The following is a 56,697-nucleotide window of genomic DNA, read 5'->3' as shown; positions in this document are numbered from 1 at the left end:
GTCGTCGCCCCGCGGCAGGACGCCTGAGCGTTCCCTGCGCCCGCGGCGCAAACTATCGGTTTCCCGAGGACGGTGCAAGCCGCAACGGCGCATGCACCGCAATGTCATTGGGAGCGCGCAAGGAGAACTATTTTTTAGTTCGCCCGTTGCGAAAAACGGTGCTTGGTGCGCTCGCCCCTCACTCGCAGCATTCGCCTCGCTGGCCCTCCGGATGTCCGTCTGCTGCGGGAAGGGACGGCATGGCATCATCGTGCGCCTCTCCCACTCGCATGCCCATGTCCGCAGATTCCTTTGTCCGCCGCGTCCGCAGCCAGCTCGACCAGTTGTCCGCAACCGAGCGGCAGCTTGCCGATTTCGTCCTGGAGTTTCCGGGCGAGCTGGCCAGCTATGCGGGCAACGAGCTGGCGGAACTGGCGGGGGTGTCGCCTTCGACGGTGAGCCGCTTCATCCGTCGCATCGGCTACGAGAACTACGAAGAGGCGCGGCGCCAGGTTCGCGAGGAAAAGCAGACAGGTTCGCCGCTGTTCCAGAACGCGACCGAGGCGTCGAAGCGCGGCCACCTTGTCGCCACGCATTTCCAGCAGTCGCAGGCCAACCTGGCCAGCACCTTCGACCGGCTCAACGACAGGCAGATGGCCGGCATCGTGAAGGCGATCATCGGCGCGGGGCAGGTGCTGATCTTCGGCAGCCGCAGCAGCCATGCCTTTGCCCTTTACCTGCGCTGGCAGATTGTGCAGGTGGTGCCGCGCGTCACCGCCATTCCGGGGCCCGGCGAGACATTGGCCGAGCACCTGGCCGGCCTGACCGGGCGCGACTGCGTGATCGTCTTCGGCACGCGACGGCAGACGCGGCAGATGGACATCCTGCTCGCGGGCGCCAGCAAGGCCGGCGCGAAGATCGTCTACATCAGCGACAAGGCCTCGCCGGACTTTGCTGGGGCCACCTGGTCGCTGCAATGCGATTGCCGGGGACCGGGGCTTCTGGACAATCACACCGCCGTGATGGGAATCTGCGACTTGATCGCCACGATGGTGATCGAGGCCTCGGGCTCCGCCGGCCGCAAGCGTCTGGCCGCGATCGAGCTCGAGCACGAGGAAAACGGCGAGCTTTGAGCGGCAGCGGCGCTCGGCCGGCCTGATCTGGTCGGAGCGCACTGAAAAGACGCACGACCGTAGTGCGCATTTGCCCATCCAAGGTGCATCCGCAAAGGCTGCAACATGTCTCGGATGTGCCCGCCTGTGACGGCCCTTCCACGCTTTCCCCTCTGAAAAGTACCCCAGCGGCAGGTGGCTTTCGTGCGTCACGCGCAGTCGGGCATGTCGCTTGCATAGGGATGCTTTGCATGAAATTAAGATTTCACAAAAACAAACTAGGTGAAATCGATATGTCAGATTGATGGAGTCGCCGATAGCATGCGAAGCGATTCCGGACTGCGCCGAGCAAAGCACTTCATACCTTTCTCAAGGGGTTTCCTATGGCAGGACCTGCACTCTCTTCCGGACCCGACTCGCCCCGGGTCGCCGAACTCGACAGAGCGCTCGACAAGATCGGCGTCACGCGATCGCACCACACGATCATCTTTTTGATCCTCATCGGCTGCCTGTTCGACAGCTTCGAGCAGAACGCGGTGGGTATCGTGGGACCGATGCTGCGCGAGCAGTGGGGGCTCAGCGCTTCCGACATCGGCTTGCTGAACACCATTACCTTTGCCTGCGCGGCGGTGGGGCGGATCATCTCGGGCTTCATCGCCGACCGCTACGGCCGGCGCGTGATGCTGTCGATAGACCTGCTGCTGTTCACCCTCGGCGCAGGCATCTGCGCGATGGCGCCCAACCTGGCGGTGATGGCGCTGGGCCGCGCGGTCGTGGGGTTCGGGCTGGGCGGCGAGATCGCGATTGCCGTCACCATGCTGGCCGAGTTCTGCTCGACCAAGTTCCGCGGCACCGCTGTCGGGCTGGTGAACGTCGGCGCGGGCGGGCTCGGCAACTTCCTGGCGCCGGGCTTCGGCCTGCTGGTGTTCTGGATGTTCCCGGGCGACAACGCATGGCGCTGGCTGTTCGCCTGCCTGATGGTGCCGGCGCTGCTCGGTGCTTTCTATCGCCGCTACATCCCCGAGACGCCGCGCTTCCTGCTGTCGCAGGGCAAGGTGAAGGAAGTCAATGCGGTGTTGTCGCGACTGGCGTCGGGCAGGCTTTCGAAGAAGAACGTGCCGCAGCATCAGTACATCACCGACGATGGGCTGGCCGCGCCGAATGCCCGCGTCAAGGTGCGCGTGACCGAGATCTTTCGCGGCGCGCTGGCGCGGCGGACCATTCCGCTGTGCATCACGATCTGGATGACCTATGGCGCGCAGATCTCGGTGCTCACGCTGATGCCGACCATCCTCGTCACGCTGGGCTACAGCATGTCGAAGAGCCTGCTCTTCACGATGGTGATGCAGGGCGGCAGCCTGCTGGGGGCCATCGCGGCCTCGCTGCTGGGCTTTCACTTTCCGCGCAAGCGCGTGCTGACGGCCGGCGCCGTGTGCGCCTGCCTGGCGGCGTTGATCATCGGCTTCGTTGCCAAGAGCATCGTGGTGATCCTGATTGCCGGCGCGGTGTTCCAGTTCTTCGTGCTGCTGCTCAACACGACGATCTGGATCTTTGCGCCCGAGCTGTACCCGACCCGGGTGCGAGCCTTCGGCACGGCCTTCATTCTTGCCACTGGCACAGCGGCAGGCGCGCTGATGCCGCTGGTGGCGGGCCGGCTCTTCGATGCCTTCGGTCTGGTCGGCGTGTTCAGCCTTGCGGCCGGTATGTATGCGGTCTTCGTGGTCAGTGTGCAGAGCGTGCCCGAGACCTATGGCCAGTCGCCCGATGCGTTGCCGCTGCCGGGTGAAAGCCCTGGCGATGACGCTGCCCCGACCACGAAGATAGTGCAGCCGGGTTGAATTTTCAGAGAGTCCTCACGCATGCAAGAAATCCTGCTGATCAATCCCAACTCGTCGTCGTCGACCACCGCCATGATGGCAAAGATCGCCAGCAGCGAGGCGCCGGCCGGATGCCGCGTGACAGGCATCACCGCGGCCGGCGGGCCGACCATGATCGTCAATGAAGACGAGCTGAATGCGGCTGCGACGGAGGTGTTGAAAGCCTGGCGTTCTGCCGCCGGCGGAAGGTGGAACGGCGTGATCGTCAGCGCCTTCGGCGATCCGGGCATCGAGCTGCTGCGCCGTGAAGCGAGCGTGCCGGTGGTCGGCATCGCCGAGGCGTCGATGCTCGCGGCCAGCGAGGGCCGCCGCCGCTTCGGTATTGCCACGGTCACGCCCGAACTGGTGTCGCCCATCGAGGGCAGGGCGGCCGCGCTGGGACTGCGCGCTCTCTACACCGGCATCCGCCTGACGCAAGGCGACCCGCGCGCGCTGGCGGCCGATCCGCAGGCGCTGGAAGACGCGCTGGCACAGGCCGTGCGGTGCTGTATCGACGAAGACGGCGCCCAGGCGGTGATCATCGGTGGCGGCCCGCTGGGGCAGGCCGCACTGGCGCTGGCCCCACGGTTCGACGTGCCGGTGGTCGCGCCCATCTCGGCCGCCATGCGACTGCTGTGTTCGCGGCTCGCAGCAACCCGGGGAGCATGAGGAATGAGCACCGTGGGCGCGTTCATCACAGTATCGAGCTGGAAGCGCAAGTAGCCGCTTCTGGCTGCACGATCCGCAGCCACGGCCATCGCGCCTGGTAGTCCGCAGCCTTCTTGAGAAAAAGATCGCGCATCGGGAGCAGCGGATTCATGCGAAGAATGCCCGCTGCCAGGTCGTCCAGCCCGTCGGGCGCATAGAGCGATCCGTCGGCCAGGTCGATGCCGACGCGCGTGCACGCGATGAGGTAGTGGTCGATCCCGTCGCGCGCGGACCCGAGCCGGGGGTAGGGCGACTTGAAGCGCTGTTCGTACCAGAGGTGAACGCGCGCCTGGTTCTTGACCTCCACGCTCACGCCCAGGTCGGCCACCGCTTTCTGCACGCGCTGGATCACGGCGTCTTCGGCGTCCCACGACAGGTCGGTGTCGTCGAAGTAGAAGACGTCGTAGTCCTTCACGCCCCAGCCGGGCGGCTTGTCGGAAAGGCGGTTCCACGTCGCCTGGAACAGGCAGCCGGCGGTCAGGAAGCCCTGGCGAAGCCCGAGGCTGGGCAGCCTTGAAAGCAGCGCGGCGTTGACTGGGTCCTGCGTGGCTTGCTCGATCAGGCCGGTGGGTGTCAATGGCATGGTGTCGACGCAATGCAAAGAGGCCTGACGACCATCGCCGTCAGGCCTCGAATCGTGGAGAGGCGAAAGAAGCGGATCAGCCGACTTCAGCGATCAGCTCGATTTCCACGCAAGCCCCCATCGGCACCTGCGCCACGCCGAAGGCGCTGCGTGCATGCGCGCCCTTTTCAGGACCGAAGACTTCGGCAAAAAACTCGCTCGCGCCGTTGGTCACCAGATGCTGTTCGGTGAAGGTGCCGACCGAGTTGACCAGGCTCATCACCTTGACGATGCGCTTGACCTTGTTGAGGTCGCCCACGGCCGCATGCAGCGTGCCGAGCAGGTCGATGGCGATGGCGCGTGCGGCCTGCTTGCCTTCTTCGGTGCTGATGTTGGCGCCGAGCTGGCCGGCCCAGACCTTGCCGTCCTTCTTCGCGATATGGCCCGAGAGAAAAACGAGGTTGCCGGTCTGCACGAAGGGCACGTAGGCGGCTGCGGGGGCGGAGACCGGGGGCAGGGTGATGCCGAGGCTGGAAAGTTTGTCGTAAACGCTCATGGAGACTCCTTGTCTTGGGAAGGCGATTGTGTCCGGGTTTGCGGCAGGCCCTCGATCACTTCCCCCACTGGCTGCACGGTCACGCCGACCCGCAGCGTGTGCCTTGCGCCGCCATGGAGTACGCCGCGCATCGGCGACACGTCGGAGTAGTCGCGGCCGATGGCGAGCGTGACATAGTCTTCTCCCGGCTGGCGGCCGTTGGTGGGGTCGAAATCGGCCCATCCGCCTGGACTGCCGACGCCCTCGGGGCCGTCGCCGGGCAGGTACACCGACACCCAGGCGTGCGAGGCGTCTGCGCCCACCAGCCGGGGCTGGCCGGGCGGCGGCTGCGTCAGCAGATAGCCGCTCACGTAGCGCGCGGGCAGGCCCATGGTGCGAAAGCACGCGATCATGATGTGGGCGAAGTCCTGGCACACGCCCTTGCGCTGCGCGAGGGCCTCGACGGCGGGGGTGTTGATCTCGGTGCTGTCGGCGTCGTACGCGAAGTCTTCGTACATACGCTCGGTGAGGTCCATCGCCACGTCGAAGGTGGGGCGGCCGGGCACGAAGCTGGCGCGCGCATAGGCCGTGAAATCGTCGTGGCGCGGCACGTAGGGCGAGGGAAAGACGAACTCCGAGGCTGCATCGAAGGTGGCGTCCTTGCGGAAGCGGAAGCGCTCGCGCACGCTCTCCCAGGGCAGCTCGCGCGCCACGGTGGCGGGCAGCACGGGCACCGAGGTTTCGACCACGCTCTCGGCCGTGACGACGAGCCGGTCGTGCGTGGCCTCCAGCGCGAAGAAGGCGCGCGTGTTGCCGTACAGGTCGGCCACCTCGCTGCGCTGCGCGGGCGCCGGCTCGATGGCGAGCCTGTGGCTCACGAGCCGCTGCGAATCGGTGGCCAGCGGCTTCAGGTGGGCGAGGTGCTGCGCCGTCTCGACCGGCGGCGAGTACTCGTAGCGCGTTTCGTGGGTGACGTGAAGCAGCATGGTGAACGGGCCTACTTCGACTCGGCGCCGAAGTGCGAAGCGTAGATCTTGGCGTAGGTGCCGTCGGCCCGGATGCCTTCGAGGCCCTGGTTGATCCTGGCCAGCAACTCGGCGTTGCCCTTCTTCACGGCAATGCCGTACTTCTCGACCGGAAAGCTCGCGTCGCTCACCGTCTTGAAGCCGCCCGCGGTGTTGTTGGCGATGTAGTGAACCACCACGCCGTTGTCGGCCACCACGGCCTGCACGCCGCCGGCTTCGAGCTCCTTGAGCGCGAGCGGCGTCGATTCGAATCGCTTGATGGCGGTGCTCGACTTGCCCAGCAGCTTGCCCACGACCTCGTCGCCGGTGGTACCGTTCTGCACGCCGACTTTCAGGGTCTTGATGTCATCGAACTTCGTGACGGGCGAGTCGTTCTTCACGGCGATGAGTTGCCTCGCGTCGAAATACGACTGCGAGAAATCCATCGTCTGGCGGCGCTCGTCAGTGATCGTGATGGCCGACACCAGCAGGTCGCGGTCGCCTTGGTCGAGCGCGTTGAAGATGCCTTCCCATGGCGTGTTGACGAACTTCACCTCGATGCCGGCCTTCTGCGCGACCGCCTTCACCACATCGATGTCGAAGCCCACGATCTCGCCCTTGTCGTTCTGCGACTCGAAGGGCGTGTAGGCGGCGTCGGTGCCGACCACGAGCACGCGGGCGGCGGCCGGTGGGGGCGGTGCGCTGGCTGCGGCGGGCGCGGCCGGCTCCTGCTTGCTGCAGGCCGCGATGGCGAGCGCCGCGAGCAGACCGGCAGTGGTGAGTGCGAAGCGTCGATTGATGGCGATGCCTGACATGGAAATGCCTCCTTGGAACTGTCTTTGTCTGGGAATCAAGCTCCGACCGAGCGCAGCGATTCGGATGTCAGCGTGAAGTAGCGTGTGCCGATCGCATCGGACACATGGTAGGCGGCTGTCTCGCAGTTGGCGAGCAGCTCGACGAGGGCCGGGTAGTTGGCCTCGGGCCCCGCGGCGCAGAGGTGTTCGAGCGTCCAACTGGCCGGGTCAGGCAGCTCGTACGACAGCGCGGTCAGCTTGCCGGGCGCGCTGCCGGCCAGCCGTGCGATGCGCCCGCGCAGGGTCTGCGTGACCCATGCGAGCGAGCGCGGGTTCTCGGCGTCGAGCACCAGCAGGTCGACCATGGTGGCGACGTCGCGGCGCTGCTGGTAGCGGGCGTGGAAGGTGATGGTGCTGTCGAACAGCGCCACCATTGCCTCGAAGCCGCTCACCTCGTGCACGGCGCCGTTGTCGAAGCCGGCCTCCAGCGCGTTCGACAAGAAGCCCAGGCGCTCGATATGGCGGCCGATGGACAGCAGCCGCCAGGCGTCGTCGCGCGTCATGCGGTCGGTCTGCGCGCCGGTCATGGCGGCCAGCGCTGTGCTGGCGGATTCGAGGGCGCGCAACGCGGCACTGCTGGCAAAGCTGCCCTCGCCAGCCTGCTCGGCCGCGCGGCGCAGGAAGTCGGTCTCGGCGCGCACGATCTGGTTCCAGTTGTCCTGCGACAGGCGCTCGCGCACGGCGGCGGCCGCTTGCCGGATACACATCAGGCTGAAACCCACGCTGCCGCCGCGCTCCACATCGCCCAGTTCGGCGATGAGCGCGCGTTCGAACACGCGGCGCGATTGCGGCGCGCTCGGCACTTCGGCCGGCACCAGTGCATTTCGCAGCGCCATGCGGTGCAGCCATTCGAGCAACGGGCGCGAGGACTGGTCTTCGCTGCCCAGCAAGTTGAGCGTGAGGCGCGCAAGGCGCACGGCGTTCTCGGCACGCTCGGTGTAGCGGCCGAGCCAGAACATGTTCTCCGCGGCGCGGCTGGTAACGGGCGCGCGGTGCCGCGCGAGCGAGGCCGGCGTGGCGTGCGGCTGCAGCAGCGTGGTGCGGTCGACCTCGCCGTGGGTCTGCACCCACACGTCGGCGCTGCTGCCGCCCCGTTGCATCGACGCGATCTGCGCATCGGGCCCCGCAAGCCGGGCCAGGCCGCCGGGCAGCACGCGCCACGACTGCGCGCCGTCGCTCACCGCGAACACGCGCAGCAGTACTGCGCGCGGCGCGATGTGGCCCGGGCCCATGTCGTTGGCCCAGGTGGGCATCTGCGACAGCGGCTGGTAGCCCTGCACGGTGTGCACGTCGCCCTCGCGCACGATGCGGCCGGCCCATTCGTCGAGCTCGCGCCGGCCGAGCTGGCTGCCGAGCACGGCGTCGAAGCTGGCGCGGCCGTCGAAGCCGGGGTAGGTGGGCTTGATGGCGCAGTCGGCCAGTTGGGGCAGCACCGATTCGAGCGCGGCGCGTTCGCCGCACCACCAGGTGGGCAGCGCGGGCAGCTTGAGTTTTTCGCCGATCAGTCGGCGCGCCAGCCCCGGCAAAAAGCCGAGCAGCGCGGGCGATTCGAGGAACGCCGAGCCTGGCATGTTGGCCACCAGCACGTTGCCGGCGCGAATGGCCTGCAGCAGGCCGGGCACGCCGAGTGTGGAGTCGGGGCGCAGCTCCAGCGGGTCGAGGAACTGGTCGTCGAGCCGCTTGATGAGGCCGTGCACCGGGCGCAGGCCCTGCAGCGTCTTGAGGTACAGCCGCTGGTCGCGCACCGTGAGGTCGCTGCCTTCGACCAGCGTGATGCCCAGGTAGCGCGCAAGGTACGCGTGCTCGAAATAGGTTTCGTTGTACGGGCCGGGCGTGAGAAGCGCGATGTGCGGCGGAACGCCGGCCGGGCACATGCGCTGCAGGCCTTCCATCATGGCGCTGTAGGTGGCGGCCAGGCGCTGCACGTGCAGCGCCTCGAAGGCTTGCGGAAACTGCCGCGTGATGGCGAGGCGGTTTTCAAGCAGGTAGCCCAGGCCCGAGGGCGCCTGCGTGCGCTGCGAGACCACCCACCAGTTGCCGTCGGGACCGCGCGCGAGGTCGAAGGCGGTGATGTGCAGCCAGGTGTCGCCCGGCGGCTTCACGCCGTGCAGCGCGCGCAGGTAGCCGGGGTGGCCGCGCACCAGCGCCGGGGGAATGAGCCCTTCGGCCAGCAACTGCTGCGGGCCGTAGACGTCGGCCATCACGCGGTCGAGCACGCGCACGCGCTGCAGCACGCCGGCCTCGATCTGGCTCCAGCTTTCGGGCGAGACGATCAGCGGGAACAGGTCGAGCGACCAAGGCCGCTGCGGGCCATTGGCGTCGGCGTACACGTTGTAGGTGACGCCGTTGTCGCGGATCTGCCGCTCGAGGCTGGCCGCGCGCCGGGGCAGGTCGTTGAAGCCGCTCGGGCCGAGTTGTTCGAAGAAGGCGTTCCAGGCGGGCGTGAGCGGCGGTTGTTCGCCGGAGGGCCCCTGTGTCTGCGTCTGCGATTGAGACTGCGACGACTGCGATTGGGACTGCGACTGCCCAGCGGCCGGTGGCCGTTCGCCCGCGGCGTCGTACAGCAGCGGGGCGGGCGCAGGGGCTGGCGCAGCCCCCGGCACTGGTCGCACAGGCGCTACCGCCGTGGCCTGCCCACGCAGTTCGTCGAAATGGCCGGGCAGGGCCGGCGGGGCGAGCGCCGACGCCAGGGCCGCTGGAAACTCCAGTGCCTGGGCGTCGAACAGGGATTCGTTCAAAGGTTCCACAGGAGGGGGATTGTCACACTGCCTTCACGGGTATCCGTTTGGGCAGCGTGCTAAATGTCCCCTTATCGCCGCAGATCCAGCGTGAACGGGAATTCGCGGCTGCCCGGCAGCTCGATGGTCGCCGGGGGCGTGCGCATGAGTCCGGGCGTGTGGCCGGTGCGGGTGAAGCGCGAATGGCGGCGGCTTTCCGCCTCGTAGGCGTTGACCGGGAAGGTGTCGTAATTGCGCCCGCCCGGGTGGGCGACGAAGTACTGGCAGCCGCCCAGCGAGCGCTTCATCCAGGTGTCGACCAGGTCGAAGGTCAGCGGCGCGTGGGCCGGGATGCTCGGGTGCAGGGCCGAAGGCGGGTTCCAGGCCTTGTAGCGCACGCCGGCCACGAACTCGCCGACCACGCCGGTGGGCTGCAGCGGCAGCACCTTGCCGTTGACGGTGATGACGTGGCGGCTTTCGTTCAGGCCGGTCACGCGCACTTCGATGCGTTCGAGCGACGAATCGACGTAGCGCACCGTGCCGCCGGCCGAGCCTTCCTCGCCCATCACGTGCCAGGGTTCGAGCGCGTTGCGCAGCGAGAGCTCCACGCCCATCGCCTGCATCTGGCCCACCAGCGGGAAGCGGAACTCGAAGTGCGGCGCGAACCAGTCGGCATCGAAGGCGAAGCCGGCCTGGCGCATCTCGCTGATGACGTCGTCGAAGTCCATCTTGACGAAGGTCGGCAGCAGGAAGCGGTCGTGCAGCTCGGTGCCCCAGCGGGTAACGGGCGCCTTGTAGGGCTCGTCCCAGAAGCGGGCTACCAGCGCGCGAATGAGCAGTTGCTGCGCGATGCTCATGCGCGCATGCGGCGGCATTTCAAAAGCGCGCAGCTCCAGCAGGCCGAGGCGGCCGGTGCTCGAGTCGGGCGAGTAGAGCTTGTCGATGCAGAACTCGCTGCGGTGCGTGTTGCCCGACACGTCGATCAGGATGTTGCGCAGCGTGCGGTCGACCAGCCAGGCCGGCATGTTCTGGCCGTAGATCTCGCGGTTCTTGGCGATCTCTTTCAGGGCAATTTCCAGCTCGTAGACCTGGTCGTTGCGGGCCTCGTCCACCCGCGGCGCCTGGCTCGTCGGGCCGATGAACATGCCTGAGAACAGATAGCTCAGCGACGGATGGTTGTGCCAGTAGAGCAGCAGGCTGGCCAGCAGCTCGGGCCGGCGCAGGAACGGGCTGTCGGCGGGCGTGGCGCCGCCCATCACGAAGTGGTTGCCGCCGCCGGTGCCGGTGTGGCGGCCGTCGGTCATGAACTTCTCGGCCGACAGGCGGGTTTCGAACGCGGCGTTGTAGAGAAACTCGGTGTGGTCGACCAGTTCCTTCCAGTTGTGGGCCGGGTGGATGTTGACTTCGATCACGCCCGGGTCGGGCGTGACGGCCAGCATCTTCAGGCGCGGGTCGCGCGGCGGCGGGTAGCCTTCCATCACGATGCGCACGCCCAGGTCGCGCGCGGTGGCTTCGACTGCTGCGACCAGGTCGAGATAGTCCTCCAGGCGCGCGAGCGGCGGCATGAAGACGTAGAGCACGCCCGATGCATTGCCCTTTTTCTCGGCGGAGGGGCCGTTGGCGCGGCGTGGGTCGCGCACTTCGACGCACAGCGCGGTGCGCGTGACCCAGTGGGCTGATTCGCCGCGCAGCGGCTGGCGGGTGGTCGATTTGTCGGTGGACTCATCGGCCGCTGCTGCTGCTGCTGCCGTATCGCCGCTCGCCGCATCACCGGGGCTTTGCATGCGTAGCGACGCAGGCACCACTGGCGGCGTGCCGAAGGTGTAGGGCACGTCGCCGAGGCCTGCAGCACCGGCCACACCCGTGCTGTAGCGCGCACGGTAGTCGGCCGCGCTAGGCAGGGTGCCGCGTGGGGCGGTCGGGTCGCGCTCGATCAGGTAGGGGTAGTCGCCCTTGCTGGCCCACGGCTGCGAGTCGAGCGGCAGGCGGTAGCCCATGGGCGAGTCGCCCGGGATCAGGTAGAGCCGGTCGTCGCGCAGGAACCAGGGGCCGGTCTTCCAGGCCGGCCCTGCGAGCGCGGGGGCGTCGCCGTCCGCATTGCCGGGCTCGATGGGCAGCATGTAGCCGATCACCGCGTCGAGCTTCTGCGTGAACACGCGGCGCAGGCGCACGCGTTCGAGTTCGTCGTCGAGCTTCGACTCGAAGGGGTCGACGTTCACCGGCAGGCGGCGTTCGCGCCAGAGGTAGTAGTAGATGTCTTCGTAGCCGGGCTGGATGTAGCGCTCGGTCAGGCCGAGCTTGTGGGCCAGCACGGTGGTGAAGCGGCGCGCGTCTTCGCTGGTGTAGTGCGTGGGGAAGCGCTCGTCGGCAAACAGCTCGGGGTCGTGCCACAGCGTCTGGCCGTCGGCGCGCCAGAAGATCGACAGTGCCCAGCGCGGCAGTTGCTCGCCTGGGTACCACTTGCCCTGGCCGAAATGCAGGAAGCCGCCCTTGCCGTACTCGGCGCGCAGCTTGTGCACGAGCTCGGTGGCGTAGCCGCGCTTCGTGGGGCCGAGGGCGTCGGTGTTCCATTCGGGCGCGTCGCGGTCGCTGGTGGCCACGTAGGTCGGCTCGCCGCCCATGGTGAGGCGCACGTCGCCGGCCTTCAGGCGCGCGTCGACTGCGTCGCCCAGGGCCAGCACCTCGGCCCACTGCTCTTCGGTGTAGGGCTTGGTGACGCGCGGCGATTCGTAGATGCGCGTGACCTTCATCTCATGGCCGAACTCGACCTCGGATTCGTCGACCCCGCCCTCGATGGGCGCCGCGCTCGAAGGCGTGGGCGTGCAGGCCAGCGGAATGTGGCCTTCACCGGCCAGCAGGCCCGAGGTGGCGTCAAGGCCGATCCAGCCGGCGCCGGGCAGGAACACCTCGCACCAGGCGTGCAGGTCGGTGAAGTCGACCGTGGTGCCGCTCGGGCCGTCGAGCGCCTTCACGTCGGGCGTGAGCTGGATCAGATAGCCCGAGACGAAGCGCGCGGCCAGCCCGCAGTGGCGCAGCAACTGCACCAGCAGCCAGCCCGAGTCGCGGCAGGAGCCACTGCCGCTGGTGAGCGTTTCTTCCGGCGTCTGCACGCCGGGCTCCATGCGGATCAGGTAGTTGACGTCTTGCTGGACCTGCTGGTTGATGCCGACCAGGAAGTCGATGGTGCGCTGCTCCTTGCGATCGATCTTGTCGAGGTAGGCCTGCAGCAGCGGCGTGGGTGCTTCGGTGACGAGGTAGGGCGCGAGCTCTTCGGCCTGCGAGGCCGTGTACTTGAACGGAAAGTTCTCGGCCTGCGGCTCGAGGAAGAAGTCGAAGGGGTTGTAGACCGCCATCTCGACGACGAGGTCGACCGTGACCTTGAATTCGCGCGTCTTCTCGGGGAACACGAGCCGCGCCTGGTAGTTGGCGAACGGGTCCTGCATCCAGTTGACGAAGTGCTCGGCCGGCTCGACCCGCAGCGAATACGAGATGACGTTGCTGCGGCAATGCGGCGCGGGACGCAAGCGCACGACCTGTGGGCCCAACTGCACCAGGCGGTCGTATTTGTAGTGGGTGACGTGGTGGAGAGCGGCGTGAATGGACATGCGTTTTTGTGTGCAGTACTGCGAGATTGCATCGAAAAGATGTCTCTTGTGAGACGCATACTAGCCCAGATGCCAAGCAATTAACGCGCCACTGAGCGTGACTTTGGGGAGGGTTTGCATCATGGGTTCGGGAGTTTTTCGTTGACGCCGTTTCGTGCGTCTGGCGGTGCCATGGGTGGAGCGGGGGCGTTCGTGGCGCTGGGTGGCTCGCTGCTGGGAGCGGCCTTGCAGTTGCAGCAGGCGGTGCTTTGGCCGGCGTGGGCCTACGCCGGCTTGCTGTTCGTGGCAGTGGCCGGCCTGTGTTGGCGACGCATGCCGGGCAGGGGCCTGATGCTCATCGCCTTGCTATGCGGCGCTATGGCCGGCGCAGGGCTCGCGGGATGGCGCGCGGCGGTCTATGCGAGCGGCGCGCTCGACCCGGCGCTCGAAGGGCGCGACCTGCAGGTCACGGGCGTTGTGTCGGAGATGCCACAGCGCAACGAAGCTGGAACGCAGTTCCGCCTGGATGTCGAGTCCGCGGGCTGGGCCGATCCGGACGCACAGGGACAACCCGCCGTACCCGATCGCATTGCACTCGGCTGGTATGCCGAAGGCTCGAGCCTGTGGAGCCGGGCGTCCCAAAGCCGCGCGCCCTTGACCAGCACCGTCGGCCCCCTGCACGCCGGCGAGCGATGGCGACTGACGGTGCGTCTGAAGGCGCCGCACGGCAGCCGCAATCCCCATGGCTTCGACAGCGAACTCTGGATGTGGGAGCAGGGCCTGCATGCCAGCGGCTATGTGCGAACCGGTGCGCGCGATGCGGCGCCCATGCTGGTGGCAAGCACGTGGCGGCATCCCATCGAGCGCGCACGAGAAGCCGTACGCGACGGCGTCTTCGAACGCGTGCCCGACCGCGCCCAGGCGGGCGTGATCGCAGCCCTGGTCACTGGCGACCAGAGCGCCATCGACCGCTCTGGCTGGGACGTGTTCCGCGCGACGGGCGTGGCGCACCTGATGTCGATCTCCGGCCTCCACGTCACGATGTTTGCCTGGCTGGCCGCGCACATCGTCGGCCTGCTCTGGCGACGCAGCACGCGGCTGATGCTGCGCTTGCCCGCGCAACGGGCAGCGCTTGTCGGTGGCGTGCTGCTGGCCACGCTCTACGCGCTCTTCAGCGGCTGGGGCGTGCCCTCGCAGCGCACGGTGTGGATGCTGGCGACGGTCGCGTTGCTGCGCCTCACGGGCCGGCGCTGGCCTTGGCCGCACGTGTGGCTGCTGACGGCTGCGGTGGTGGTCGCGCTCGATCCGTGGGCCCTGATGCAGGCCGGCTTCTGGCTGAGCTTCGTGGCGGTGGGTGTGCTGTTCGCCACGGACGCTGCGGTGCCGGGCGAGCGGAAGACCGGCGCGTCTTTCCGTCTGTTGCAGTTCTTTCGCGAGCAATGGGTCATCACGCTGGCGATCACGCCGTTGAGCCTGCTGCTGTTCCAGCAGGTGTCACTGATCGGCCTGCTGGCCAATGCGGTGGCGATCCCCTGGGTCACGCTTGTGATCACGCCGCTGGCCATGCTGGGCGTGGCCGTGGCGCCGCTGTGGGACCTCGCAGCCCGGGCCGTGCAGGTGCTGACGCTGCTGCTGCAATGGCTGGCCGGGCTGCCGTATGCCACGCTGTCGATGGCCGCGCCGCCTTTGTGGATGGCCGCTTGCGGCGTGGCAGGCGGCGCATTGCTGGCCATGCGGCTGTCCTGGTCGCTGCGTGCCCTCGGCATTCCGCTGCTGCTGCCGGTGCTGCTGTGGCAGGCGCCCCGGCCGGCGACCGGCGAATTCGAGCTGCTCGCCGCCGACATCGGCCAGGGCAACGCGGTGCTCGTGCGCACTGCCACGCACAGCCTGCTTTACGACGCCGGCCCGCGCTACAGCCTCGAAAGCGATGCCGGCCATCGTGTGCTCGTGCCGCTGCTGCGGGCCTATGGTGAGCGCCTCGACACGCTGATGCTGAGCCACCGCGACACCGACCACACCGGCGGTGCGCCCGCGGTGCTCGCGATGCAGCCGCGGGCCGAGCTGCTGAGTTCCCTCGAAGCCACGCATCCGCTGCAGGCGACGCTGGCGGCACGGCGTTGCGAGGCGGGGCAGGCCTGGACCTGGGACGGCGTGCGCTTCGAGGTGCTGCATCCGTTCGACACCGACTACCGCAGCTTCACCAAGCCCAATGCCGTCTCGTGCGTGCTGCGTATAGGCAACGGGCGCGCAGCGGCGCTGCTGGCCGGCGATATCGAGCGGCTGCAGGAAACCGCGCTCGTCGTGCGCACACCGCAGCTGCTGCGGGCCGACGTGCTGCTGGCGCCGCACCATGGCAGCAAGACTTCGTCGAGCCCGGCCTTCCTCGATGCGGTGCAGCCGAGCATCGCCTTTGTCCAGGCGGGGTATCGCAACCGCTTCGGCCACCCGGCGCAGGAGGTGGCGGCGCGCTACCGGGACCGCGGCGTGCGGCTGGTCGAAAACGCTCGCTGCGGCGCCGCGCACTGGACCAGCACACGCCCCGCCGACGTGGCCTGCGAGCGCGAGCGCCACGCGCGGTACTGGCAGCACAGCCCTGAAATCGTGAACTAATTGTCAAAAGTAGCCCAAAAGGCCACTTGTCAGCGTGCTCGTACTGGCGTCCCATGCGTTGTATCGTTTGGCTACAACTCAGAAGAGGGGACAGTATGGACAACCGTCAAGGCCTTCGGTGGGACCTGTTTTCCGGGCATACGCCGTGACGGCCGCTGTTCCGGCCATCACCAGCACGAGCGCCGCGGCTGCGCCCGGCGCGCGGCTCAAGATGCACCGCGAAGGCCCGGTGCTGGTGCTGACGCTGAGCAACCCCGCGGCGCGCAATGCGCTCAATCCGTCGGTCTATCGCGCGGCCGCCAAGGCGATGCGCGCCACCTCGGGCTTTCGCACCGTGCGCGCCATCGTGCTGTGCGGGGAGGGCGACCATTTCAGCGGCGGCGGCGACCTGCGGCGCCTGGCGCGACAACGCAAGCTGCCGGCCGCCGAACAGCATGGCCACATCGATGCGCTGCACGAATGGATCATGGCGATCCAGGAGGCACCCCAGCCCGTCATTGCCGCCGTCGAGGGCGCGGCCATGGGCGGAGGCTTTTCGCTGTGCCTGGCCTGCGACCTGATCGTGGCCGCGGAAGATGCGAAGTTCGCCATGTCCTATGTGAATGTCGGCCTCACGCCTGACGGCGGCGGCACCGATTCGCTGGTGCGCGCGCTGCCGCCGCAGGCCGCCCTCGAAATGCTGCTCGACGGCACGCCCAGCACCGCGAAGCGGCTGCACGAACTGGGCGTGGTCAACAAGGTCGTGCCCCACGGGGAAGCCGGCGCCACCGCGCTTGCCTGGGCGCAGCAGCTCGCGCGCGGCCCGTTCGAGGTGCAGGCGCGCATCAAGCAGCTCGTGTATTCGGCGCGCGGGCGCAGCCGGCGTGAGCAGCTCGACGCCGAGCGCGAATCCTTCCTGGCCAGTCTCTACAGCGACGAGAGCGGGGAGCGCATCAAGGGATTTCTCTCGCCCCGCAAGAGGCAGGCGGCCAGCGAGGAAGGGCCTGAGCGCTGAGCGAAGAAAAAGTCTTCCGGCCCGTCTCCGGCCTTGGCATAAGGGGTTCTACTGGCCCTGAACTTGCTAAGCTATAGCTCAAGGAGATTGGTCGTTCCATGCACAAATTTGACGAGATGTATGAGCAGTTGCCCTATGCGGGGGCTGCAATCCGACAGCACTACAAGCGCTACGACCAATGGCTCGCGAAGCAACCCGGTGAGGTGATGCGTTCGCGGCGCGAAGAGGCGGAATTGATTTTCCGCCGGGTCGGCATCACCTTCGCGGTGTATGGCGCCAAGGACGAGGACGGCTCCGGCACCGAGCGGCTCATCCCGTTCGACCTGCTGCCTCGAATCATTCCCGCCCACGAGTGGGACAGCATGGAAAAGGGGCTGGTGCAGCGCGTCACGGCGCTCAACCGCTTTCTTCACGATGTCTACCATGACCAGGAAATCATCAAGGCCGGCATCATCCCGGCCGAGCAGATCCTGAACAACGCCCAGTTCCGCCCCGAGATGATGGGCGTGAACGTGCCGCACAACGTTTATTCGAACATCTCGGGCATCGACATCGTGCGTGCCCCCGATGCCGACGGCAACGGCGAGTACTACGTGCTCGAAGACAACCTGCGCGTGCCCAGCGGCGTGAGCTACATGCTCGAAAACCGCAAGATGATGATGCGGCTTTTCCCCGAGCTGTTCAACCAGAACCGCATCGCGCCGGTCGCGCATTACCCCGACCTGCTGCTCGAAACGCTGCGCGCCAGCGCGCCGCCGGCCACGGCCGAGCCCACGGTGGTGGTGCTCACGCCCGGCATGTACAACAGCGCCTACTTCGAGCATGCCTTCCTCGCCCAGCAGATGGGTGTGGAACTGGTCGAGGGCCAGGACCTGTTCGTCAAGGACAACTTCGTCTACATGCGTACCACGCGCGGACCGCGGCGCGTCGACGTCATCTACCGCCGCGTGGACGACGACTTCCTCGACCCCGAGGTGTTCCGCCCCACGTCCACGCTCGGTACCGCCGGCCTGATGCGCGCCTACCGCGAAGGCAACGTCGTCATCTGCAATGCAGTGGGCACCGGCGTGGCCGACGACAAGTCGATCTACCCCTACGTGCCGAAGATGGTCGAGTTCTACCTCGGCGAAAAGCCGATCCTGAAGAACGTGCCCACCTACATGTGCCGCAACAAGGACGAGCTGCAATACACGCTCGACAACATGAAGGACCTGGTCGTCAAGGAAGTGCACGGCGCCGGCGGCTACGGCATGCTGATCGGCCCGGCCGCCACGCAGGCCGAGATCGAAGATTTCAAGAAGGCCGTGATCGCCAAGCCTGACGGCTACATCGCCCAGCCCACGCTGAGCCTGTCGACCTCGCCCACCTTCGTCGACGCCGGCATCGCGCCGCGCCACATCGACCTGCGCCCCTTCGTGCTCTCGGGCAGCGAGGTGCAGATGGTGCCCGGCGGCCTCACGCGCGTGGCGCTGAAAGAAGGCTCGCTGGTGGTCAACTCGTCGCAGGGCGGCGGCACCAAGGACACCTGGATTCTCGAAGCCGACCGCGCGCCCAAGCCCAAGGCGGCGCCCGCGCAGTCGCAAAGCCAATCGTAGTAGGAGCACAACCGATGCTGTCTCGCACCGCCGACCATCTCTACTGGATGTCCCGCTACACCGAGCGCGCCGAGAACACGGCGCGCATGCTGGACGTCAACTACCAGACCTCCCTGCTGCCGCAGTCCGCCGAAGTGGCCAAGTACGGCTGGCAGGGCGTGTTGTCCATCAGCGAGCTGCTGCCCTGGTACAACAAGAAGTACGACCAGATCACGCCCCACGACGTGATGGAGTTCATGGTCAAGGACGAGAGCAACGCCTCGTCGATCGTCTCCTGCCTGAAGGCCGCTCGCGAGAACGCACGCGCCGTGCGCGGCGCGCTCACCACCGAAGCCTGGGAAACGCAGAACACTACCTGGCTCGAAGTCAACCGCATGCTGCGCGCGGGCGATTTCGAACGCGACCCGGGCCAGTTCTTCGAGTGGGTCAAGTTCCGCTCGCACCTGTCGCGCGGCGTCACGCTGGGCACCATGCTGCAGGACGAGGCCTTCTACTTCTCGCGCCTGGGCACCTTCCTGGAACGCGCCGACAACACCGCGCGCCTGGTGGACGTGAAGTTCCACGCGCTGAACAGCGAGTTCTTCGGCGCCGCCACCGAGGAAGACCAGGAGTACGACTTCTATCACTGGAGCGCGATCCTGCGCAGCGTCTCGGCCTTCGAGGTCTACCGCAAGGTGTACCGCGACGTGATCAAGCCCGAGCGCGTGGCCGAGCTGCTGATTCTTCGCGCCGACATGCCGCGCTCGCTGCACGCGAGCCTGGTCGAGGTGGTGAACAACCTCGCGAAGGTGCAGAACGAACAGAGCGCCGAAACGCAGCGCCGCGCTGGCAAGCTGCTGGCCGACCTGCAATACGCGCGGGTCGACGAGATCCTCGCGACCGGCCTGCATGCTTACCTCACGCAGTTCCTCGACCGCGTGAACGAGTTGGGTGGGCGCATCAGTCAGGACTTCCTGGTTCCTGCGCACTGAGGCTGACCGAACGAGGCTGGCGCCGACCGCGCCGCCAGCCTCAGAGCTTGTGCGTCGACAGCAGGATGCTCGTCTCGGTGCTCGAAATGCCTTCGATCTGCCGGATGGCGTTGAGCACCTTGTCGAAGGCTTCGAGCGAGTCGGCGCGCAGTTCGGCCATCAGGTCCCAGCGGCCGTTGGTCGAGTGCAGGGCCACGACGTTGGGGTGACCGCGAAGCACTTGGCTCACGCGTTCGGCGCGGTGCCCCTCGATCTCGATGCTCATGATCGCGCGGATGCGGTGCACCTCCGCTTCGGGCTTCAGCCGCACGGTGTAGCCGACGATGGTTCCGTCGTTCTCCAGCCTGGCAATCCGGTTCTGCACGGTCGCCCGCGCCACGCGGAGCTTCTGGGCCAGTGCCACCACCGGCATGCGCGCGTCGTCGCGCAGCAGGGCAATGAGTTGTCGGTCGATGTCGTCCATTGCCATTTGTCAAATTGCTGATCAGATCGAGCGAAATGTAAGGTTCAAGCGCTAACTTGACAAGTTGGAGGGTTCAATCTGGCACGTCTCCCCGGAACAATCGAAAGACGGCTGCGCGATGCGGCCGGACCGTTCAGGAGACCCCCATGACCCGCTTCATCGACGTTCCCGCCATGTCCCGCCTCGTGCAGGAGATCGGCGTGGCCCCCTTCATCGGCGCATTGGCCGACACCATCCGGGAAGACTTCATTCGCTGGCCTGATTTCGACAAATCGGCCCGCGTGGCAAACCACTCGGACATTGGCGTCATCGAGCTGATGCCTGTGTCGAACGCCTCGCGCTATGCCTTCAAGTACGTCAACGGCCATCCGGCCAACACCGGCCGCGGCCTCTACACGGTGATGGCCTTCGGCGTGCTCGCCGATGTCGAGACCGGCTACCCCGTGCTGCTGTCTGAACTGACCCTTGCCACTGCGCTGCGCACCAGCGCTACCTCGCTGATGGCGGCGCGCGCATTGGCGCGGCCCGGCGCCCGCCGCATGGCGCTCATCGGCAACGGCGCGCAGAGCGAATTCCAGGCATTGGCCTTTCACTGTCACTTGGGCATCGAGGAAATTGCCGTGTACGACATCGACGCCCACGCCACCGACAAGCTGGTGCGCAACCTCTCGGCCTTTCCGTCGCTCAAGATCATTCGTGCCGGCTCCACGGCGCAGGCCGTGCGCGGCGCCGACATCGTGACGACCGTGACTGCCGACAAGGCCTGCGCCACCATCATCACGCCGGACATGATCGAGCCGGGCATGCACCTGAACGCTGTCGGTGGCGATTGCCCAGGCAAAACCGAACTGCATGCCGACGTGCTGCGCGGCGCGCGCGTGTTCGTCGAATACGAGCCGCAGACGCGCATCGAGGGCGACATCCAGCAGTTGCCGAAAGACTCCCCCGTGGTCGACCTGTGGCGCGTGCTGGCCGGCATGGCAGCGGGGCGCGAAAGCGCCGAACAGGTCACGGTGTTCGATTCGGTCGGCTTCGCGCTGGAGGACTACGCCACCTTGCGCTATGTGCACGAACAGGCCGAGCGCCGCAACCTTGGCGTGGACGTCGAACTGGTGCCCCGGGCCGATGACCCGAAGGACCTGTTTCGCCACACGCGCAGCGGCGCCTCGCGTGCGGTCATCCGAAGGGTGGCTTGATGATGCCGGCCGCGATCCGCTCCGTTCAGGCGCCGGCCGCCGTGGTCATGGTCCGTCCGCACAGGTTCACGCCGAATCCGGAGACTGCTGCCGACAACGCGTTCCAGACCGCAGCCGCCAAGGAGGCCGCGCAGGCCGTGGCCGATGCCGCCTATCGCGAGGTGACTGCAGCCGTCGAGCGGCTCGAAGCCGAAGGCGTGCGCGTGCATCTGTTCGAAGACCGGGGAGAGCACGACACGCCGGACTCGGTCTTTCCCAACAACTGGTTCTCTACCCATCCGGGCGGGCATGTCGCCATCTACCCGATGCATTCGCCGAGCCGCCGCCGCGAGCGCCGCGCCGACGTGATCGAGATGCTCAAGGCCAACTACCGGGTGCAGGACGTCATCGACTATTCCGGCCTCGAGCACGACGGCCTGTTTCTCGAAGGCACCGGCGCGATGGTGCTCGACCACCTGGCGCGCGTGGCCTACACCGCACGCTCCAACCGGGCCGATGCGGTGGCGCTGGAGCGTTTCAGCACGCATTTCAATTTCGAGCCGATGCTGGTGGACACGGCCGATGAAGCCGGCCGGCCGATCTATCACACCAATGTGCTGATGTGCGTGGCCACGGCGTTTGCGTTGGTCGGCTTCGACATGATCCCGGATGCGCGTCGTGCGGCCGAGGTGCGCGCCCGGCTGGAGGAATCGGGGCGCGAGGTCATTGCGCTCACTGCAGGGCAGATCGCCGAGTTCGCAGGCAATGCAATCGAGCTGTCAGGCCGCGATGGCCGCGTGCTCGCGCTGTCGCAGCGCGCCTGCAACAGCCTGAGCAGCCAGCAGAAGGCTGTCATCGAACGGTCCGCGCGGCTGGTTCCGCTGCCGGTTCCGACCATCGAGATGGCGGGCGGATCGGTGCGCTGCATGATCGCCGGCATTCATCTGTCGCCCCGGCACGGCTAGCGCGAGAAGGATTCGACGGCCACTGGAATCGTGGGCGCCTGCCAGCGGTAGGCATCCTGCAGCACATCGCGTTCTGGCTTCTGCCCGTTCCACTGGATGTGCAGCAGGTCCATCAGCGTCCAGCCCGACCAGTCTGCGCGAAACGATTGTTGCTGCGCCGCGGCCGACGGCAGCGGCTGCTGGTTGCGCCACACCACGGCCGGAATGCGATAGCCCGAGGCGGTCGCCGGGCTGTGCCCCGCGCGGTCGCTGACGTGGCCTACTTCCTGCCCGTGGTCCGACAGGTACATCCACGCGCGGTAGTCGCCCGGCTTGCCCGCGCTGCGCGTCTGCTGCAGCAGCTCTGATACGACGAAGTCGTGATACAGCAGCGCGGCGTCGTATTCCTGGCGGAAGCGGCGCACCCAGGCCGAGCGGCCGTCTTTCACGAGGCCGTTCTCCACCGCATCCACATCGTCGTCGAAGGGGTTGGCGTTGGCTGGAAAGCGCAGGCTGTAGTGCGGATGCGCTCCCATCAAATGGACCACGATCAGCTTGCGGTCGGTGCTCGTATCGGCCAGCGCCTCCTGCATGCAGTCGAGGATCTCTCCGTCCAGCGAGGCGCTGGCGCGGCCGGGCGTGCGGTTGACCATGTCGACCACATCGGCGAGGCGCGCATGCTGCTGCTCGATGGCGAGGTCGTCGTGGTTGCTGATCCACCAGACCTTGTAGCCGGCGGCGCGCGCCAGGGCCAGAAGATGCGGCGGGTTCTCGCTCTCGGGCAGGCCGAAGTGGAACATGTTGCGCAGCGCGGGCAGGGTGCTTGCGTCGACGGACCAGGCGTTCTTCAGCACCGCCATCTGGTCGCCGGTCTGCGCCTTGTGCGCCAGCAGGCGCGGCGTGGTCGGGCGGCCGTAGCCATACAGCGCCATGTTGTCGCGGTTGATGCTGTCGGTGATGACCAGCACCACAGTGGAAGGGCCAGCCTGCGATATCACTGGCGCGATGCCTTTGGCCTGCGCCATCAGACGGTCGCGCTGCTTCTGCTGGTCGCCCCAGGCGGTGCGCAGCGTGTGAACGGAATCTGCCCACTGCGTCCAGAAGATCGCGGGATGCAGCCGGCGCCAGGGCTTGCTTGCGTAGGCCACGCATGCGACGAGAAGCAGCAGTGCGACAAGCGCCACGACCCATCGAGCAGGCCGTGCTGATGCAGTCGCCGCATCGGCTACAGCGCCGCGCCGCGCGAACATGCCCACGAGCACGCCCGCCACGACCAGCGCGGCACACCACACCGCAGCCGAGCGCCAATGCATCCACAGGTATTCGGAGCCCTCGCGCGCATTGGTGTTGGCCGCTGCGCCCAGCACCATCGCGCCGTCGGGCGCGGCCTGGTAGGCGTCGAGCAGATAGGCGCGCACCGCGCCGTCGAGCGCGAAGCCCATGGCCCAGAGCCAGACCAGCAGCGTGCGCATGCGCCGCATCCGCGCGCTGCGCAACGGCCAGGCAAGCCACAGCACCATCGGCATTGCCAGCACCGCGAGCTGCGCCATGCGGCGGCCGTCATGGCCCAGCGCGATGAGCGCCAGCAGCGTTGCGCCCACCACGCCGCAGGCGAGCAGCGCGTTGCGCGACGGAGAAACTTCGTTGGTTGGAGTGGTCAAGCAGGCAGCGCGGCAGGTCGGGGGCGGCCGAATTCTGCCCCGGGGCTCGCGCAACGGACCTCAGTGCCCCGATGGTGGCGAGGTCTTTTGGGTCGTCAGGTCGCAGTGGCTTGCCGCACCGCGCGCTCCCAGCGCGCCATCGATTCCTCGGCTTGCGCGCGTCCCATGGTCGGCATGAAGCGGCGCTCGATCTTCCACAGCTTCGAGAGCTGGCGCGCGTCGGTGTAGACGCCGGTCGACAAGCCCGCGAGGTACGCGGCGCCCAGCGCCGTGGTCTCGATCACTTCGGGCCGCACCACCGGAATGCCCAGCAGGTCGGCCTGGAACTGCATGAGCAGATCGTTCACGCTCGCGCCGCCGTCCACGCGCAACTCGGCCACGGGTTTGCCGCCGGCGGCCACCGCGTCGCGGCTCATGGCCTGCAGCAGCGCGGCACTCTGGTAGGCGATGCTTTCCAGCGCGGCGCGCGCGATGTGCGCGACCGTGGTGCCGCGAGTGAGGCCGGTGATGGTGCCTCGCGCATCCGCATCCCAGTAGGGCGCGCCGAGGCCGGTGAAGGCCGGCACCATCATCACGCCGCCGGCATCGGGCACGCTCTCGGCCAGCGACTGCACTTCGGCGCTGCCCTTGATGGCTTTGAGGCCGTCGCGCAGCCACTGCACCACGGCGCCGCCGACGAACACGCTGCCTTCCATGGCGTACTGCGGCGTCGCATCGGTCTGGGCGGCGCTGGTCACGAGCAGGCCGTTGTGCGAGGGCTGGAAGGCGCCGCCGGTGTGCATCAGCAGGAAGCAGCCTGTGCCGTAGGTGTTCTTGGCCATGCCGGCCTCGAAACAGGCCTGGCCGAAGAGGGCGCTCTGCTGGTCGCCGGCCACGCCGCCGATGGGCAGCGTATGGCCCAGCAGCGCTGCATCGGTGTCGGCGAAGTGCGAGCTCGAGGGCTGCACCTTCGGCATCAGCGCGGCGGGAATGTCGAGCGCCTTCAGCAGATCGGCATCCCACTCGTTGCCGTGCACGTTGAAGAGCATGGTGCGCGAGGCGTTGCTCACGTCGGTCACGTGCACCTTGCCGCCGGTGAGCTGCCACATGAGCCAGCTGTCGACCGTGCCGAAGGCCAGTTCGCCGCGCTCGGCCTGCGCGCGCGCGCCGGGCACGTTGTCGAGCAGCCAGCGCAGCTTGGTGCCGGAAAAGTACGCGTCGATCACCAGCCCGGTCTTCTCGCGGATGGTGTCGGTCATGCCCTCGTCGCGCAGCCTTGCGCACAAAGGCTCGGCGCGGCGGTCCTGCCAGACGATGGCGTGGTGCACCGGCTGGCCCGTCTTGCGGTTCCACAGCACGGTGGTCTCGCGCTGGTTGGTGATGCCGATGGCGTGGATGTCGGTGGGCTTGAGTTTCGCCTTGGCAAGTACCTCGCGCGCGGTGGCGAGCTGGCTGCGCCAGATTTCCATCGGGTCGTGCTCGACCCAGCCCGGCTGCGGGTAGATCTGCGTCAGCTCTTTCTGCGCGATGGCGACGATGTGGCCTTCGCGGTCGAACACGATGCTGCGGGAGCTCGAGGTGCCTTGGTCGAGGGCGAGCAGGTAGGTGGTCATTCGTTCGTGTTCCTTCTTGTCAGTTCTCGCGCGCGATCTCGAGGCGCACCTGGGCGGTGTGCAGCAGGTCGGCGAATGGCGCCGGCGGCTCGGCATCGGTGAACAGCCGGTCGATCTGCGAGAGCGTGCCGAGCTGGATCATTGCCGGCCGGTTGAACTTGCTGGCGTCCGCCGCGAGCCACACCTCGCGTGCCTGCGCGATGATGGTTTGCGCCACCTTCACCTCGCGCAGGTCGAAGTCGCGCAGCGATCCGTCGGCCTCGATGCTCGACACGCCGATCAGCGCAATGTCGACCTTGAACTGGCGAATGAAGTCGATGGTGGCCTCGCCCACGATCGCGCGGTCGCGCGGGCGTACGGAGCCGCCCGCCACGATCACTTCGCACGAGGTGTTGCCGCTCAGGATGGTGGCCACGTTCAGGTTGTTGGTGATCACGCGCAGGCCCGTGTGGCGCAGCAGCGCCTTGGCGATGGCCTCGGTGGTGGTGCCGATGTTGAGGATCAGCGAGCAGTCGTTGGGCACCAGCTCCGCCACGCGGCGGGCGATGCGCGCCTTGCCTTCGGCGTGCAGCGTCTCGCGCTGCTGGTAGCCGATGTTCTCCGTGGTCGAGCTGGGCATGCGCACGCCGCCGTGAAAGCGTGTGAGCAAGCCCTCGTCGGCCAGCCGCTGCACGTCGCGCCGCACGGTTTGCAGGGTGACGCCGAGCATGTCGGCCAGTTGCTCGACGGTGACGGAGCCGCGCGCGCGCACGGTGTCCAGGAGGTTGATCTGGCGCGGGTTGGAGTTCACAGAGGCGTCGTGGAAAGCAGGAAGACTGCGGTCGAGGGTACAGGGCGCGTCACTTTAAAGCGAAAGAAAACGAAGACGAGTAAGGGAAAACTCGGAGGAAAATCGCGCCAAAAGGAACCCAAATGAAAAAACACGAAAATACAATGGCCGCCGTTAGTGACCAAAGTCACGCTTCAACGGACCCAATTCCTGTGAGCGATTTTTCTTCCAGTTCGCCTGCGCCGGCCACCGATTGCGACGTGCTCATCGTCGGCGGCGGCATCAACGGCTGCGGCATCGCGCGCGACCTCGCGGGCCGCGGCTGGCGCGTGGTGCTGTGCGAAAAGGACGATCTCGCCTCGCACACTTCGTCTTCTTCCACCAAGCTGATCCACGGCGGGCTGCGCTACCTCGAGTACTACGAGTTCTCGCTGGTGCGCAAGGCGCTGCAGGAGCGAGAGGTGCTGCTCAAGAGCGCGCCGCACATCATGTGGCCGCTGCGCTTCGTGATGCCGCACGACCCTTCGATGCGCCCGGCCTGGATGATCCGCATCGGCCTGTTCATGTATGACCACCTCGCCAAACGCGAGGTGCTGCCGGCTTCGCGCAGTGTCGATCTGCGCCGCCATGCTGCAGGCAAGCCGCTGAAGGACCAGTACAAGCGTGGCTTCATCTACTCGGACGGCTGGGTTGACGATGCCCGCCTCGTGGTGCTGAACGCGCTCGATGCGCAGGCGCGCGGTGCCGAGGTGCTGACCCGCACGCGCTGCGTGCACGCCCAGCGAGACGCCGACGGCTGGACTGCCACGCTGCAAGGCGCCGACGGCAACAGGCGCACGCTGCGCGCCCGCGCGGTGGTCAATGCCGCGGGGCCGTGGGCTGAATCTTTCTTGCGTGGTGTCGCGCAGTCGGCCAAGGGCGAGGCGCTGGCCACCAAGAGCCTGCGGCTCGTGAAGGGCAGCCACATCGTGGTGCCACGCCTGTTCGAGCACGACCACGCCTACATCTTCCAGAACCCCGACAAGCGGATTATCTTTGCTATTCCCTACCAGGACGAGTTCACGCTGATCGGCACCACCGACATCGAACTCACCGGCGACGACCCCGGCGCCGCGCGCATCGCACAGGAAGAAATCGACTACCTCTGCACCCAGGCCAGCCGCTACTTCGAGAAGCCCATCGTGCCGGCCGACGTGGTTTGGACGTACTCCGGCGTGCGCCCGCTGCTCGACGACGACTCGGGCGACCCATCGGCCGTCACGCGCGACTACATGCTCGAATCGAACACCACCGCCGCGCCGCTGCTGTCGGTATGGGGCGGCAAGATCACCACATTCCGCAAGCTGGCCGAGGACGCGGCCGACGAGGTCGGCAGGATGCTGGGCCAGTCGAGCGCGCAGCGCCCGGCCTGGACCGATGGCGCCTTTCTCGCGGGCGGTGACCTGTCGGCATGGATCGGCGCCGCGAAGCGGCCCGACGACGATTTCGAACGCTTCGTGTCGGCCGTGCAAACCAGGTATCCGTGGCTCTACGGCCATCTGGCTCGCCGCCTCGCGCGGGGCTACGGCGCCCGCATAGCGGAGTTGCTGGGCGACGCGAAGTCCTTTTCCGACCTGGGCGACGAAGTGGCGCCGGGCCTGTACGAGCGCGAACTACGCTTCCTGCAGGACCACGAATGGGCCGTGAGCGCGGAAGACGTGCTCTGGCGGCGCTCCAAGCTGGGGCTGCACTACACGCCCGAAGAGCGCGAGCAGGTCGCGCGCTGGCTGCTGCTGCAGCCAGTCCGCGTCGACAACAACTAGACGAACACAAGGGAAAGAGCGCCAATGCAACTGACACTGGAGCGCGTCACCAAGAAGGTGGGTGCGCAGACATGGCTCTACGAGCAGAGCATCGCGCCCAGGAGCGGCGCGGTCACCGTGCTGCTGGGCGCGACGCAGGCCGGCAAGACCAGCCTCATGCGGCTGATGGCGGGGCTCGACACGCCCACGGAAGGCAAGGTGCTGGTCGACGGCAAGGACGTGACCGGCATGCCCGTGCGCGAACGCAATGTCGCGATGGTCTACCAGCAGTTCATCAACTACCCCTCGCTCAAGGTGGCGGACAACATCGCCTCGCCGCTCAAGCTGCGCGGTGAGTCGAATATCGATGCGCGTGTGAAGGCGCTGGCCGACAAGCTGCACATCGGCATGTTCCTCGACCGCTATCCAGCCGAGCTCTCGGGCGGCCAGCAGCAGCGCGTGGCGCTGGCGCGTGCGCTCGCCAAGAATGCGCCGCTGATGCTGCTCGACGAGCCGCTGGTCAACCTCGACTACAAGCTGCGCGAAGGCCTGCGCGAAGAGCTCACGCAGCTCTTTGCCACCGGCGATTCGACGGTGATCTACGCGACCACCGAACCTGGTGAAGCCCTGCTGCTCGGCGGCTACACGGCCGTGATGGATGCCGGCGAGCTGCTGCAGTACGGCCCGACGGCGGAGGTCTTCCATGCGCCGCAGTCGCTGCGCGTGGCGCGTGCCTTCAGCGATCCGCCGATGAACCTGCTGTCTGGCACCGCGACTGCTGGCAAAGTGCAACTGGCCGGCGGCCCCGCGCTGGCTCTGGCCGTGCCCGAAAGCGTTGCAGGCGCCATTACGGTCGGCCTGCGCGCGAGCGCGTTGAACGTGGATGCGGGGCAGGGCGACATTGCCTTGCCCGGCAAGGTGGAGCTGGCCGAAATCTCGGGCTCCGACACCTTCGTGCACGTCGAGACGGCGGTGGGCGAACTGGTGGCGCAGCTCACCGGTGTGCACCGCTTCGAGCTGGGCGCCTCGATCACGCTGTACTTCAGCGCGTCGCAGGCCTATGTGTTCGATGCCAGCGAAAAGCTGGCGCTGGCGCCGGCATGGCGCAAAGGAAGCTAGTCATGGCACGCATTGACCTCGACCTGGCCCACGCCTACCGCCCCAACCCCACGCAGGACAGCGACTATGCGCTGCTGCCGCTGAAGATGAGCTTCCGCGACGGCGGGGCGTATGCCTTGCTCGGCCCTTCGGGCTGCGGCAAGACGACCATGCTGAACATCATCTCGGGCCTGCTCGTGCCCTCGCAGGGCTCCGTCACCTTCGACGGCCGCGACATGACGCGCGCCACGCCGCAGGAGCGCAACATCGCGCAGGTGTTCCAGTTTCCGGTGATCTACGACACCATGACCGTGGCCGAGAACCTCGCGTTTCCGCTGCGCAACCGCAAGGTGCCGGCCGACCAGATCAAGAAGCGCGTGGGCGAGATTGCCGAGATGCTCGACATGAGCGGGCAGCTCAACCAGCGCGCCGCCGGCCTCGCGGCCGACGCCAAGCAGAAGATCTCTCTCGGGCGCGGGCTGGTGCGCAGCGACGTGTCGGCGGTGCTGTTCGATGAGCCGCTCACCGTGATCGATCCGCACCTGAAGTGGCAACTGCGCCGCAAGCTCAAGCAGATCCATCGCGAGCTGAAGCTCACGCTGATCTACGTGACGCACGACCAGGTCGAGGCGCTCACCTTCGCCGAAGAGGTGGTGGTGATGACGCGCGGCAAGGCCGTGCAGGTGGGCAGCGCCGAAGCGCTGTTCGAGCGGCCGGCCCACACCTTCGTCGGGCATTTCATCGGCTCGCCGGGCATGAACTTCCTGTCCGCGAAGAGCGCGAACGGAACCATCGAGGTTGCGGGCACGCCATTGGTGCCCACGCGCGAACTGCCGCAGGGGCCGCTGAAGATCGGCATCCGTCCCGAGTACCTGCGCCTGTCCAACGCGGGCGCCGCCGGTGCGGTGCCGGCCGTGGTGAAGCAGGTGCAGGACGTGGGTACGCACGTGATGCTGAGCGTGGTGGCCGACGGCAGCGTGCTGAAGGTGCGGCTGCATTCGGATGACCAGCCGCCGGCAGCGGGAGACACGGTGTGGGTGCGAGTGCTCGACACGCACACCTGCTATTACAAAGACGAGGAACTGGTCGCATGAGCGCCGCGCCGGGCCGCCCCAAGCAAGCTCGCACCGCAGTGCGAAGCACGGAGGTATTTCAATGAACGCCACCAACAAACCGATCAACCAGAAGGCGTGGTGGCTGGTGCTGCCGGTGCTCATCTGCGTTGCGTTCTCGGCCATCGTGCCGCTCATGACGGTGGTCAACTACTCGGTGCAGGACATCATCTCGCCCGAGCGCCGCGTCTTCGTCGGCACCGAATGGTTCGCCTCGGTGATGCGCGACGACGAGCTGCACGAGGCGCTGTGGCGCCAGCTGGGCTTCTCGCTGTCGGTGCTGCTGGTCGAGATCCCGCTGGGCATCGGCCTTGCGCTGTCGATGCCGGCCAAGGGCTGGAAGTCGTCGGCGGTGCTGGTGGTGGTGGCGCTGTCGCTGCTGATTCCCTGGAACGTGGTCGGCACCATCTGGCAGATCTACGGCCGCGCCGACATCGGCCTGCTGGGCCACGCGCTGCAGACGATGGGCATCGAATACAACTACACCGGCAGCGCCACCGACGCGTGGCTCACCGTGCTGGTGATGGATGTGTGGCACTGGACGCCGCTGGTGGCGCTGCTGTGCTACGCGGGCCTGCGCTCGATTCCCGATGCCTACTACCAGGCCGCGCGCATCGACGGCGCGAGCAAGTTCGCGGTGTTCCGCTTTATCCAGCTGCCCAAGATGCGCGGCGTGCTGATGATCGCGGTGCTGCTGCGCTTCATGGACAGCTTCATGATCTACACCGAGCCCTTCGTGCTGACGGGCGGTGGGCCGGGCAACGCGACCACCTTCCTGAGCCAGTACCTCACGCAGAAGGCGGTGGGGCAGTTCGACCTGGGGCCGGCCGCTGCCTTCTCGCTGATTTATTTCCTCATCATCCTGCTGTTCTGCTTTGTGCTCTACAACTGGATGCAGCGGGTCGGCACGCAGGAAGCGGAGGTGGAGAAATGAACGAGAAGAGATTTCACAAGCGCAGCATCTTCCTGGTGCTGTACATCCTGTTCGCGCTGTTGCCCATCTACTGGATGATCAACATGAGCTTCAAGACGAACGAGGAGATCCTGTCGAGCTTCTCGTTCTTTCCGCAGCAGCTCACCTGGGCCAACTACGCGCGCATCTTCACCGACGAGTCGTGGTACTCGGGCTACATCAACAGCCTGATCTACGTGGCGATCAACACGGTGATCTCGCTCACCGTGGCACTGCCTGCGGCCTATGCGTTCTCGCGCTATTCGTTCCTGGGCGACAAGCACGTGTTCTTCTGGCTGCTGACCAACCGCATGACGCCGCCCGCGGTGTTTCTGCTGCCGTTCTTCCAGCTGTACAGCACGGTCGGCCTGATGGATACGCACCTGGGCGTGGCGCTGGCGCATCTGCTGTTCAACGTGCCGCTGGCGGTGTGGATCCTGGAAGGCTTCATGAGCGGCATTCCGCGCGAGATCGACGAGACGGCGTACATCGACGGCTATTCGTTCCCGCGCTTCTTCCTCACCATCTTCCTGCCGCTCATCAAGGCCGGCGTGGGCGTGGCGGCGTTCTTCTGCTTCATGTTCAGCTGGGTCGAGCTGCTGCTGGCGCGCACGCTCACCAGCGTGAACGCCAAGCCCATCGTGGCGACGATGACGCGCACGGTGAGTGCCTCGGGCATGGACTGGGCAACGTTGGCTGCGGCCGGCGTGCTGACCATCGTGCCGGGCGCCATCGTCATCTGGTTCGTGCGCCATTACATCGCGAAGGGTTTCGCGATGGGTCGTGTTTAAGGAGGCCGAGAGATGTTCGACTGGATGGTCTGGACCACCCCGGTGGCCGTGTTCTTCATCTGCATCGCGCTCATGCTGGTCGGCATGACGGTGTGGGAGTTCAAGTCGCCCACCACGCTGCGGCGCGGCTGGCTGCCGATGGCCACCACGCGCGGCGACCGGCTCTTCATCGGGCTGCTGTCGGCGGCGTACCTGAACCTGGTCTTCATCGGCCTGGCCGGCAAGTTCCAGGAGTGGTTCAGCCTGGAGGCCGAGCCTTCGATCTGGATCAGCTTCGTGCTGTCGATGGGCCTGCTTGCGCTCGTGATGCGCAAGGGCTGAGCGGGCACCGCCTTTCGCCTTATTCGTTCAACCGAATGCGTTCCGGCTCTCCGCCTCCCCGGAGCCGTGATCGAACACAACACCGGGGAAGCAACAACCGAGGAGACAACTTCATGAAGATGCGCTACACGGCATTGGCACTGGCAGCGGCGATGTTCGCCGCGCACGGTGCGGCAACGGCCGGCGAGGCTGAAGCCAAGAAATGGATCGACAGCGAGTTCCAGCCATCTACCTTGTCCAAGGACAAGCAGATGGAGGAAATGAAATGGTTCATCGATGCGGCCAAGAAGCTGCAGGCCAAGGGCGTCAAGGAGGTGTCCGTCGTCTCCGAAACCCTGACCACCCACGAGTACGAATCGAAGACGCTGGCCAAGGCCTTCGAGGAAATCACCGGCATCAAGGTCAAGCACGACCTGATCCAGGAAGGCGACGTGGTCGAGAAGCTGCAGACCTCGATGCAGTCGGGCAAGTCGATCTATGACGGCTGGGTGTCCGACTCCGACCTGATCGGCACGCACTACCGCTACGGCAAGATCATGTCGCTGACCGAGTACATGGGCGGCGCGGGCAAGGAGTTCACCAACCCCGGCCTCGACCTGAAGGACTTCATCGGCACCAGCTTCACCACCGCCCCCGACGGCCAGCTCTACCAGCTGCCCGACCAGCAGTTCGCCAACCTGTACTGGTTCCGCGCCGACCTGTTCGCACGCAAGGACCTGCAGGACAAGTTCAAGGCCAAGTACGGCTACAACCTGGGCGTGCCGCTCAACTGGAGCGCCTACGAAGACATCGCCGAGTTCTTCAGCGTCGACGTGAAGACCATCGACGGCAAGCCGATCTACGGCCACATGGACTACGGCAAGAAGGATCCGTCGCTGGGCTGGCGCTTCACCGATGCGTGGCTGTCGATGGCCGGCTCCGCCGACAAGGGCATTCCCAACGGCATGCCGATCGACGAATGGGGCATCCGCGTGGCCGCCGACAAGTGCACGCCCACGGGCGCCTCGGTGTCGCGTGGCGGCGCCACCAACTCGCCGGCCGCCGTGTACGCGCTCACCAAGTACATCGACTGGATGAAGAAGTACGCGCCCAAGGAAGCCATGGGCATGACCTTCGGCGAATCCGGTCCGGTGCCGGCGCAGGGCCAGATCGCCCAGCAGATCTTCTGGTACACGGCCTTCACCGCCGACATGACCAAGAAGGGCCTGCCCGTGGTGAACGACGACGGCTCGCCCAAGTGGCGCATGGCCCCTGGCCCGAACGGTCCGTACTGGAAGCAGGGCATGCAGAACGGCTACCAGGACGTGGGCTCGTGGACCTTCTTCAAGGGCCATGACGCCAACAAGACGGCAGCAGCCTGGCTCTACGCGCAGTTCATCACCGCCAAGACCACCTCGCTGAAGAAGTCGATCACCGGCCTGACCTTCATCCGCGACAGCGACATCCGCTCGGACTACTTCACGCAGAACGCCAACAAGTACGGCGGCCTGATCGAGTTCTACCGCAGCCCGGCGCGCGTGGCCTGGACCCCGACCGGCACCAACGTGCCCGACTATCCGAAGCTCGCGCAGCTCTGGTGGAAGAACGTGGCCGAGGCCGTCACGGGCGAGAAGACCCCGCAGAAGGCAATGGACAACCTGGCCGACGAGATGGACAACGTGATGGCCCGCCTCGAGCGCGCCGGCATGGCCCATTGCGCGCCCAAGCTCAACCCCAAGGGCGACCCGGCCAAGTACCTGAGCGACGACCACGCCCCGTGGAAGAAGCTGGCCAACGAGAAGCCGAAGGGCGAGACCATCGACTACAACAAGCTGCTGACCGCCTGGAAGGAAGGCAAGGTGCGCTGAGCCTCCCTTTCGCGCCGAGACAGGGGCCGTGCCGCAAGGTGCGGCCCTTTTTTCTTGTTCTTTTTCCGCATCGCCGGCCATTTGACCGATTCGACCGTCTGATTGCCGCGACGCCATGACCATTGGCAGATGCGTTCGCTACAGGCATCGCGTACATTCGACGGCCCCCGAAACGCCACCGCCAGTGACTTCCAGCCCCTCCAGCCCCCCTCGAAGCGTCAAGCGCGTCCTCGTTCTTCGCTATTCGCAATCCGGCCAGCTCGACGAGGTTGCAGACCGGATCGTGGCGCCGTTGCGCGCCGATCCGTCGATCGAGGTGCACGAGGAAACGCTGCGCCCGCTCGCGCCGTACCCCTTTCCCTGGCCCTTCCTGACCTTCTTCGACGCCTTTCCGGAGTCGGCCCACATGAAGCCGCAGCCGCTGGCGCCGCTGTCGCTCACGGGTGAGGAAGACTTCGACCTGATCGTGCTGCCGTACCAGGTGTGGTTCCTGGCGCCTTCGCAGCCCGTTGCCGCCTTCCTCAAGCACCCGGTGGCGGCGCGGCTGCTCAAGGGCAAGCCGGTGGTCACGGTCATCGCCTGCCGCAACATGTGGCTTCTGGCCCACGAAAAGCTCAAGGGTATGCTCGACGACGTGAGCGCGCGCCTGATCGACAACGTGGTGCTGACCGACCCCGGCCCCACGCTCGCCACCTTCTTCACCACGCCGGCCTGGCTGATCTGGGGCCGCAAGCGCGGCTTCTGGGGCATGCCCGATGCGGGGCTCAGTACCGAACAGATCAACGGTACCGGCCGTTTCGGCCGTGCCCTGCGCGATGCGCTGCACAACGACCTGGAACGCGGCACGCAGCCGCTGCTGGCCGGCCTCGGAGCCGTGCAGGCCAATGCCAGGCTGCTCATCAGCGAGAAGGCCGGCACGCGCAGCTTCTACCTCTGGGGCAAGCTGATCATGGCCGCCGGCGGGCCCGGCGCGTGGCAGCGCAAGCCGCTGCTGCTGCTGTACGTGCTGTTTCTGCTGGTACTGATCATTACGGTGGTGCCCGTGAGCCTGAGCCTGCAGGCGCTTCTGCGACCTTTGTTCAGAGGGTGGCTGACTAAAATGACAGCCCAATTCGAGTGCCCGTCGGGCTCTGCCACGGACCGCACCCCCCTCTATGACGACTGATGTCTTCCTGACCCGCACTGCCGCCTTCCTGCCCTTTTCCCCGGTCAGCAATGAAGACATCGAAGACGTCCTCGGTCGCATCGGCGGCAAGGCGTCCCGCGCGCGGCGGCTGATTCTGCGCAGCAACGGCATCCAGTCGCGCCACTACGCCATCGACCGCGCCACGGGCGAACTGGCGATGACCAACGCGCAACTCACCGCATCCGCGATCCGCGCGCTGGGCGATGTGGGGCCGGTCGACTGTCTCGTTACCGGCACTTCGCTGCCCGACCAGCTCATGCCCAATCACGCGGTGATGGTGCACGGCGAACTCGGCTGGCCGCGGCTCGAAGTGGTGGCCTGCGCGGGCATCTGCCTGGCCGGCGCCACCGCGTTGAAGCATGCATGGCTCTCGGTGCGCGCGGGCGATGCGCAGCGCGCCGTGGCCACGGGCTCGGAGCTGGCCTCGGCCGTGATGCGCGGCTCGCGCTTCGAGGCCGAGCTCGAACACAAGCTCGAAGCGCTGGAGGCGCGGCCCGAACTGGCCTTCGAGAAAGACTTTCTGCGCTGGATGCTCTCCGACGGCGCGGGTGCAGTGCTGCTGGAGCGCGAGCCGCGCGGGCCGCTGTCGCTGCGCATCGACTGGATCGACCTGTCGTCCGCCGCGCACGAGCTGCCGGTGTGCATGTACGCTGGTGCCGAGAAGAATGCCGAAGGCGGCCTCGACGGCTGGGGGCGCAAGTCGCCCGAAGACTGGCAGCGCGAGTCGACCTTTGCCGTCAAGCAGGACGTGCGCCTGCTCAACGACAACATCGTGCGCGCCACGCTGGGCGAGCCGCTGGCGGCCATCATCGAGCGGCGCGGGCTGAAGACGGCGGACATCGACTGGTTTTTGCCGCACCTGTCGTCGCAATACTTCGTCGAGCCGGTGAGCCAGTGCCTCGAATCGCTGGGCCTGCCGATTCCGCGCGAGCGCTGGTTCAGCAACCTCGCGAGCAAGGGCAACACGGGTTCGGCGTCGCCGTACATCATGCTCGACGAGCTGTTCCGCTCGGGCCGCATCAAGCCCGGCCAGAAGCTACTGATGTTCGTGCCCGAAAGCGGCCGCTTCTCCAGCGGCTTCATTTATATGGAAGCGGTGTAGCCATGGATCTCGACGCTGTACCGCAGGAGGGCAATGCGACCCTCGACGGCCATTCCAAGCTGATGTACGCCCGCGACGCGCAGGGCCGCGTCGTCACCACCACTTCGCGCGGCTGGGAGGCGGAAGAGATCGTCACCAGCCATGCGGTCGACGTGCTCGTCGAACAGGCGCAGGCCGCAAAGGAACGCGTGAAGGCGGGGCAGGCTTCGCCGCTCGAATATTGGATGTACGAGCGCCGCATGGACGTGGCGCTGCTCTCGCAGACCAGCGGCTTCTGGCAGTGGCGCGTGCGGCGCCACCTGCAGCCGCGCCATTTCGCCGCGCTGTCATCGGCGCAACTCGCACGCTACAGCGAAGCGCTGGGCCTGCCCGTTTCCACCTTGCAAGGCCTGCCGTGAACTTTCAACACCAACAGGCGGCGCATTGCGAAAGCGGCGTCATCTCCAGCCTGATGCGCCACCACGGCGCGCCGATGAGCGAGAGCATGGCGCTGGGCCTGTCGTCCGCGATTTCGTTCGCGTACCTGCCCTTCATCAAGCTGTCGGGCCTGCCGCTGATCTCGTACCGCATGCCGCCCAAGGCCATCATCAAGGGCCTGCTGGCGCCGATGGCCGCGCGCTTTCGCTTCGAGACCTTTCGCAGCGCCGATGCAGGGCAGCAGAGGCTCGACGCGCTGCTGGCCGATGGCCAGCTGGTGGGCCTGCAAACGTCGGTGTACTGGCTACCGTACTTTCCGCCGAACATGCGCTTTCACTTCAACGCGCACAACCTGCTGGTGTACGGCAAGGACGGCGACGACTACCTGATCAGCGACCCGGTGTTCGAGGAGCCCGTGCGTTGCGCGAGCAGCGACCTGGCACGCGCGCGTTTCGCCAAGGGCGTGCTGGCGCCGAAGGGGCTCATGTACTACCCGCAGGCCATCGATCGCAAGGTTGTCGATGCGGCCTCGGTGGTCAAGGCCATCCGCAAGACGGTGCGCAACATGCTTGCACCCATTCCCATCGTCGGTGTGCGCGGCATGCACACGCTGGCCAAGCGCATGCAGAAGCTGTCGCCGGCCGATCCGCGCAGCGTCGACTTCATTGGCCACGTGGTGCGCATGCAGGAAGAAATCGGCACGGGCGGGGCGGGCTTCCGCTTCATCTACGCGGGCTTTCTGCAGGAGGCAGCGCAGTTGCTCGACAAGCCGCAGCTGCAGCAGATGTCCGAGCGGCTCATCGCCATCGGTGACGGTTGGCGTGCGTTCGCGCTCAAGGCGGCGCGCATGGTGAAGGGGCGCGAGGCGGTCGACCCGGCTGCGTTGGCTGCGAAGCTGCGGGAGCAGGCGCAGCAGGAAGAAAGCTTCTTTCGCGACCTGAAGGCAGCTGTCGCCTGATGTTAGAGCTGCGCCAGCTCAGCTACCGCTACCCGCACGCCGACGCCCCCGCGCTGGCCGACGTATCGCTCGCGGTGCCAAAAGGCTGTGTACTGGGCCTGCTCGGGCCGAACGGCGCAGGCAAGACCACGCTGATCTCGCACCTGTCGGGCGCGCTGGCCGTGCAGTCGGGCGAGATCCGCATCGATGGTCAGCCGCTGCAGCAGGTGCGTGCGAAGACACCTACGCGCATTGCCGTGGCGCCACAGGAGCAGGCCTTCTATCCGATGCTGACCGTGGCTGAGAACCTTGCCTGCTTTGCTGCGGCGGGGGGCCTGTCGGGCGCGCGCAAGAAGGAGCGCATCGCGGTCTGTACGCAGTTTGCGCAGTTGGAGCAATTCGCAGGCGTGCGCGCGGAGCGGCTCTCGGGCGGCCTCAAGCGCCGGCTCAACCTGGCCATCGCCTTGCTGCCCGAACCTGAGTTGATGCTGTTCGACGAGCCCACTGTGGGCGTCGATCCGCAATCGCGCGCCTTCATCCTCGACGCCATCAAGAGCCTCGCGCAGCAGGGCGCGGCGGTGATCTACGCCTCGCACTACATGGAAGAGATCGAGGCGATTGCCGATCGCGTCGCCATCCTCGACCGCGGCCACGTGCTGCGCGAAGGCTCGCTCGACGAGTTGCTGTCGAAGAACGCGATGCTGCTCACGCTGGCCGCCGACGGGCTCGACGCCGACATGCTCTCGCGCTTCGGCACGGTGGAGCAGGGGGGAGTGCATTGGCGCATTCACCTGAACGCCGGCAGCGGCCCGGGACCTGTGCTGGCCGCGCTCGAAGCCGCGGGCATCGAAGTGCGCCATGCCGAATTCGGCCGCCATGACCTCGAGCAGCTTTTCATGGCGCTCACCCATCGCTCGCTGCGCGACTGAACCCCATGCTCCTCGCGCTCATCAAGAAAGAACTGCTCGCCCTCGTGCGCGACATGCACGGCCTTGCCGCGCTGTTCCTGATGCCGATGGTCTTCATCGTGCTGATGTCGCTCACGCTGAAGGACATCTATCGCCCGCCGCTGGCCGAGCTGACTTATGCCATCGACATGCGCGACACGGCCACGCCGGCCAAATGGCTGCAGCAGCTCTGGCAGCGCAGCCACGGCGCACCGCAGCCGTTGGGCAGCGACTGGCAGGCGCGGCTGCGCAACGGGTCGCTCAAGTACGTGATCGTGATGGAGCCGGGCCTGTCGGAAGAACTGGAATCTGCCGCGCTGTCGACCCAGGCGCGCATCCATCTGCTGACTGAGCCGGGCATCGATGCCAACCTGTTCAACGCTCTGCGCGCCGAACTCATCGGTGCATCGGGTGAGCTCAAGGCGCGCCTCGCACTGGCGGTGCCCGGCACGGCCAGTCCGGCGCCCGAGGCCTCCATCGAGGCGATGGTGCGTGCCGAGCGCTTCTCCACCGCCGGCCCGCGGCCGACCTCGGTGCAGCAGAACGTGCCGGCGTGGCTGGTGTTCGGCATGTTCTTCGTGGTGGCCTCGCTCTCCAGCCTGTTCGTGCAGGAGCGCAGTTCGGGGGCGCTCGGCCGGCTGCAGAGCCTGGGCGTGTCGCGCACCATGCTGCTCGCATCGAAGGCGCTGCCGTACCTGGGCGTGAACGCGCTGCAGGCCGTGTTGATGCTCGCGGCCGGCATCTGGTTCATGCCGCTGATCGGCGGCGATGCGCTGTCGCTTGCGGGCATCCACTGGGGAGCGCTGCTGCTGTCGCTGGGGGCAGTGAGCCTGGCGGCGGTGAGCCTGTCGCTCGCACTGGCTTGCCTGGTGCGCAGCCATGCGCAGGCCGCCACCATCGGGCCGATGGTCAACGTGCTGATGGCGGCGGCAGGCGGCATCATGGTGCCCAAGTTCGTCATGCCGGGTTTCATGCAGCGGCTGGTCGAGATCTCTCCGATGAACTGGGGACTCGAGGCGCTGCTGACCGTGCTGCTGCGCGGCGGCGGCGTAGCCGATGCCCTGCCGCAGATCGGCCGGCTGGTCGTGTTTGCGGCGCTGATGTTTCTTCTGGCCGTTTTCCTGTTTCGCAGGCGCGCACCGTGAGCACCACCGTCACCCCTGAATTCATTGCCAGCCTCAAGGCGATGGTGCTCGAGGCCGTCGAGAAAGATGCGCCCCCGGGCGGCCTCGGCGACGACGAGCCGCTGTTCGGCCCCGAGGCCCGGCTCGATCTCGACTCGCTCGATGCCCTGCAGGTGTCGATGACGATCCAGCAGCGCTTCGGCGTGCGCATGCCCGACAGCAAGGAAACGCGCCGGGCGATGACTTCCATCGCCCACCTCGCGGAGCATCTCGCGCAAGCGGGCAAGGCATGAACGATGTCTACCTGGCCGGCATGGGCCTGGCCTGTGTGCTGGGGGACGACATGCCGTCGGTGCTGGCTTCGCTGCAGCGTGGTGGAGTGCCGCCGACGCCGGTGACCGTGGCTGACGGAATCAGCTGGCCGGTCTATGCGCTGGCGCCGAGAGAAGGCGACTGGACGCAGCGCCTGTGCAGCACCGTGCGCAGCGTGGTTGCGCAGAGCGGCAAGACCGGTGATTTGGAGCCACGCACCGCGCCGCTGTTCGTGGCCTCGTCGTCGCTCGACATCGGCTTCATGGAATACGAGAAACAGGATCTGCGGCTCGGCGGCGATCTGCAGGACTTTGCCGGCGTCGTGGCCCGCGCGCTGGACTGGCAGGGGCCGGTGTTCACCGTTTCCACCGCCTGCACCTCGGCGCTCAACGCCGTGCTGGCGGCCGCTGACCTGATCCGAAGCGCGGAGGCCGACGAAGCGCTTGTGATCGGCGTCGAGATGGACAACCGCTTCACCGTGGCCGGCTTCGGCGCGATGCAACTGCTGGCGCCCGACAGCGCACAGCCCTTCGGCGCACAGCGCAAGGGGCTGGTGCTCGGTGAAGCGGTGGCTGCGTTGCGCCTGACATCGCAGCCCGCGCGCTGGCAGATCACGGGTGGCGCCAACGTGGTCGATGGGCGCAACCCCTCGGGCACCGAAGCCTCGGCCGTGCTCGCGATGTGCCGCGGCGCGTTGACGCAGAGCGGCCTGCAGCCCGGCGATGTCGACCTGATCAAGGTGCAGGCCGCCGGCAGCCCGGTCAACGACGCCATCGAGGTGGAGGCGCTGAAGCAGGTGTTCGACCCGCTGCCGCCGCTGGTGTCGCTCAAGTCGGCCATCGGCCACACGCTGGGCGCGGCGGGTGCGGCGGAGCTGGCCTTGCTGGTTGGCTGCATCGAAGGTGGCGTCTGGCCCACCGTGGACTATCCGCTCGACGCCTCACTCGGCATTGCGCTGAGCGAGCAGGCGCCGAAGAGGCTGCGCAACATCTTGCTCAACGTGGTCGGCTTCGGCGGTGGGCACACCTCGTTGGTACTGAAGGATGTCGGCCCATGAGCACCTGGCGCACCGCAGCTCATTTCGTCGCGCACCCACCGCCCGCCGACTGGCGCGATGACCTGGCCCGCCGCATCGGCCGCCGGCCGCGCCGCGTCGGCCTGTGGACCGAGTTGGCGATGTACGGCGCGCGCTGCTGCCTGGACGCCGCCGGCGAGGCAGCGCTGCCGGCCGGCGCGCGCATCCGCGTTGCCAGCATGCGCGGCGCGTGGGGCGCCACGCACGCAGGTCTGACCCAGCTCGATGCGGGCCTGCCGATGCCCTTCACCTTCATGCAGAGCCAGCCTGCGCTGATGCTGGCCGAAGTCGGTCGGTGTCTCGAATGGCAGGGCGACGCCAGCTTTGCGCTGTGCCGCGATGCGGCGCGCACGCTGCAACTGGCGAAGCTCGGTGCGACGCGCGATGGACTGCTGTTCGGTATCGTGGAAGAGGAGCGCAATGACGAGTTGCCGCGCTCCGAGTGGTGGCGGCTGGTGCCCGACTGACGTAGAGGGCAGCTCAGCCGGCGATGGAGCGCTGCAGGTTGGCGCGAGCCCGCGCTTCGAGCTGCGCGTGCATTTGCGGCGTTGCGTAGATGGCCTGGCGGTCGAGAAAACGCTGAAGGATCGCGCGGCGGCGCGGCAGGCGGATCTCATCCGGAACGAAGGCGTACTCGGCATGCACCTGGCGCTCGTATTCGTCGAAGCGTGTGCGTTCGGCGCCGAGGATCGACAGGTCGATGTCGATCAGCAGTTCGGCATCGCGGCCTTCGGGCACGGCGTCGTGGCGCGTGGCCATCACGAGCGCGTGAACCCGTTCGGCTGCTGCTTCGTCCACTCCGGCTTCAAGCAGGGCCTGGAGCGCCCAGTCGGCGCTACGTGCTTCGTTGTCGTGGGCGTGCACATCGTAGATCGCGTCGTGGAACCACAGCGCAAGCGCCACTTCACCAGGGCGCTCGGCCGATGCTTTCTCGCGCTCGAACCACGCGAGGCATTCGCCCAGGTGCTGCATCGTGTGGTAGTGCCGCTGCGGCTCGCTGTAACGGCGCTGCAGCTCGGCGCACAGCGCATCGCCGGGCGACTCGACGCCCAGGGCACGCCAGGCCTCGTTCCAGTTCGCGCGCAGTGCATCGGGTGTCATGGTGCCTATTGCTCCATCGCCGCCTTGACCTCTTGCCCGAGGTCGAGCACGGACATGGCGTAGTAGCTGCTCCAGTTGTAGCGCGTGATCACGTAGAAGTTGCGCGTGCCGGCTACGTAGGTTGGTGGTGCGTCGGCGCCGTTCTGCAGCTCGATCAATGCGAGCAGGCCCTTGTGCTTGATGCCTTCGCCCTCGGGCACCGCGCCGGCGGCCACGAAGCTGTCGGCGCTGAAGGTCGGCAGGATGTCGGGTGCCAGCAGCAGCGCCTTCTGCAGCCGCGCTTCCTCGAAATGCACGGGGTAGATGGCCGGCATGCCGGGCTGCCAGCCGAAGGACTTGAAGTAGTTGGCGACCGAGCCGATCACGTCGGCCGGGTTGTTGACGAGGTCGATGCGGCTGTCGCCGTCGAAGTCGACCGCGTACTTGGCCATGCTGCTGGGCATGAACTGCGGCATGCCCATTGCGCCCGCATAGCTGCCCAGGGGCGTGAGCGGATCGTCGGCGGTGCGGCTCTCGGTGCTCAGGAAGCTTTCGAGTTCGCCGCGGAAGAAGGCCTGGCGCTCGGCCGCGCGCGGATGGCCGTCGGGAAAGTCGAAGGAGAGCGTGGCCAGCGCGTCGATCACGCGGAAGTTGCCCATGTTGCGGCCGTAGATGGTTTCCACGCCGATGATGCCGACGATGATTTCCGGCGGCACGCCGTACACCTGCTCGGCGCGCGCGAGCGTGTCGGCATTGGCGCGCCAGAAGCGCACGCCGGCCGCGATACGCACCGGGTCGATGAAGCGGCTGCGATACGTTTGCCAGTTCTTCACGGTGCCGACCGGGCCTGGCAGCATCAGCCGCGGCACGTTGGGCAAGAAGCGCGCGCTGCCGATGGTGGCGCGCACCCAGTCGCGGTCGAGGCCGCGACGCTCGGCCACGTCGTCGGCGAATTTCATTGCGTCGTCGCGCGTGGAATACGGCGTGCTGCCGCGCACCGGGCTGGCTGCCCCGTTGCGACCGTTGGAAGATTTCTGGGCCATGGCCCCCGTGGACCAGGCGCAGCATGCGGCGAGAAGAGCGGCTGCCGCAGCGGCGCGCGAAGGCGTGGGGAGAAAAAATCGCATCGGCCGATTGTGCCGTCCGCCCGCGCCGCCCCTCTTCAGGGACACATGTGGTTTCAGCCGTGTGCGTTGCCGCTGGGCCAGGCGAGGTGGCGGAACTCCGAGCGCAGGGTGGAGAGCGAGTCTGGCGTGGCTGGCGCGTAACGCTGCGCCTCGAGCTTCAGCAGCCAGTCGCGCACGGCCTGCGCGGCGGGGCCGAAGCGCGCATCGGCCGCCTGCGCCATCTGGCGGGGCGGGGCGGTGTCGGGCAGTTGCAGGCCGGCCTTGGCGAGCCGCGCGCGTGCCTGGCCCAGCAGGCGCAGCCATGGGTCGTGACGGCTGCGCTCCCACAGCGTCCAGCCGGCGCCGGCCAGGCTGGCGCCCACCAGCAGGTAGAGCAGCACGTAGGCCAGGTCTTCGAGGCTCGGCGCTTCGAAGCCGATGCTCTTCAGCAGGTTGAGCTGGCGGCTCTGGGTGTAGTTGAGCACCCACTGGTTCCAGCCGTTGTTCACGGCCTCCCATGCGGCGCGGATGTTCTGGGCGAGCGTGGGGCTCATCGAGCCGATGGCGCCTGCGAACAGGCCCGGTTGCGGCACGAGCCGTTGCGTCTGGCCGATGCGCCCCGGGGCGACGGAGCCTGTCGGGTCCACGCGCGTCCAGCCGGTGCCTTCCTGCCAGATTTCGGCCCACGCGTGGGCATCGCTCTGGCGAATGATCCAGTAGTTGTCGACGTTGTTGAGCTCGCCGCCCTGATAGCCCGTCACGATGCGCGCCGGAATGCCGAGGTTGCGCATCAGCACCACGAAGGCCGAGGCGATGTGCTCGCAGAAACCCTCCTTGCGATCGAACCAGAACTCGTCGGCAGTGTCGTTGCCGTAGACGCCCGGCTCCAGCGTGTAGCTGTAGCCGCCGGTGCGTAGGCGCCGCAGGGCGGCTTGCACGAAGGCCTGTGCGTTGGCGTTGGCCAGTGCGGGATCGGCGCGCATCTCGGCGGCGAGGGCGGCGGTGCGCGGGTTGGTGCCAGGCGGCAGGGCCAGGTAGGCCTGGAGCTGGCCGCCCGTGCGCTTCACCGGGCCGCTCTGAAACTGCGTGTAGCTCTCGGCGCGGTAGCGCACTAGGTCGGTGACGGGGCGGTTAGCGAACCATTGCAGGTCGGGCGTGCCGGTGACTTCGAATCCGGGGGCCTCGGGAGGGCGCTGCGAGGCGTCGAGGGTCAGCAGCCAGGGGCGGTTGTTGGCTTCGAGCGTGATTTCGTAGCGCACGGGCTCGCCGCTCACGCGCAGGTTGGAGGACCATTGCGCGCCACGCGCCCATGACGGGAGCGCGGTCCATTCGCGGCCGTCGAACTGCGCCAGCACCGGCCCGCGAAAGTAGAGCTGGTTTTGCGGCGGCGCGCGGTCGCCATCGAACTTGATGCGCGCGGCGATGCTGTCGTCGAGCGCCAGCTCAGCGATGGTGCCCACGCGCATGCTGTTCGACAGGCCGGTGCGGCCCGCCATGGCGTCGCTGGGTGTGCCCCACAGCGGTGCGAAGCGCGGGAACAGCAGGAACAGCGCGAGCATGATCGGTGCGCCGGCCAGCGCCATCCAGCCTGCCGTGCGCGCGGCCTGCATCAGCGGCGGCCGGCCCACCGGCATGTGCGCGTTGACCAGTGCCGTCAGCAGGCCCAGCAGCGCCAGCAGCATCGTGAAGGCAGTCAGCAGCGATTGCGAATAGAAGAAGTTCGTGAGCATCGTGAAGAAGCCCAGGAAGAAGACGACGAAGGCGTCTCGCCGCGCGCGCAGCTCCAGCGTCTTGAGTGCGAGCAGGCTGACGATCAGCGTGACGCCCGCATCCCGGCCCAGCAGCGTGCGGTGGGTGGCGTAGGTGGCGCCGATCGTCAGCATCAGCAGCGCAAGGCGCCACCACTTGCTGGGAAGGGGGCGCGCCTGCACGGCCAGCGAGGCGCGCCAGAGCAGCACCATTGCCGTGATGGCCGTGCACCACCAGGGCAGGTTCTCGACCTGCGGCAAGAGGATCAGGCCGATGACGCAGAGAAGGAAAAGGGTGTCCCTGGCATCGCGGGGAAGCGAGGCGAGTTCGCGTGCAACTCTGTTCATGCGACGGTCTTGTTCAGCACAGGGCCAATGCCTCCAGGCAGGCCCGCCGGTGGGCCTCGCCCTGGGAAGGCTTCACGATCCGGCCCGCTACCCGCACGCCGTAGTCCACACCCAGCCGGTCCGCCATCAGCACCCAGGCGCACAGGCGTGAGATGCGGGCCTCGGTGTCCGCGAGGCCGGTGGCCTGCGCATCGAGCCAGAGTTCTTCGCGTTGCGTCTGCTGCGTGTCGCGGCTGACGAGGTCTTCCGAGCCGGCCGCCTGCGCCCGCGCGGCCTTCTTCCAGACCACGAGCTTCAGCGGATCGCCGCGCCGGTAGGCTCGCACGCCGTCGTATTCGCCTGCGTTGTGCGCCCGCAGCGCGGCGGACACGGCTGCAGGGCCCGACAGGGGCTCGCCCGGCGGGAGCGGCGGTGGATGCGCTTCGGGCGCGGGGTACACCAGCATCTGCGCGGCCGGCCGCCAGACCGTCCACACGCGGAACGTGCCGAGGGGAAAGCGCGTTTCCGCCGTCAGCGGCGGCACCGGGTGCAGCCCGCGCCGCTCGGGCTTGAACGCGATCTCGACGGTCGACGTTCCTTCGGCCGGCACGTCGGTCCAGGCCCATTGCCCGCTGCCGCGCACGGCCATGCCGATGCCGTAGCGCACGCTGCGCCGCGTGTTGTGCAGCACCACCCGGAAGACAGCGGCGGCGCCCGCGTAGTGCGCGTCGGGCGCCACCATGTGCATCGCCAGTCCGCGCAGCGTTCCGTGGCACACGTGCATGCCCACGGCCACGCTGCCGGCGAGCAGGAAGGTCAGCAGGTAGCCCAGGTTGAGCTGGTAGTTGATCGAGGCGATCAGCAGCACCAGCAGCGTCGCGGCCAGCGTCCATCCGGCCCGCGTGGGCACGATGTAGACATTGCGCTGAGTCAGCTCCAGCGTGTCCGACGGCGGACGGCGCGACAGGAACCAGCCGTCGATGCGCGAGCGGAGGGCGCCTGCAGGGCTCACGGCAGCGGCACTGCGGCGATCATGGCGCGCACCTGCTCGACGGCGCCCCGGCCCGCATCGCCGACCGGCGTGAGGCGGTGCGCGATCGTCTGCGGCAGCACGGCCTGCACGTCGTCGGGCGCGACGTAGTTGCGGTTGGCCAGCAGCGCCTGCGCCTTGGCCGCACGCAGCACCGCGATGCCGGCGCGTGGCGACAGGCCCTGCAGGAACCAGCGGCCCGAGCGCGTGGCGGCGATGAGGTCTTGCACGTAGTTGAGCAGCGGATCGGCCGCATGCACCTGCTGCACGCGCTGCTGCAGGGCGGTCAGCTCGCCGGCGGTCAGCATGGCGGGCAGGGAGGCGAGCATTTCGCGGCGGTCGACGCCCGAGAGCAGCTGGCGCTCGGCGGCGCGGTCGGGGTAGCCGAGCGAGATGCGCATCAGGAAACGGTCGAGCTGCGACTCGGGCAGGGCGAAGGTGCCGAGCTGGTCCTGCGGGTTCTGCGTGGCGATCACGAAGAAAGGCGTGGGCAGGGGGCGGGTCTCGCCTTCGACGGTGACCTGTTTTTCTTCCATTGCCTCGAGCAGCGCGCTCTGGGTCTTGGGACTGGCGCGGTTGATTTCGTCGGCCAGCAGCACCTGCGCGAAGATCGGCCCGGGGTGGAAAACGAAGGCCTGCTGGCCCCGGTCGTAAATTGCCACGCCCGACAGGTCGCCCGGCATCAGGTCGGCCGTGAACTGCACCCGGGAGAATTGCAGCCCGAAGGTGTGCGACAGCGCGTGGGCGAGGGTGGTCTTGCCGACCCCGGGCACGTCCTCGATCAGCAGGTGCCCGCCTGCCAGCAGACAGGCGACGCAGTCGCGCACTTGGGCCTCTTTGCCCACGATCACCGTGTTAAGCTGAGTTAACAAAGTGGCTAGCTTTGCAGCAACGTCCATATTTGTATCCATATGCAAACGATACCGTAAGACCTGCCGGCCCCATGCCGCGTGAGGTCTAGACGTGGCGACAGAGACACATGGGCAAGACAGGCTACTTCACACATCGCGACTTCTGGAAGCACGACATGGGCGGGGGGCATCCCGAATGTCCCGGGCGCCTGGATGCCATCGAAGACCGCCTGCTGCTTACCGGCGTGGGTGACGCGCTGGAGCACTGCGATGTGCCGCTGGCCACTCTGGAGCAGCTCACCCGGGCGCACAGCACGGAGCACGTCGAGTACCTCGAGGAACTGCATCAACGCCTGGTGGCCGACGAGCCTGCCGGCGGCCCCGACCATGCGCAGGTCGATCCCGACACGATGCTCACCCGCTTCACCCTGCTGGCCGCGCGCCGCGCCGCAGGAGCCGCGATTGCCGCGACCGACGCAGTGATTGCCGGCGACCTTGAAAATGCCTTCTGCTCGGTGCGCCCGCCCGGCCACCATGCCTGCCGGGAGCAGGCGATGGGCTTCTGCTTCTTCAACAACATCGCCATCGCCGCGCGGCACGCCATCGATGTGCATGGGCTGGAGCGCGTGGCCATCGTCGACTTCGACGTGCACCACGGCAACGGCACCGAGAACATCCTGTCGAACGACCCGAACGTGCTGATGGTCGGCTTCTTCCAGCATCCGTTCTATCCGTACAGCGGCACGGTGCATCCGGCATCGAACATGCTGAACCTGCCGATCCCGGCCTACACCCGGGGCATGGACGTGCGTGAGTTGATCGAGGCGATCTGGATGCCGCGGCTGGAAGAGTTCAAGCCGCAGATGATCTTCATCAGCGCCGGCTTCGACGCCCACCGCGAGGACGACCTGGGCCAGCTCGGGCTCAACGAGAACGACTTCGCCTGGATAACGGGCCGCATACACGATGTTGCCAGGCGCCATGCGAAGGGCCGTATCGTCTCGATGCTCGAAGGCGGCTACAACCTCGATGCGCTGGCGCGCAGCGTGGAAGCCCACATTCGCGTTCTCGCGGACCTGTAGCGCAGCCGGCGCGAATGGCGCCCACGCTTTCGTTTCCTTTCAATAGATGAATTTCAACGATTTCACCCAACGCCTCGCCCAGGTCGATGCGCGCGGCCTCGGCATCGAACTGGTTGCGCTGGTGGCCTGCGTGGCGCTGGCCTGGGCCGTGAGCAAATGGTTCGGACGCGACCAGCCCAAGGACTCGATCTGGTTCGGCGAGAGCACCTTCGACGGACTGCTGTTCCCGCTGCTGGCGCTGGTGCTCACCGATCTCGCCCGGCGCGTGGTGATCGATTTTCAGACCGTGCTGGTGCTGCGTATCGCGGTGCCGGTGTTCCTGTCGCTGGCGGTCATCCGGCTGTTCGCGCGGGTGCTGCGGGCGGTGTTTCCAGCGTCCAACGTCGTGCGGCTGATCGAGCGCACCGTCTCCTGGCTGGCCTGGATCGCGGCGGTGCTCTGGATCGTCGGACTGCTGCCGCCGGTGCTGGCCGAACTCGACCAGATCACGCTGGCCTTCGGCAAGACGCGCGTGAGCCTGCAGACGATCTTCCAGGGCGTGCTGTCGGCGGGGCTGGTGCTGGTGATCTCGCTGTGGATCTCCAGCACCATCGAAAAACGCATCCTGCGCGAAGCCGTCACCGACCTGTCGATGCGCAAGGTGGCATCGAACGCGGTGCGCGCCTTCCTGCTGCTGGTCGGCTTGCTGTTCGCGTTGTCGGCGGTGGGGGTGGACCTGACGGCGCTGTCTGTGCTGGGCGGTGCGCTCGGTGTGGGCCTTGGTTTCGGGCTGCAGAAGCTGGCGGCCAACTACGTGAGCGGTTTCGTGATCCTGCTCGAACGCTCGATCCGCATCGGCGACAACGTGAAGGTCGACACCTTCGAAGGCCGCATCACGGACATCAAGACCCGCTACACCCTGATTCGCGCGGGCAACGGACGCGAGGCCATCGTGCCGAACGAATCGCTCATCACCAGCCGGGTGGAAAACCTGTCGCTGGCCGACCGCAAGTTCAACATCACGACCACCATCGTGGTCGGCTACGAGAGCAACGTGGCGCAGGTGCAGACCATCCTGTGCGATGCAGCCAAGGCCCAGCCGCGCGTGATGACCGACCCGGAGCCAGTGGCCTTCCTCATGAACTTCGCGCCCGACGGCCTGGAGTTCACGCTGAACTTCTGGGTTGCCGACCCCGACAAGGGCAAGGACAACGTGCGTTCGGCCATCAACATCGCCATCCTCGACGGGCTGCGCGGCGCGGGCATCGACATTCCCTATCCGCAGCGGGTGGTGCGGGTGGAGTCTTTGCCCGCCGGAGGGCCAGGGAAATCCGGTCTCCAGCAGTGAGTAGAACGGCTTCTGGTCACTCCATCTTCGCGCCGGAGTTACGCACCGCTTCCGCGGCTTCGGGCATTTGCTTCCTGACGAAATCCCAGTAGCCGTCGATCGACATCGGTCTGACCGGAAGTGCGCCTTGCTCGACGAACTGCTTCTGCACTTCGGGGTTTTCCAATGCCTTCGCGAGCGCGGCATTCAGCGTTTCCAGAATGGCGCGCGGCGTGTTCGCTGGTGCGACCAGTCCATACCAGTTGTCGGTGTGAAAGCCCTTCACTCCCGCCTGCTCGAAGGTCGGCACGTCCGGCAAGGACGGAAGCCGCTGGCGGGCGGCGACCGCAAGCGCGCGCAGCTTGCCTGAGCGCACGAACGGCGTGGCGCCCGTCGTGATGATCATGTCCACGCGGCCGGCCATCAGCTCCGTCATGGCAGGCGCCGTGCCCTTGAAGGGAATGTGGGTGACGTCGACGCCGGCAAGCTTCTTGAACATTGCCGCCGCCATGTGCTGTGACGATCCGACGCCGGCGGAGCCGTAGTTCAGTTTTCCCGGGTGAGCCCTGGCCGCGTCGACAAGATCGCGAACCGTCTTGTAGGGTGAGTTCACCGGCACGAGCAGCGCTCCGGGCGAGGTGCTGATCAGTCCCACGGGTGCGAAGTCTTCGATGGGCCTGTAGCCCAGGTTCGAATAGAGCGCCGGATTCCAGCCATGCGAGGCAACGGTTGCCAGCATGATCGTGTAGCCGTCGGCCTTCGATCTGGCTGCCAGGTCGGAGCCGATGTTGCCTCCCGCGCCTGGACGGTTGTCGATGACGATCTGCTGGCCCAGGATGCCGGACATCTGTGCCGCGATCGGCCGGGCCACGTTGTCGGCCGGTCCGCCTGCCGGCCAGCCGACGATCAAGGTGATGGGGCGTGCGGGGAACGCCGCTTGCGCGCGAACGCCAGCGTGTGCCGCAGCCAGTCCCGAGATGAGAGCCAGGGCCCGTCGTCGGTCGATGCCGGTCTTGTTTTTCATGCTTGTCTCCGTCGTAGTAATTGGGCAGGCAAGGAGGCCTGCGGGCGCAAGCGCCGGCGCGCTAGTGCGAGCGCAGATCGGCGAGAAACTTCTGCGCCCGTTCGCTGCGCGGCTTCGAGAAGAACGCTTCGGGCAGCGCTGTCTCAACCAGGCTGCCCTGGTCCATGAACCAGACTCGGTCCGCCACTTCGCGCGCGAAGTTCATTTCGTGCGTCACGCACATCATCGTCATGCCGTCGCGTGCCAGCGACTTCATCACCTGAAGCACCTCGCCGACCATTTCCGGATCGAGCGCGCTCGTCGGTTCGTCGAACAGCATGGCCGGCGGATCCATCGCAAGGGCCCGGGCGATGGCAACGCGTTGCTGCTGACCACCCGACAGCTGGCCCGGAAAGGCATCGGCCTTCGAAGCCAGGCCCACGCGGTCGAGCAACTCGAGCGCACGAGTCCTCGCCTGTGCCCGCTTCTGCTTGCGCACGTTCACGGGCCCCAGCATGATGTTCTGGGCCACCGACAGATGCGGGAACAGGTTGAAGCTCTGGAACACGAAGCCGACCTGGCTGCGAAACCTGTTGATGTCGAGCGATGGCGCGTTCACATCCTGACCGTTGAAACGGATGCATCCGCTCTGGATGCTCTCCAGGCGGTTCACGGTGCGTATCAGCGTCGACTTGCCGGACCCCGAAGGGCCGCACACCACGACGACTTCGCCCTTGTGAACCTCCGCGCTGATGCTGTTCAGGGCGTGGTAATCGCCGTACCACTTGTTCACGAGATCGAAGGCGATGAGGGGAGAAGAAGCGGGGCTGGAGAACATGTTCATGCGGCGTGCTCGGATGCGATGGGGCTGGTTGCCGCGAGCGCGGGGCTAGTAGCCGACCGGAAGGTGCCTTCACGCCGCGCGTTGATGCGGCGTTCGAGGAAGCGTGCCAGCCGCGTCAGCGAGAAGCACAGGCAGAAATAGATGGAAGCGAGGATGAAGTACACCTGAAACGGCTGCGTCATGAGCGAGCTGTTGATCTGGTTGGCTGCGAACGTCACTTCGTTCACGCTGATGACGTAACCCAGCGAGGTCTCCTTGATGGTGGAGACAAACTGGCTGACCAGCGCCGGCACCATGTTGTAGAGCGCCTGCGGAAGCACGACCTTCGTCATCGTCTGCGTGTAGCTCAGCCCCACGGCGCGCGCCGCTTCGGTTTGTCCGTGGGGCAGGCCCTGGATACCGGCGCGCACGATCTCCGCCAGGTAGGCCGCCTGGTAGATCACCAGCGTGATCACCATGGTCGTGAACCCGCTGACCGTGCGTCCGGTCAGCACGGGCACGAAGAAGTAGACCCAGAAGATGAACATGAGCAGTGGCACGCCGCGCACCACGTAGATCACAGCCGCAGCAGGCATGCGCAGCCAGCCGAGCGGGCTGATGCGGGCCAGTGCGATTGCAACGCCGAGAGGAAACGCGAGCACAAGGCCCAACACGGAAAGAACCAGCGTGATTGTCAGTCCGCCCAGCGGCCCATTGGGATACTGGCCGACCAGCAGCAGAACGCCGTACTCGCGCAGGATGGAAAGAATGCTGTCCACGGCCTACCTCGTGCGGATGCGATAGCGGCTTTCCAGGCCAGCTCCCGCGGTCATGATCAGAAGCGAGATGCCGAGATAGATCACTGTCGAGAGCAGATAGATCTCCACGGTCTTGAACGACTGGCTCTCGATTTCCCGCGTTGCATAGGTCAGCTCCGCCACTCCGATGGTCATGGCGAGGCTGGTGTTCTTGAACAGCAGCACCGTGTGGCTCACCAGGGTGGGCAGCGCGATCCGCAGCGCCTGCGGGATCAGCACCAGGCGCGAGGCCTGCAGATAAGAGAGTCCTATCGCTCGCGCGGCTTCCAATTGAGACTTGGGAATGGACCGTATGCCGCCGCGCAGACCTTCGGAGACGTAGGCTGCCATGCACAGGCCGATGGAGATGAAGGCCAGGAGAAACTCGCTGTTGTGCGCATTGAGCCATTGCTGCGCCGCATGCGGCAGTAGCGCAGGCATGCCGAAGTACCAGAGAAAGACTTGCACCAGCATGGGCACGTTCTGGTGATATTCGACGTAGCTCGCCACCAAAGCCTTGGCCACGCGGCTGTCCGCCATGCGCACCACCGCCAGCACCATGCCAAGAGCCATGGCGAACAGCCATGCCGCCAGCGTGAGCTCGAACATGGTGAGAACGCCGTGCCATATCCATTGCGGATATTCACCGCGTGACAGCACCGAGAAGTCGAGCTTGCTACCCATGACGTGCGCCTTGTTGCATCGTATGGATCAGCCCTTGATCGGCTCGATCCTGAAGCCGCGCTGCATCTTGTAGGAAGTGCCCGTGCCCAGCCACTTGTTGAAGATCTGCAGCGCTTCGCCGGATTTTTCCATTGCCTCCAGCGTGGTGTTCACGTGCTTGATGAAGCCTGCCTCTTCCTTTCGCATGCCGACTCCCCATGGCTCCAGCGTCAGCGAGGGTTCCAGTATGGCGATAGGGACCGTGCTTTCGGACTGCTGGCGGAACTTCACGAGAGTGAGCTCGGATGCCGCCAGCCCTTCCACCTTGCCCTGCTGCATGGCGAGAAAGGCGCTGGGCGGATCCTGAAAGGTGATGGTGCTTGCACCCGGAATCACCTTGCGCACCAGCATCTCCGAGCTGGAGCCCTTGACCGCGCTGACGCGCTTGCCCGTCAGGTCCTTGAGGGTCGTGAAACCGCTGTCCTTGCGAGCGGCAACCTTCTGCTCGCTCGCAAAGTACTGGTCGCTGAAGGCAATCTGCTCGGCACGCTCGGCGCTCCAGCCCAGGTTGGCAATCACGGCATCGATGCGGCTCTGTTGCAACTCGGGGATGCGCGCGGCCACGGAGATGAGCTTCAGCTCCAGCTTGACGCCCAGCGACTTGGCCAGCGCCTTGCAGAAGTCCACGTCGTAGCCTTCTACCTCGCGCGTCTGGGTGTTGGAGAAACTGAACGGCTCGGCCGTCCCCAGGGTGCCGCAGGTGAACACGCCCTTGGCCTTGATGTCGGCGAGTTGGTCCGCGCAGGCCAGGTTGGCCAGCAATGCCAGGCAGGCGCCGGCGATGAGAGTCGATGCGGTTTTCTTCATGGGACGGCTCCGGGAAGGTTGAGTGGAACGAGAAAACATCAGGAAAGATCGCGCACGGCGTCCTGCAGGAAGCTGCCGCCTTGCTCGATCACCTCGATCCCCGTGGCGAAGGACATGCGCAGATGGTTGGGCATGCCGTAGGAGGTGCCGTCGATCGCGGCCACGCCGGCGTGTTCCAGCAGGTAGTGCACGACGTCGATGTCGGAAGAAAGAACGTTGCCCGCCGGCGTGGTCCGCCCGATCAATCCGGCCACGCTGGGGAACACATAGAACGCGCCGTCCGGTGGTGCGCACTCGAACCCCGGCAGCGCCTGCAGCATCTGCACCATGCGGTCCCTGCGCATTTCGAAAAGGGCCGCGGCTTCGGCAACCGTCTCTTGAGGACCATCGAGCGCAATCACCGCGGCTGCCTGGCTCACGGAACTGGGGCAGGAGGTGCTCTGCGACAGCAGCATGGTGATCGCCTTGATCAGCGAGACCGGCCCCACGCCGTACCCGATGCGCCACCCCGTCATGGCATAAGCTTTCGAGACGCCGTTGATCACCAGTGTCCGCTCGGCCAGCTCGGGCGTCACGTTCAATGGAGAAAGGTGCTCGGCGCCGTCGTAGACGAAGTGCTCGTAGATCTCGTCGGTCATCAGCCAGACCTGCGGATGCCGCTTCAGGACCTCGCCGAGCGCCGCCAGTTCATCGCGGGTGTAGACCGCGCCCGTGGGGTTGTTGGGCGTGTTGAGCACCAGCCACCGCGTGCGGGGCGTGATGGCCGCTTCAAGGGCTGCCGGCATCAGCTTGAAGCCCTCGCCTGCGGTGCTCGGCACCACGACGGGTGTGCCGCCATGCAGCGCCACCATGTCCGGATAGGACACCCAGTACGGCGCAGGCACGATCACTTCATCACCCTCGTTCAGCGTGGCGGCGAAGGCGTTGTAGATGATGTGCTTCGCGCCGTTGCCCACCGCGATGTTCTCCGGCTTGTACGACAGTGCGTTCTCGCGCAGCAGCTTGTCGGCAATGGCCCGGCGCAAGGCCGGCGTGCCGTTGGATGCCGTGTAGCGTGTCTGTCCGGCCATGAGGGCCGCAACCCCGCCTTCGATGATGTGGCGCGGCGTCGGGAAGTCGGGCTCGCCGATGGTGAAGTCGACGATGCGGCGGCCGGCCGCGCGCATCGCGTCGACACGCGTCTTCGCTGCCATGCTGGGCGAGGGTTTGACGCCTCCGAGGCGTTGGGCCAACAGGATGCTCACTGGGTTTTCTCCGGGAAAGTCGATTGGAATGAGGCTGCGCTTCACGGATTCAGAGACCGTGGGGCGCGAATGCCTTGGTGAGCCATGACTGCTCGACCTTTCCGTTGGCAATCTCGGCCTTGATGGCGGCCTCGAACCGCGCGGTCTGGTCGATGGCGTCGAGCAGCCGCCGTGCTTCGGCAAGGGGAAAGGTCACGATGCCGTCGTCGTCGCCAACCACGATGTCGCCGGGCTGCACGATCTGCCCGCCCACGCAGATGGGCACGTTGACCGCGCCGGGCCCGTTCTTGTAGGGCCCCCGATGGATGGCGGCACGCGCGTAGCAGGGAAAGTCTGCGTCGCGGAAGGCCGCTGCATCGCGGATGGCGCCATCGACGACGATGCCGGTGCAGCCGCGCTGCTGCGCGTAGAGCATGATGAGTTCGCCCACCAGCGCGTTGGTGGTGTCGCCGCCGCCGTCGACCACCAGCACATGGCCCGGCAACGCATCCATCAGGGCCTTGTAGATCAACAGGTTGTCGCCGGGACGGGTCTTGACCGTGATCGCCGTGCCCACCAGCTTGCGTTGCCGGTGGAAGCGCTGCAGGCCGACGATGCCGCTCAGGCGCTGCAGGTTGTCGCTGATGTGCGGGGTGGCCACTTCCCGGAAAGCGGCCAGCACATCTTCCGGGGCAACGGCCGGCGTGGGTTGAACGGCAAAACTGGAAGCAACCATGACAAAACGCCTCAACATCAATTCGATGGCGGGATTGTGAAAGTTGCCTAAAATTTCAAAAAGCGAAATATTCCGGAAGAGTTGGTGGAAAAAAAGGAAACCAATAAGGGTTTGGCCTGACCATGATGACGTTCAAGCAGTTAGAAGCCCTCTATTGGGTTGTGCGCCTGGGCGGCTTCTCCCAAGCCGCCCAGAAACTGCACACCTCGACCTCCGCAGTGTCCAAGCGGGTGCATGAGCTTGAAGCCGGTTTCGACCTGGAGCTTTTCGACCGCTCCCAGCGCACCGCGCGCCTGACCGAAAAAGGCGAGGAAATGTTCGTGCTGGCCAAGAAGCTGCTCGAACACAGGGACGCCGCCATCGACCAGATTGGCAAGCCGGAAGTCGTCGAGCGCCGCGTGCGCATCGGCGTGACCGAGTTCACCGCCATGACGTGGCTGCACCGGCTGGTCGAGGTCATTCAGCGCTACTACCCCAAGGTCACGATCGAGCCCGACGTCGATGCCAGCGGCAACCTGAAGGAAAAGCTCCTGGCGGACGAACTGGACCTGGTACTGGTCCCCGACGTGTTCGCGGATGCCCATCTGCCGAGCCATGCGATCGGCGAGTTCTCGAGCGTGTGGATGTGCAAGCCGGGTTTTGTCGAGCCGGGCAAGACCTTCAGGCTGCATGAATTGGCCTCGCGCCGGCTGCTGCTTCAGGGAAGCAAGTCGGGCGCCGGCATGGCGCATAACAGCTGGATGAAGTCGCTGGGTGTTCAGCCGACCGATGTCATCGTCGTCAACAACCTCATGGCCATGATGGGGCTCACCGCATCGGGCCTGGGCATAGGCTGCATGCCGGAGAAGGGCCTTGCGCCCATGATCGCCAGTGGGGCGCTGATGGTCGTGCCCTGCACTCCGGCGCCGCCGGTGATGAAGTACGTCGCCATGTACAAGGGCGACCAGCGCAGCACGTTGATCTCGTCGATCGTCATGCTGTCGCAGGAGTGCTGCGACTTCACGCGGATGTTCGAGGGCTCTTCGGCAGGGTCATCCGTTGATGCGATGGCGTGAGCAGGGTGTGTCAACATCTTTACCGCCAGGAGTCGCCCGGGCGCCCGGCGCTGTTTTATAATCGTGAAAAAGCACGATCGTTCTTTTTTCTTGGCGCCTGTGCCGATGAGAAGAATGGAGAGGCCGCAAAGGTCGCGTCCTAGAATGACCGGCTGCCCTCGAAGCCCCCTTTTTGCAATCCAATGGAGTCAAGTCAATGAAGGTTCTTGTACCTGTCAAACGGGTCGTCGACTACAACGTGAAAGTGCGCGTCAAGAGCGACGGCACCGGAGTGGACATTGCCAACGTCAAGATGAGCATGAACCCCTTCGAC

At 66.6% G+C, this 56,697-nt stretch carries 51 protein-coding genes and 1 pseudogene (1 of these 52 only partly in view); 30 read left to right on the top strand and 22 right to left on the bottom strand.

Features of this window, described 5'->3' with window-relative positions; genetic code table 11:
- From ACSFCA_RS13550 to ACSFCA_RS13535, 4 genes are all read left to right on the top strand, one after another.
- Positions 1–27: the 3' end of a hypothetical protein gene (locus tag ACSFCA_RS13550; RefSeq protein ID WP_435459860.1), read on the top strand. It extends 486 nt beyond the left edge of the window; the window shows 27 of its 513 coding nt (coding positions 487–513); its start codon lies off the left edge, out of view; it ends in the stop codon at positions 25–27.
- 242 nt (positions 28–269) lie between these two features.
- On the top strand, positions 270–1,112 hold the full coding sequence (locus ACSFCA_RS13545; protein ID WP_176928712.1) for a MurR/RpiR family transcriptional regulator: 843 nt from the start codon (positions 270–272) through the stop codon (positions 1,110–1,112).
- A 362-nt stretch (positions 1,113–1,474) separates the two neighbouring features.
- Entirely contained in the window at positions 1,475–2,929 is a 1,455-nt protein-coding gene (locus ACSFCA_RS13540) for an MFS transporter (protein ID WP_435459859.1), read from the top strand.
- A 21-nt stretch (positions 2,930–2,950) separates the two neighbouring features.
- Positions 2,951–3,616: an aspartate/glutamate racemase family protein gene (locus ACSFCA_RS13535; protein ID WP_258354033.1), complete on the top strand. Its 666-nt coding sequence runs from the start codon at positions 2,951–2,953 to the stop codon at positions 3,614–3,616.
- 25 nt (positions 3,617–3,641) lie between these two features.
- Here the strand turns inward: ACSFCA_RS13535 and ACSFCA_RS13530 are convergent, their stop codons facing one another.
- The 6 genes from ACSFCA_RS13530 to ACSFCA_RS13505 all read right to left on the bottom strand — a co-directional run bounded on the left by ACSFCA_RS13530 (position 3,642) and on the right by ACSFCA_RS13505 (position 12,932).
- On the bottom strand, positions 3,642–4,238 hold the full coding sequence (locus tag ACSFCA_RS13530; RefSeq protein WP_435459858.1) for a nucleotidyltransferase family protein: 597 nt from the start codon (positions 4,236–4,238) through the stop codon (positions 3,642–3,644).
- 76 nt (positions 4,239–4,314) lie between these two features.
- On the bottom strand, positions 4,315–4,773 hold the full coding sequence (locus ACSFCA_RS13525) for a RidA family protein (protein ID WP_093080114.1): 459 nt from the start codon (positions 4,771–4,773) through the stop codon (positions 4,315–4,317).
- A complete protein-coding gene (locus tag ACSFCA_RS13520) occupies positions 4,770–5,738 on the bottom strand; it encodes a transglutaminase family protein (protein WP_435459857.1) in 969 nt (322 codons plus the stop codon). Before ACSFCA_RS13520 ends, ACSFCA_RS13525 begins: the two co-directional genes overlap by 4 nt.
- 11 nt (positions 5,739–5,749) lie before the next feature.
- Complete coding sequence (locus ACSFCA_RS13515) at positions 5,750–6,571, bottom strand: basic amino acid ABC transporter substrate-binding protein (RefSeq protein WP_435459856.1); 822 nt, start codon at positions 6,569–6,571, stop codon at positions 5,750–5,752.
- 35 nt (positions 6,572–6,606) lie between these two features.
- Positions 6,607–9,357, bottom strand: coding sequence for a circularly permuted type 2 ATP-grasp protein (locus tag ACSFCA_RS13510; RefSeq protein ID WP_435459855.1), 2,751 nt, complete (start codon positions 9,355–9,357; stop codon positions 6,607–6,609).
- A gap of 62 nt (positions 9,358–9,419) precedes the next feature.
- Positions 9,420–12,932, bottom strand: a complete 3,513-nt coding sequence (locus tag ACSFCA_RS13505) for a transglutaminase family protein (protein WP_435459854.1) — start codon at positions 12,930–12,932, stop codon at positions 9,420–9,422.
- Between the two features lie 171 nt (positions 12,933–13,103).
- On the opposite strand from ACSFCA_RS13505, the gene ACSFCA_RS13500 reads away from it, so the two are divergent.
- The 4 genes from ACSFCA_RS13500 to ACSFCA_RS13485 all read left to right on the top strand — a co-directional run bounded on the left by ACSFCA_RS13500 (position 13,104) and on the right by ACSFCA_RS13485 (position 19,081).
- Positions 13,104–15,521: a DNA internalization-related competence protein ComEC/Rec2 gene (locus tag ACSFCA_RS13500; RefSeq protein ID WP_435460197.1), complete on the top strand. Its 2,418-nt coding sequence runs from the start codon at positions 13,104–13,106 to the stop codon at positions 15,519–15,521.
- 145 nt (positions 15,522–15,666) lie between these two features.
- Positions 15,667–16,515, top strand: a complete 849-nt coding sequence (locus tag ACSFCA_RS13495; protein ID WP_258354039.1) for an oxepin-CoA hydrolase, alternative type — start codon at positions 15,667–15,669, stop codon at positions 16,513–16,515.
- A gap of 98 nt (positions 16,516–16,613) precedes the next feature.
- Positions 16,614–18,110, top strand: a complete 1,497-nt coding sequence (locus tag ACSFCA_RS13490) for a circularly permuted type 2 ATP-grasp protein (protein ID WP_093050814.1) — start codon at positions 16,614–16,616, stop codon at positions 18,108–18,110.
- Between the two features lie 14 nt (positions 18,111–18,124).
- A complete protein-coding gene (locus ACSFCA_RS13485) occupies positions 18,125–19,081 on the top strand; it encodes an alpha-E domain-containing protein (protein WP_093050811.1) in 957 nt (318 codons plus the stop codon).
- A gap of 40 nt (positions 19,082–19,121) precedes the next feature.
- Here the strand turns inward: ACSFCA_RS13485 and ACSFCA_RS13480 are convergent, their stop codons facing one another.
- Complete coding sequence (locus tag ACSFCA_RS13480) at positions 19,122–19,544, bottom strand: Lrp/AsnC family transcriptional regulator (protein ID WP_435460196.1); 423 nt, start codon at positions 19,542–19,544, stop codon at positions 19,122–19,124.
- A 146-nt stretch (positions 19,545–19,690) separates the two neighbouring features.
- Between ACSFCA_RS13480 and ACSFCA_RS13475 the strand changes: the two genes are divergently transcribed.
- Positions 19,691–20,740, top strand: a complete 1,050-nt coding sequence (locus ACSFCA_RS13475; protein WP_435459853.1) for an ornithine cyclodeaminase — start codon at positions 19,691–19,693, stop codon at positions 20,738–20,740.
- Positions 20,740–21,684: a citrulline utilization hydrolase CtlX gene (ctlX, locus tag ACSFCA_RS13470; RefSeq protein WP_435460195.1), complete on the top strand. Its 945-nt coding sequence runs from the start codon at positions 20,740–20,742 to the stop codon at positions 21,682–21,684. The genes ACSFCA_RS13475 and ctlX overlap by 1 nt, the downstream gene beginning before the upstream one ends.
- Here the strand turns inward: ctlX and ACSFCA_RS13465 are convergent.
- From ACSFCA_RS13465 to ACSFCA_RS13455, 3 genes are all read right to left on the bottom strand, one after another.
- Entirely contained in the window at positions 21,681–23,324 is a 1,644-nt protein-coding gene (locus ACSFCA_RS13465; RefSeq protein WP_435459852.1) for a phosphoethanolamine transferase, read from the bottom strand. The genes ctlX and ACSFCA_RS13465 overlap by 4 nt on opposite strands.
- A 95-nt stretch (positions 23,325–23,419) precedes the next feature.
- Positions 23,420–24,916: a glycerol kinase GlpK gene (gene glpK / locus ACSFCA_RS13460; RefSeq protein WP_435459851.1), complete on the bottom strand. Its 1,497-nt coding sequence runs from the start codon at positions 24,914–24,916 to the stop codon at positions 23,420–23,422.
- Positions 24,917–24,935: 19 nt separating this feature from the next.
- Positions 24,936–25,706 carry a DeoR/GlpR family DNA-binding transcription regulator gene (locus tag ACSFCA_RS13455; RefSeq protein WP_435459850.1) on the bottom strand — a complete coding sequence of 257 codons (771 nt, stop codon included), beginning with the start codon at positions 25,704–25,706 and terminating at the stop codon, positions 24,936–24,938.
- Between the two features lie 122 nt (positions 25,707–25,828).
- Here ACSFCA_RS13455 and glpD point away from each other — a divergent pair, with 122 nt between their 5' ends.
- The 16 genes from glpD to ACSFCA_RS13375 all read left to right on the top strand — a co-directional run bounded on the left by glpD (position 25,829) and on the right by ACSFCA_RS13375 (position 41,154).
- Entirely contained in the window at positions 25,829–27,487 is a 1,659-nt protein-coding gene (gene glpD, locus ACSFCA_RS13450) for a glycerol-3-phosphate dehydrogenase (protein ID WP_435459849.1), read from the top strand.
- Between the two features lie 24 nt (positions 27,488–27,511).
- Positions 27,512–28,585: an ABC transporter ATP-binding protein gene (locus ACSFCA_RS13445; protein ID WP_435459848.1), complete on the top strand. Its 1,074-nt coding sequence runs from the start codon at positions 27,512–27,514 to the stop codon at positions 28,583–28,585.
- A 2-nt stretch (positions 28,586–28,587) separates the two neighbouring features.
- Positions 28,588–29,658, top strand: a complete 1,071-nt coding sequence (locus ACSFCA_RS13440; RefSeq protein ID WP_435459847.1) for an ABC transporter ATP-binding protein — start codon at positions 28,588–28,590, stop codon at positions 29,656–29,658.
- 61 nt (positions 29,659–29,719) lie between these two features.
- Positions 29,720–30,610 carry a carbohydrate ABC transporter permease gene (locus tag ACSFCA_RS13435; protein ID WP_093050786.1) on the top strand — a complete coding sequence of 297 codons (891 nt, stop codon included), beginning with the start codon at positions 29,720–29,722 and terminating at the stop codon, positions 30,608–30,610.
- A complete protein-coding gene (locus ACSFCA_RS13430) occupies positions 30,607–31,419 on the top strand; it encodes a carbohydrate ABC transporter permease (RefSeq protein WP_019656045.1) in 813 nt (270 codons plus the stop codon). Before ACSFCA_RS13435 ends, ACSFCA_RS13430 begins: the two co-directional genes overlap by 4 nt.
- A 12-nt stretch (positions 31,420–31,431) precedes the next feature.
- Positions 31,432–31,740: a DUF2160 domain-containing protein gene (locus ACSFCA_RS13425; protein ID WP_093050783.1), complete on the top strand. Its 309-nt coding sequence runs from the start codon at positions 31,432–31,434 to the stop codon at positions 31,738–31,740.
- 113 nt (positions 31,741–31,853) lie between these two features.
- Positions 31,854–33,587 (top strand): ABC transporter substrate-binding protein, encoded by a 1,734-nt coding sequence (locus ACSFCA_RS13420; RefSeq protein ID WP_093050780.1) that lies wholly within the window; start codon positions 31,854–31,856, stop codon positions 33,585–33,587.
- Between the two features lie 184 nt (positions 33,588–33,771).
- A complete protein-coding gene (locus tag ACSFCA_RS13415; protein WP_435459846.1) occupies positions 33,772–34,752 on the top strand; it encodes a dialkylrecorsinol condensing enzyme in 981 nt (326 codons plus the stop codon).
- Entirely contained in the window at positions 34,742–35,875 is a 1,134-nt protein-coding gene (locus tag ACSFCA_RS13410) for a beta-ketoacyl-ACP synthase III (RefSeq protein ID WP_435459845.1), read from the top strand. Before ACSFCA_RS13415 ends, ACSFCA_RS13410 begins: the two co-directional genes overlap by 11 nt.
- A gap of 2 nt (positions 35,876–35,877) precedes the next feature.
- Positions 35,878–36,273 (top strand): DarG family dialkylresorcinol biosynthesis protein, encoded by a 396-nt coding sequence (locus ACSFCA_RS13405; RefSeq protein WP_093080156.1) that lies wholly within the window; start codon positions 35,878–35,880, stop codon positions 36,271–36,273.
- The gene (darH, locus tag ACSFCA_RS13400) at positions 36,270–37,250 is read left to right on the top strand and encodes a BtrH-related acyltransferase DarH (RefSeq protein ID WP_258354049.1); all 981 of its coding nucleotides are present in this window, start codon (positions 36,270–36,272) and stop codon (positions 37,248–37,250) included. Before ACSFCA_RS13405 ends, darH begins: the two co-directional genes overlap by 4 nt.
- Positions 37,250–38,158 carry an ABC transporter ATP-binding protein gene (locus ACSFCA_RS13395; RefSeq protein ID WP_258354050.1) on the top strand — a complete coding sequence of 303 codons (909 nt, stop codon included), beginning with the start codon at positions 37,250–37,252 and terminating at the stop codon, positions 38,156–38,158. Before darH ends, ACSFCA_RS13395 begins: the two co-directional genes overlap by 1 nt.
- Positions 38,159–38,163: 5 nt before the next feature.
- Entirely contained in the window at positions 38,164–39,321 is a 1,158-nt protein-coding gene (locus tag ACSFCA_RS13390) for an ABC transporter permease (RefSeq protein ID WP_093177180.1), read from the top strand.
- Positions 39,318–39,593, top strand: coding sequence for an acyl carrier protein (locus tag ACSFCA_RS13385; protein WP_256328860.1), 276 nt, complete (start codon positions 39,318–39,320; stop codon positions 39,591–39,593). The genes ACSFCA_RS13390 and ACSFCA_RS13385 overlap by 4 nt, the downstream gene beginning before the upstream one ends.
- Positions 39,590–40,669: a beta-ketoacyl synthase N-terminal-like domain-containing protein gene (locus tag ACSFCA_RS13380; protein ID WP_435459844.1), complete on the top strand. Its 1,080-nt coding sequence runs from the start codon at positions 39,590–39,592 to the stop codon at positions 40,667–40,669. The genes ACSFCA_RS13385 and ACSFCA_RS13380 overlap by 4 nt, the downstream gene beginning before the upstream one ends.
- On the top strand, positions 40,666–41,154 hold the full coding sequence (locus tag ACSFCA_RS13375) for a hypothetical protein (protein ID WP_435459843.1): 489 nt from the start codon (positions 40,666–40,668) through the stop codon (positions 41,152–41,154). The genes ACSFCA_RS13380 and ACSFCA_RS13375 overlap by 4 nt, the downstream gene beginning before the upstream one ends.
- Positions 41,155–41,167: 13 nt before the next feature.
- Here the strand turns inward: ACSFCA_RS13375 and ACSFCA_RS13370 are convergent, their stop codons facing one another.
- From ACSFCA_RS13370 to ACSFCA_RS13350, 5 genes are read right to left on the bottom strand one after another with little or no spacing between them, the layout of a single operon-like run.
- The gene (locus tag ACSFCA_RS13370) at positions 41,168–41,788 is read right to left on the bottom strand and encodes an HD domain-containing protein (RefSeq protein ID WP_258354054.1); all 621 of its coding nucleotides are present in this window, start codon (positions 41,786–41,788) and stop codon (positions 41,168–41,170) included.
- Positions 41,789–41,793: 5 nt separating this feature from the next.
- Positions 41,794–42,894, bottom strand: a complete 1,101-nt coding sequence (mltB, locus tag ACSFCA_RS13365; RefSeq protein ID WP_435459842.1) for a lytic murein transglycosylase B — start codon at positions 42,892–42,894, stop codon at positions 41,794–41,796.
- Between the two features lie 53 nt (positions 42,895–42,947).
- Entirely contained in the window at positions 42,948–44,969 is a 2,022-nt protein-coding gene (locus tag ACSFCA_RS13360) for a transglutaminase TgpA family protein (RefSeq protein ID WP_435459841.1), read from the bottom strand.
- Between the two features lie 13 nt (positions 44,970–44,982).
- Complete coding sequence (locus ACSFCA_RS13355) at positions 44,983–45,960, bottom strand: DUF58 domain-containing protein (protein ID WP_258354057.1); 978 nt, start codon at positions 45,958–45,960, stop codon at positions 44,983–44,985.
- Complete coding sequence (locus ACSFCA_RS13350) at positions 45,957–46,877, bottom strand: AAA family ATPase (protein ID WP_093050740.1); 921 nt, start codon at positions 46,875–46,877, stop codon at positions 45,957–45,959. The genes ACSFCA_RS13355 and ACSFCA_RS13350 overlap by 4 nt, the downstream gene beginning before the upstream one ends.
- Positions 46,878–46,957: 80 nt before the next feature.
- Here ACSFCA_RS13350 and ACSFCA_RS13345 point away from each other — a divergent pair, with 80 nt between their 5' ends.
- Positions 46,958–47,911: a histone deacetylase family protein gene (locus ACSFCA_RS13345; protein ID WP_258354058.1), complete on the top strand. Its 954-nt coding sequence runs from the start codon at positions 46,958–46,960 to the stop codon at positions 47,909–47,911.
- 46 nt (positions 47,912–47,957) lie between these two features.
- On the top strand, positions 47,958–49,238 hold the full coding sequence (locus tag ACSFCA_RS13340) for a mechanosensitive ion channel family protein (protein WP_258354059.1): 1,281 nt from the start codon (positions 47,958–47,960) through the stop codon (positions 49,236–49,238).
- A 16-nt stretch (positions 49,239–49,254) separates the two neighbouring features.
- Here the strand turns inward: ACSFCA_RS13340 and ACSFCA_RS13335 are convergent, their stop codons facing one another.
- The 7 genes from ACSFCA_RS13335 to ACSFCA_RS13305 all read right to left on the bottom strand — a co-directional run bounded on the left by ACSFCA_RS13335 (position 49,255) and on the right by ACSFCA_RS13305 (position 55,329).
- Positions 49,255–50,241 (bottom strand): Bug family tripartite tricarboxylate transporter substrate binding protein, encoded by a 987-nt coding sequence (locus ACSFCA_RS13335; RefSeq protein WP_435459840.1) that lies wholly within the window; start codon positions 50,239–50,241, stop codon positions 49,255–49,257.
- Between the two features lie 61 nt (positions 50,242–50,302).
- A complete protein-coding gene (locus ACSFCA_RS13330) occupies positions 50,303–51,064 on the bottom strand; it encodes an amino acid ABC transporter ATP-binding protein (protein WP_309148868.1) in 762 nt (253 codons plus the stop codon).
- Entirely contained in the window at positions 51,061–51,813 is a 753-nt protein-coding gene (locus ACSFCA_RS13325) for an amino acid ABC transporter permease (protein ID WP_435460194.1), read from the bottom strand. The genes ACSFCA_RS13330 and ACSFCA_RS13325 overlap by 4 nt, the downstream gene beginning before the upstream one ends.
- Positions 51,814–51,825: 12 nt before the next feature.
- On the bottom strand, positions 51,826–52,524 hold the full coding sequence (locus ACSFCA_RS13320; RefSeq protein ID WP_435459839.1) for an amino acid ABC transporter permease: 699 nt from the start codon (positions 52,522–52,524) through the stop codon (positions 51,826–51,828).
- Between the two features lie 27 nt (positions 52,525–52,551).
- Positions 52,552–53,370, bottom strand: a complete 819-nt coding sequence (locus tag ACSFCA_RS13315; protein ID WP_435459838.1) for an ABC transporter substrate-binding protein — start codon at positions 53,368–53,370, stop codon at positions 52,552–52,554.
- A 38-nt stretch (positions 53,371–53,408) separates the two neighbouring features.
- Complete coding sequence (locus tag ACSFCA_RS13310) at positions 53,409–54,605, bottom strand: pyridoxal phosphate-dependent aminotransferase (protein ID WP_435460193.1); 1,197 nt, start codon at positions 54,603–54,605, stop codon at positions 53,409–53,411.
- Between the two features lie 58 nt (positions 54,606–54,663).
- On the bottom strand, positions 54,664–55,329 hold the full coding sequence (locus tag ACSFCA_RS13305; protein ID WP_435459837.1) for an RraA family protein: 666 nt from the start codon (positions 55,327–55,329) through the stop codon (positions 54,664–54,666).
- 125 nt (positions 55,330–55,454) lie between these two features.
- Between ACSFCA_RS13305 and ACSFCA_RS13300 the strand changes: the two genes are divergently transcribed.
- The gene (locus ACSFCA_RS13300; protein WP_435460192.1) at positions 55,455–56,384 is read left to right on the top strand and encodes a LysR family transcriptional regulator; all 930 of its coding nucleotides are present in this window, start codon (positions 55,455–55,457) and stop codon (positions 56,382–56,384) included.
- 196 nt (positions 56,385–56,580) lie between these two features.
- Positions 56,581–56,697: pseudogene (locus ACSFCA_RS13295) on the top strand (electron transfer flavoprotein subunit beta/FixA family protein); the annotation flags it as partial.

Source organism: Variovorax multivorans (assembly GCF_051216835.1).
Classification (GTDB): domain Bacteria; phylum Pseudomonadota; class Gammaproteobacteria; order Burkholderiales; family Burkholderiaceae_C; genus Variovorax.
This window is presented reverse-complemented; position numbering and strand designations above follow the sequence as displayed.

What these genes read in the sequence shown, in the direction of transcription:
- ACSFCA_RS13545 (WP_176928712.1), top strand. Translation starts at nt 270, where the DNA reads ATGCCCATGTCCGCAGATTCCTTTGTCCGCCGCGTCCGCAGCCAGCTC.
- ACSFCA_RS13540 (WP_435459859.1), top strand. Translation starts at nt 1,475, where the DNA reads ATGGCAGGACCTGCACTCTCTTCCGGACCCGACTCGCCCCGGGTCGCC.
- ACSFCA_RS13535 (WP_258354033.1), top strand. Translation starts at nt 2,951, where the DNA reads ATGCAAGAAATCCTGCTGATCAATCCCAACTCGTCGTCGTCGACCACC.
- ACSFCA_RS13530 (WP_435459858.1), bottom strand. Translation starts at nt 4,238, where the DNA reads ATGCCATTGACACCCACCGGCCTGATCGAGCAAGCCACGCAGGACCCA.
- ACSFCA_RS13525 (WP_093080114.1), bottom strand. Translation starts at nt 4,773, where the DNA reads ATGAGCGTTTACGACAAACTTTCCAGCCTCGGCATCACCCTGCCCCCG.
- ACSFCA_RS13520 (WP_435459857.1), bottom strand. Translation starts at nt 5,738, where the DNA reads ATGCTGCTTCACGTCACCCACGAAACGCGCTACGAGTACTCGCCGCCG.
- ACSFCA_RS13515 (WP_435459856.1), bottom strand. Translation starts at nt 6,571, where the DNA reads ATGTCAGGCATCGCCATCAATCGACGCTTCGCACTCACCACTGCCGGT.
- ACSFCA_RS13505 (WP_435459854.1), bottom strand. Translation starts at nt 12,932, where the DNA reads ATGTCCATTCACGCCGCTCTCCACCACGTCACCCACTACAAATACGAC.
- ACSFCA_RS13500 (WP_435460197.1), top strand. Translation starts at nt 13,104, where the DNA reads ATGGGTGGAGCGGGGGCGTTCGTGGCGCTGGGTGGCTCGCTGCTGGGA.
- ACSFCA_RS13490 (WP_093050814.1), top strand. Translation starts at nt 16,614, where the DNA reads ATGCACAAATTTGACGAGATGTATGAGCAGTTGCCCTATGCGGGGGCT.
- ACSFCA_RS13485 (WP_093050811.1), top strand. Translation starts at nt 18,125, where the DNA reads ATGCTGTCTCGCACCGCCGACCATCTCTACTGGATGTCCCGCTACACC.
- ACSFCA_RS13480 (WP_435460196.1), bottom strand. Translation starts at nt 19,544, where the DNA reads ATGGACGACATCGACCGACAACTCATTGCCCTGCTGCGCGACGACGCG.
- ACSFCA_RS13475 (WP_435459853.1), top strand. Translation starts at nt 19,691, where the DNA reads ATGACCCGCTTCATCGACGTTCCCGCCATGTCCCGCCTCGTGCAGGAG.
- ctlX (WP_435460195.1), top strand. Translation starts at nt 20,740, where the DNA reads ATGATGCCGGCCGCGATCCGCTCCGTTCAGGCGCCGGCCGCCGTGGTC.
- glpK (WP_435459851.1), bottom strand. Translation starts at nt 24,916, where the DNA reads ATGACCACCTACCTGCTCGCCCTCGACCAAGGCACCTCGAGCTCCCGC.
- glpD (WP_435459849.1), top strand. Translation starts at nt 25,829, where the DNA reads ATGAAAAAACACGAAAATACAATGGCCGCCGTTAGTGACCAAAGTCAC.
- ACSFCA_RS13445 (WP_435459848.1), top strand. Translation starts at nt 27,512, where the DNA reads ATGCAACTGACACTGGAGCGCGTCACCAAGAAGGTGGGTGCGCAGACA.
- ACSFCA_RS13440 (WP_435459847.1), top strand. Translation starts at nt 28,588, where the DNA reads ATGGCACGCATTGACCTCGACCTGGCCCACGCCTACCGCCCCAACCCC.
- ACSFCA_RS13435 (WP_093050786.1), top strand. Translation starts at nt 29,720, where the DNA reads ATGAACGCCACCAACAAACCGATCAACCAGAAGGCGTGGTGGCTGGTG.
- ACSFCA_RS13430 (WP_019656045.1), top strand. Translation starts at nt 30,607, where the DNA reads ATGAACGAGAAGAGATTTCACAAGCGCAGCATCTTCCTGGTGCTGTAC.
- ACSFCA_RS13425 (WP_093050783.1), top strand. Translation starts at nt 31,432, where the DNA reads ATGTTCGACTGGATGGTCTGGACCACCCCGGTGGCCGTGTTCTTCATC.
- ACSFCA_RS13420 (WP_093050780.1), top strand. Translation starts at nt 31,854, where the DNA reads ATGAAGATGCGCTACACGGCATTGGCACTGGCAGCGGCGATGTTCGCC.
- ACSFCA_RS13410 (WP_435459845.1), top strand. Translation starts at nt 34,742, where the DNA reads ATGACGACTGATGTCTTCCTGACCCGCACTGCCGCCTTCCTGCCCTTT.
- ACSFCA_RS13405 (WP_093080156.1), top strand. Translation starts at nt 35,878, where the DNA reads ATGGATCTCGACGCTGTACCGCAGGAGGGCAATGCGACCCTCGACGGC.
- ACSFCA_RS13395 (WP_258354050.1), top strand. Translation starts at nt 37,250, where the DNA reads ATGTTAGAGCTGCGCCAGCTCAGCTACCGCTACCCGCACGCCGACGCC.
- ACSFCA_RS13390 (WP_093177180.1), top strand. Translation starts at nt 38,164, where the DNA reads ATGCTCCTCGCGCTCATCAAGAAAGAACTGCTCGCCCTCGTGCGCGAC.
- ACSFCA_RS13380 (WP_435459844.1), top strand. Translation starts at nt 39,590, where the DNA reads ATGAACGATGTCTACCTGGCCGGCATGGGCCTGGCCTGTGTGCTGGGG.
- ACSFCA_RS13375 (WP_435459843.1), top strand. Translation starts at nt 40,666, where the DNA reads ATGAGCACCTGGCGCACCGCAGCTCATTTCGTCGCGCACCCACCGCCC.
- ACSFCA_RS13370 (WP_258354054.1), bottom strand. Translation starts at nt 41,788, where the DNA reads ATGACACCCGATGCACTGCGCGCGAACTGGAACGAGGCCTGGCGTGCC.
- mltB (WP_435459842.1), bottom strand. Translation starts at nt 42,894, where the DNA reads ATGCGATTTTTTCTCCCCACGCCTTCGCGCGCCGCTGCGGCAGCCGCT.
- ACSFCA_RS13360 (WP_435459841.1), bottom strand. Translation starts at nt 44,969, where the DNA reads ATGAACAGAGTTGCACGCGAACTCGCCTCGCTTCCCCGCGATGCCAGG.
- ACSFCA_RS13350 (WP_093050740.1), bottom strand. Translation starts at nt 46,877, where the DNA reads ATGGACGTTGCTGCAAAGCTAGCCACTTTGTTAACTCAGCTTAACACG.
- ACSFCA_RS13345 (WP_258354058.1), top strand. Translation starts at nt 46,958, where the DNA reads ATGGGCAAGACAGGCTACTTCACACATCGCGACTTCTGGAAGCACGAC.
- ACSFCA_RS13340 (WP_258354059.1), top strand. Translation starts at nt 47,958, where the DNA reads ATGAATTTCAACGATTTCACCCAACGCCTCGCCCAGGTCGATGCGCGC.
- ACSFCA_RS13335 (WP_435459840.1), bottom strand. Translation starts at nt 50,241, where the DNA reads ATGAAAAACAAGACCGGCATCGACCGACGACGGGCCCTGGCTCTCATC.
- ACSFCA_RS13330 (WP_309148868.1), bottom strand. Translation starts at nt 51,064, where the DNA reads ATGAACATGTTCTCCAGCCCCGCTTCTTCTCCCCTCATCGCCTTCGAT.
- ACSFCA_RS13320 (WP_435459839.1), bottom strand. Translation starts at nt 52,524, where the DNA reads ATGGGTAGCAAGCTCGACTTCTCGGTGCTGTCACGCGGTGAATATCCG.
- ACSFCA_RS13315 (WP_435459838.1), bottom strand. Translation starts at nt 53,370, where the DNA reads ATGAAGAAAACCGCATCGACTCTCATCGCCGGCGCCTGCCTGGCATTG.
- ACSFCA_RS13305 (WP_435459837.1), bottom strand. Translation starts at nt 55,329, where the DNA reads ATGGTTGCTTCCAGTTTTGCCGTTCAACCCACGCCGGCCGTTGCCCCG.
- ACSFCA_RS13300 (WP_435460192.1), top strand. Translation starts at nt 55,455, where the DNA reads ATGACGTTCAAGCAGTTAGAAGCCCTCTATTGGGTTGTGCGCCTGGGC.